Genomic DNA, 51,572 nt, shown 5'->3' with positions numbered 1-51,572 from the left:
AGCCTCGATCCACCGATGAAGGTCGGTTCGAGGGGACCCCGGATATAGAAAGCGCCCTCTGAACTGGAAGGATAGGAGTTCTTCAGGCTTCTATCGCTCGGTTCGAGAGGGCACCTCGCAGGTGAGATTACGCTATGACGCGCCGGTGACGGCGGTGACGTTCGACGACGCGAATCTGGTGTCGTGCGCCGGCCTGGTGCCGGTGATGCGCCTGGCCGAGCAGGCCGGTCTGCACGACGCGGTCGCCGGCCGGGTGCGCCTGCCGACGGACAAGGGCGCGAATCCGGCCGGCAAGGTCGCCACGATCGTGGCCGGGATGATCGCGGGCGCGGACAGCATCGATGACCTCGACGTGGCCCGGCACGGCGGCATGCGCTCACTGTTCACCAGCGTGTACGCACCCTCGACGCTCGGGTCGTTCCTGCGCACGTTCACCCACGGGCATGTGCGGCAGTTGCAGGCCGCCGCCCGCGACACCCTGATCGGCCTCGCCGCCCGGACACCGCTACTGGCCGGCGCGGACACGCTGTGCTTCGTGGACATCGACTCGATGCTGCGGCGGGTCTACGGCAAACAGAAGCAGGGCATCGGGTTCGGTCACGCCAAGGTCGGCGGCTACAACGTCTACCTACGCGGCTACAACCCCCTCATCGCGACACTGTCCACCCCGCTGACGGCGCCGGTCGTCGCCGCCACGAGGCTGCGCTCGGGTGACACCGGCTCCAGCAAGGGCGCTGCCAGCATGATCGCCGAGACCATCACCACCGCCCGCGCCTGCGGCGCGACCGGCGAGATCGTCGTACGAGCCGACTCGGCGTTCTACGCCAAGGCCGTCATCAGCACCTGCCGACGCCACCAGGTGCGGTTCTCGGTCACCACCCGCATCGACACCAAGATCCGCACGGCCTGCGACAGCATCGACGATGACCAGTGGACCGGCATCCGGTATCCGCAGGCCATCTGGGACGAGCAGGAACAACGGTGGATCTCCGACGCGCAGATCGCCGAAACCGAATACACCGCGTTCGCCGGCACCCGCCACGCGGCGACCGCCCGGCTGATCGTGCGCCGCATCCGCCGCGACGACCCCACTCAAGCCCCGGGCCAGCAAAAACTCCTGCCGGCCTACCGATATCACGCGGTGTTCACCGACAACCCGTTCACCCTCGTGCAGGCCGAAGCCCAGCACCGCCAGCACGCGGTCATCGAACAGATCAACGCCGACCTGATCGCCGGCCCGCTCGCGCACCTGCCGTCCGGCCGGTTCAACGCCAACGCCGCCTGGCTGACCTGCGCCGGCATCGCCCACAACCTCACCCGGGCCGCCGGTCACCTCGCCGCCGGCGCCTGGACGACCGCCCGGACCACCACGATCCGGACCCGGATCATCACCGTCGCCGCCCGCCTCGCGCACCGGGCCCGCACCACCCACCTGCACCTACCCGAGCACTGGCCCTGGCAAGCCGGATTCGAGAACCTGTTCACCGCCGTTCGCGCCGCACCCGGCTGACCACCGCATACCGGCCGGAACCAGGCGGCCCGACCACAGGCCACGAACCCCGCCCCACCCCCGCACAACCCTGCCCGGAGCAAGCCGATCACGTAATCGGCGATTCCGTCGTACCCCCAAAAACACCCGATATCAGAGCTATTCAACCGCGATCATCACGAACCGCGTCGGTGGATCGAGGCTTAGCGCATTTGATCATGACTTGGTCATCTGGGATCCCCGCTCAAGTTTCTCAAGCTACTGGAGTCCCTCGTATGGCGGGCGGTACCAGGGCCTGCCCTCAGTTCCTGAGAACAGGTCAGTTAGCCTAGTTGGGGATGTCACACGCCGCCGCAACGAATTCGTAGAGTTTATCAACTCGGGGCGAACGTTAGTAGTTATCGTCCGGCCGCCTCAGAAATGCTGGGTAGATACCGGCAAGCGCACATACTCGGGCACCGGCCGGAACAGGGTGACCACGAATCATCTAACCGACTTTGACCTCCTCCGCGCAATACCAATTCCAAAAGAATCGAAAATAGTTGGCGCAGCCGGAAGAAGAATCTCCATTTCGGGCGACGGCCCAATTGTCGCCCTGCTGAGAAAATACAAGAAGTTTCTCACCTATCAAGCCTTCATCGAGAACCCGCCCGGCAGATCCATCGCTAACGTCACAGGTACGGAGCGAGTCGTTGGATCAATTCAACGCTCGAACGGCGGAGGGCATCTCATTCTACTTCCAGCACCTAACTTCGCGGTCGAATTCGATGAGGGCGATGGACCCGAGGAAGAAGAAGACCGGTGGCTCGACGAAGCGCTGGATTTCCAGAAAGACCTCATTGAGGCAATTGCAAGCCTCAGCGGGGCTCGCTCAGATGCCAGACCAGCATGGGCCGCCCGATTCGATACTAAGGACTCGCGACGTGCCCGAGACGCGGTGATTAAGCAGGAAAAGGCCATAACCGCAGCCCGGAACAAGCTTACCAAGCTTCAGCAGGAGCAGGAAGTCGTCGAGGCTCGTCAGCAACTTTATCTTGGCACGGGAAGGTCTCTTGAACTCGAAGTTCGGTCGGTCTTGGAGCTTCTAGGCGGGTCCGTAACCGAGCCCGAGCCGGGTCGGGATGACTGGCAGGTGTCCTTTCCAGAAGGGACTGCAGTCGTCGAAGTAAAAGGAGTCTCCAAGAGTGCCGCGGAGAAGCACGCCGCACAGCTTGAAAAATGGGTTTCCGGAGCATTCGAGGAAAGCGGAGTGAAGCCTAAAGGAATCCTGATTGTAAATACCTGGCGCGAACTTCCACTCGACGAGCGTACGGGAGCCGATTTTCCTGACCAGATGCTACCTTACTGCATCGGGCGTGAGCACTGCCTCGTGACGGGCCTGCAACTATTCGTGATCAGATCGGAAGTCGAACGAGACCCCAACCAGGCGGCGCACTGGCGAAAGACCCTGCTTCAAACATCCGGCAAGATCGATGGCTGCGATGATTGGCGAGCCGTAGTCGAGCAAGCAGAGGCCACAGACAACTGACACTCCGGCTTCCCGAGGCAGCGAGGGATGCTCCTCTGAGCGCGGGGACAGCTAGCCACACCTTGTCCCCGTGGTTTTCGCAGCTCAACCACTATTGGGGGACAGCGGGGACAGCGGGGACACGGGGGGTGGTCCGGCGTGTAACCGGACTGCCTCATCGATGCGCAGAGCAGCTTCCTTGGCGGACAATGCATCCGTATTGATATCAACGTCTGCGCAAATCGGCGGGGTGGCATCCCAGACAGCGAGCCGCTCCGCCGTGTCACCGGTTTGTCGCGCCTCGATCCTTTCTGCTGCAATGCTCCGCGACGACCGTATGTAGACGACGATCCAAGAGCCGGAGGGAAACGCGCCTAACACGGCGTCGATTCCGTCGGGTTGCCCTAGATGCAGTACGGGAATACTCCGCGAAAGATCATTGGATAACGCTGGATAGTCAACTACGTACGTTGATCCATAGCGCTCGTTTTCCCACAGGATGTCGCCATTCGCCCGCAGGCGTTCAACGTCCACAGCCGTTGCCATCCGGTATCCGTCCGTGCGACCACGTCCCACCTTGATTCGGCGGAAGGGCGCGTAGTCGCTCCTCAGCTTGACCAATTCTCGCGTAACGGTGTCCTTCCCTGCGGCTGGCGGGCCGTAGAGGATTACGCCCGGAGTCATGGCTGCTCTCCGCCGAGGACGGCCTTAAGTAGCGCTGCGGCTTGACTCTGGAGCGGTTCGCCTGATGTGCAGTTGTTGACGACTACGTGAGGGGCCGGGGGGCGGAAGTCAAGATTTATGCTGGCGACGTAACCCGGCCAGTCGGCAAGCTTTGCTCCGTCTCTCGCTGCACCCCGCTGCCTGATATAGCCATTCATCGAGTCGGCATCGCAGTAAACCCACACCAACGTAGTGGCAGCTTTGAGGCCGGTAAGCATGGCTCGGGTGCGGGTGATCCAAGTTGCGTCGCTGAACTCACGAATGAACGGGGCGGTCACGATGGCACTATTCCCGCACCCAACATTCTCTAGCGCGGCAGCCATTAGGGATTCGTACTCCCTAGGTCGGATCAGGGTCAGATACCTCTCGGATTCACGGTCATGCGGCGATAGCCCGAGGATTTCCAACGCGGCCTCGACAACTGGTCGCGTCAGAGTGTCCTTATCGAGCATCGGCCAGCCGGTCTCCTTAGCGAGAATTCTGCCCAGCTCTGTCTTGCCGCTCCCAGCATAACCGCCAACAAAGATTACCTGCGGCTGCGGCAGCCGTATCTCATTACGGCGGCCTTGGTCCGGCGCGTGCACTACACGCTTGGATCTAGACTTGCTAACCACTAAGCCTTCATCGGCCAGGACTCGCATTGCCTCGGTAATGGTGAAGACGCTTACATCCCATTGTTTAGCCAACTCTCGGGTAGACGGCAGCGTTTCACCGTCTCGGAGCACTCCGGCCGCGATGTCGTTTCGCAGCTTGCGCGCCACTTGCAGATGCAGCGCTTCCGACCTGGTCAGCCGGGGTTCAGGGGACGTCATGTCTCGGGACCTCGCATCTCACGGCGGCCGGGGAACCCGAACAGCCTACCAGCGGCCTACCAGATGGTAGGTCGCCTGCGGGCGTTTTGCCTGGTCACAGCCAACCTCAGACCTAACAGTTGACTCGCCGCCATATCAGTTGTTAGGTTGCGTAGGTCACAGCCCAGCAGGGGCGGATCGGCCTCCTTTGGCCGCACCGAGCAGCGGAGGAATCCATCGATGCACACGAAACGCCTTCCGTCCGAACTCCAAGGTCCTACTGCCGCCGACCTTGCCGCGATCGAGCGCGAGATGCCGCTGATCGACGCAGAGATCGACCTCGTTGACGCCGAGATCCGAGTGTTGACCGCTGAGGGCGGTCCGTCGCCGCTGGACTGGCGGCGGCTGCGCCGGGCCGAGGCCCGCGTGACCCGTGTCGCCGCCGAGCTGGCCGCGCGTCCCGCCGCTCGGAAGGCGGTCGCGTGATGGCTCAGGACCTCAAGCGCCTCAAGCGCATCGGGTGGGGTGTCCGTTCGGTATTCGCCCTCGGCATCGCGGCGTCGCTGGCGGGCAACGTGCTTCACGCCGCCGACAACGTGATCAGTCAGGCCATTTCCGCGTGGTCGCCGGTGGCGCTGCTGCTGGCGGTCGAACTGATCTCCCGGATTCCGGCCCGGCGTGGCGGCCTGTCCGCCGTGCGGCTCGGCGCTACCGCCGTCATCGCGGGTATCGCAGCGTGGGTGTCGTACTGGCACATGGTGGGCGTGGCCGTTCGGTACGGCGAGGCCGATTCATCGGCCTACCTGCTGCCGTTCAGCGTAGACGGCCTGATCGTGGTCGCGTCGATCAGCCTGGTCGAGATCGGCGGCCGGATTCGCGCACTCACCGAGACCACGATCGAGGCCGAAGCGGTCAGCGAGCCGGCCCCGGCCCCCGTCGACCTGGTCGAGTCAAAGCCGGTCTACACCAATGAGGACATCTGGGGGCCGGAGCTGCCCGCCGCCGAGCCTGCCCCGGTTCTGGCGGTCAAGAAGACGCCTGCGAAGCGCGTCACGCCGCGCCCGGTGTCGGCCGAGAAGGTCGCCAAGGCCGCCGCCAAGATGCCCGACGCGCCGGTCTCGGAGATCGCCGCCAAGGCCGGTGTCTCGGTATCGACCGCACGGCGTCACCTCGCCGCCCTGCGCGTCACCGATGCGTCACCATCTGCCCCGGTACCTGCTGAAACGCCCGCCCTCGCCGCTGCCTGACTTCGCCCGGTGACGCGGCCACCAGCCGCCAAGCAAGCGCCGCGTCACCGGCCCTCCCATCAGTCACCAGACCTCAGGAGAGAACACCCATGTTCGCAGACCCGACCGGCACCCGCGCCGCCACGTTCGCTGCCGTGTTCGTCGCCCTCTACGTCGCCCACCAGGTCGCCGACCACTGGGTGCAGACCCAGCATCAGGCCGACTGCAAGGGTCAGCCTGGATGGTCCGGGCGTATCGCCTGCGCCGCCCACGTCACCACCTACACGGCTACTGCCGGCCTGGCGCTGCTGTTCCTGATCGCCGGCACCGGCCTACGCCTCGACCCGGCCGGCGTCGCCGTCGGCCTGGCCGTGTCGGCGGTCACGCACTACATCGCCGACCGGCGCACCCCGCTCAAGCGCATCGCCTCCGCCCTCGGCTCCGCCCGCTTCTACGCCCTCGGCATCCCCCGCCCCGGCCACGACGACAACCCCTCCCTCGGCACCGGCGCATACGCCCTGGACCAGTCCTGGCACTACGCCTGGCTGTTCGTCGCCGCCCTGTTCTGCGCGGTCTGACCGCCCCCGTGGCCGCCGGGCCCCATCACCCGGCGGCACGCGGAGGCAGCCAGACCCCCTGGCCGCGACATCCACAGGAGGAACCCGTGGCGATCACCACCTGCCGTAAGTGCGGCACCAGCAACTGGAAGTCCGTCACCGTCGCCGACGACGGCACCGAGGCCATCTGCCAGGACGGGCACTGGAACTTCGAGCGCAGCGACCGCAGCGGCGGCGGCACCGTGCGCACCGGGTCGGTGCGGGTCACCGGGCAGTCCGCGATCGGCTCTGGCGCGGTCGCCATCGGCAGCGTCAGCGGCAAGAAGGACAAGAAGAAGGGCCGCCACTGACGCCCACCCCCGTGCCGCCGCTGCGGCGTAACCGACAAGTAGCCCCACCCGGCGGCGCGGCCCACGGCCTCGACAACCCGGCCGCGCCGCCGGCCCTCCCCGAATCGACAACCGACCACGGAGGAAACACCATCATGACGTCTCCCCACGATGACGACCGGTTCGACTGGCAGGCCGCCGAAGCCGACGTGACCGCCGGCCCTGACGCCGAGGTCGTCGACCTGGACGCCAAGCGCGCCCGCCGGGCCGCCGAGTCGGGCACGCACTTCGAGGTCAACCTCGACGAGATGCCGCAGCGTGGCGGGATGCCGGTCGAGCCGCCGCCGGTCGACGCCTCGGGCAAGCGGCCGATCGTGCCGGCCAACTGGTCGACGTGGCCGAACATCCGGCACAGCCTCGGGCAGGCCGCTGCCCTGACCGGCTACCGTGCCGGCTTTCACGCGGTTCGCGCGCCTCAGTACGTCACCCTCGCTACGTTCTGGGCCGGTGTCGGCACGTTCCGGCTGATCGGTCGGCAGCTCAAGTGGTGGTGGGTGTCGGAGCAGTACGGGCTGCGGCAGGCCGCCGCCGACGCCAACGACCCCGCGATGTGGCTCAAGCTGCACCGGGAGGTCAAGGCCACCCGCATGTGGCGCGGCATCGTGCTCGCCGCCGAGGCCGTCGCGGTGTGCGTCGGCGGCCCGGTGCTCTACGCCGTCGCCCCGGTGTGGGCACTGGTGCTGACCGCTTGCCTGCTGGTCGCGTTCCTGGCGCACATCGGCCGCCCGGAGGACCGGCGCATCATCACCCCGGCCACCGTCTCGGGTCGCTTCCGCCGGGTGAACCCGGACATCATCCTGCGCGCGTACTACGCCGCTGGTCTCGGGCACCCGGACAAGGCGCACCAGCAGATCGGGTTCGGCTCGACCATGGCCCGTGACGCCTCGGGCACCGGCTCGCAGGTGTCGATCGATCTGCCGTACGGCAAGACGTTCGACGACGCGGTCAAGGCGCGCGGCGCGATCGCCTCGGGTCTGGACGTCGCGGTGTCGCAGGTGTTCATCACCCGCGACCCGTCGTCGCACCGGCGGCACACGCTGTGGGTAGCCGACCGCGACCCGCTCGCCCAGGGCGCGGGCCGGACGCCGCTGCTGCGCTGCAAGCCCACTGACATCTGGCAGCCGGCCCCGTTCGGGCTGGACGAGCGCGGCAACAAGGTGAGCGTCGACCTGATGTGGAACAGCATCCTGATCGGTGCGCAGCCTCGGCAGGGCAAGACGTTCGCGGCCCGCTCGCTGGCCCTGTACGCCGCGCTGGACCCGTACGTGAAGCTGACGGTTCTGGACGGTGGCGGCAAGCCGGACTGGCGCAAGTTCGCGTTGGTCGCCGACCGGTACGCGTTCGGGCTGGCGATGACCCGCGACGGCGACCCCGCCGAGATCGCGCTTGAAGCGCTGCGCGAGATCAAGGCCGACGTGCAGGACCGGTACGAGCGGCTGTCCAAGCTGCCGGTCGACATCTGCCCCGAGGGCAAGCTGACCCGCGAGATCGCCCGTGACCCGAAGTACCGGATGCCGGTGCGGCTGGTCGTGCTGGACGAGTTTCAGGAGTACTTCGACCTGGGCGACGTCAGCAAGGAGATCGCGTCTCTGTTGGTCTACCTGGTCAAGGTCGCCCCGACGGCCGGTGTCGGGTTCGTCGATGCCACCCAGCGGCCCAGCGGGGTCGGCGGCGGGCAGGTCGCCACGCAGTTCATCAGCTTCCGCGACAACCACCAGGTCCGGTTTTCCCTGCGCACCGGGTCGTGGAACGTCTCCGACCTGGTCCTTGGGGCCGGGGCGAACTCCGAGGGCTACGACTCGTCGACGCTGCTGCCCAGCTACAAGGGCGTCGGCATCCTGCGCGGCGCGTCGGACGCTACCCCGACGGTTCGCACGTACCTCGCCGACGCGGACGACGCGGAGAAGATCCTGATCGCCGCGCGGAAGCTGCGCGAGGCGGCCGGCACGCTGTCCGGCATGGCGGCCGGCGAGGACGTCGCCCGCGAGATCCGCGACGTGCTCGCCGACGTTCGCAGCGTGATCGAGCGCGGCGAGACCGGCGCGCAGTGGGAAGAGATCGCGGCCCGCCTCGCCGACCGGCTTCCCGAGGCGTACGCGGACGTGACCGCCGAGTCGATCTCGGCTCAGGTCCGGTCGTTCGGTGTACGCAGCGTTGACGTCAAGCGGTCCGGCAAGGCCCTCAAGGGAGCCAAGGCCGACGACATCGACGCCGCGATCACCCGCCGCAAGGCCGCGTAGCCGGTCGCGGCCCACCCGCGACCGGTCGCGTCACCGCGACCCAACCCGCGACCGGCCTGGTCAGCGCAGACATTGACCGGTCGCGGGTTGCGCCGCCAGCCCTTCACGCCCAGAAACCGCCTCTGGAGGCTCACTGTGCCTGCCCTTGCCGCGACCGCAACCCCCAAAACCACCATGATCGGCGTGCTGATCCTCGCCGCCACGATCGCCACTCTCTGTTACGCGCTCGGCTGCTGGCTCTGGCCGTTCGGAGCCTGCCGCAAGTGTTCCGGCACCGGCACCCGCCGTAGCCCGTTCGGCCGCGCGTTCGGCCTCTGCCGCCGCTGCCACGGCGACGGACGCCGCCTGCGCATCGGCCGCCGGATCATCAACAGCCTGCGCGAGATGCACGGCAAGGGCACCCGCTGATGGCCCGGACCATGGCCCGGTTTACCCGGGCCGAGACGCCGCACACCACCTGGTGCACCCGCGATCACCGCTGCGGAGTGACCCTGCACCAGGCCCCCGACATCATCGCCGACGGGCCGCTCGGCGGCCGGGCCGTCATCACCCGCGTACGCGCCGCCGACGTCGACTACGCCGAGATCCGCATCCGCGTCCCGCTCAGCCGGACCGAGGACACCGCCCGGCGACAGCTCGGCCTCGCGCTGCACCTGTGCCGCGAACTGCTGGCCGCCGTCGCCGCGCTCCGGCCCGCCGCCCTGCGCGGCCGGGCCGCCGACCGACCGGCGCTCGACAGGAGGGCCGGCTGATGTCGCGATTCCGTGCCGCCTACTGGGATCCCGAGGGCACCCGGTACGGCATTCCTACGTTCTGGTGGGGCGGCGCGCCGGCCGGTTATGCCACCCGCAGGCAGCTCCGGACGCGCGGCTTGCGGCCGGGCGGTCAGCCGGTCGCTGCTCAGATCCTCTGGCGGGGCGTCGGCGGCACCCGGGCCGCGTACCTGTACCGGCTCGACCTCGCCCGGCCGAAGCGCACCGCCAGCCCGGCGCAGCAGCGCGCGATCTCGGCCGCGCTGCGTGCCCGCCGCATCTGCCCGGCCTGCGGCGAGCTGCGCGACTACTACATTCCGCGCTCGCTCGGCGAGTGCCTGACCTGCTACGACGCGCGGCCGGGCCGATGACGGGCGGGCATTGGATCGGCGCGAGCAAGGCTCTCGGCCGCCTCGTGCCGGCCGACCTGCCCTACCCGCACATCTGTGACCGGACCGTCGCGGCCGACGACACCGTGTCCGGTCAGCCGTTGCAGGTCGCCCGGTGGGAGAAGGCCCGCTACTGCGCTGCCTGCGCCAGCGAGAACTACCAGCGCAAACACCCGTCCGCACCCGATATCAGGAGGCCGAAACCCATGCTCGACAACGAATCCTTGGGCGACGTGGCTCTCGCCGCCGCCGCGCGTGGCTGGCACGTCTTCCCCCTGCGGCCGAACGACAAGCGGCCCGCGTTTCCCGACCACGCCGCCGACGCCTGCGCCGCCCGGGACCCGCGCTGCCGCAACGGGCACACCGGCTGGGAGGCCCGCGCGACCCTCGACCCCGACCGGATCCGGCGCGGCTGGGCGGAGATCCCGTACGGCGTCGGCATCGCCTGCGGCCCGTCCGGGCTGGTCGTCGTCGACCTGGACGTCCGCAAGCCCGACCAGGTCCCGCCGCCCGGTTGCCCGTACCCGGCCGCGTCGGGCGGGGTCGACGTGCTCGCCGCGCTGTGCGAGGCCGCTGGTCAGCCGGTGCCCGACGACACCTACGCCGTGACCACGGGCCGGGGCGGTGCGCACCTGTACTTCCGGCACCCCACCAACGGCCCGGCCCTGCGCAACACGGCCGGAGAGCGCGGCAACGGTCTCGGCTGGCTGGTCGACACCCGTGCCCACGGTGGCTACGTCGTCGCGGCCGGAAGCACCGTCGCGGGCCGCCCCTACGCGGTCGCCCGTGACCTGCCGGTCGCCGACCTTCCCGGCTGGCTCGCCGAACGCCTCGCACCCGCACCGCTGCCGCCTCAACGCCCGGTCGCTGTGGACCTGCCGTCCGGACGGTCCGGTGCCTACCTGGACGCCGCGATCAACGGGCAGCTCGACCAGCTTCGGCGCGCCGCCGAGGGCGAGCGTAACCACATGCTCTACGTCTCCGCGGTTGCCCTCGGCCAGCTCGCCGCCGGGGGAGCGCTGCCCGCCGACCAGGCTGCCGCGTTGCTGGAACAGGCCGCGCTGTCGATCGGCCTCACCCGGTTCGAAACGCTGCGTACGATCCGCTCCGGTCTCGCCGCCGGTGCCCGCCGCCCCCGGACGGTGGCCGCATGAACCGGCCCAGCGACAACCACGGTTGTCACATGCTGCCCCAGCTCGACACCGCGACCGGGCACCTCGCCGCGCACATGGCCGACCTGACTGCCGCGCGCACGCCGTCCGAGGCGCTGGCCGCGATCGCCCGCATGGAGGTCGCTGCCCGTGAGGCGCGCGAGTGGCTGGCCGTCGACCTGGTCCTCAACCAGGGCTGGTCCTACGCCGACGTGGCCCGGCCGCTCGGCATCACCCGACAGGCCGCCAGCAAGGCTTACGCCGACCCGGTAAACACCCGGATGCGTCAGACGCTGCTCAGCCGCGCCGAGACGCTGGTCATCGTCGGTTGCGGGGGAGCCAAGCTCGACCGTCCCGCACCGGCCGGGCGCATGTACACCGGCAGCTACCACCAGGCATGTCGACGGGCCGCCGACCGTCTCGGCGGTCGACTACTCATTCTGTCCGCCCGCCACGGGCTGATCACCCCGGACACCTGGATCGAGCCCTACGAGCTGCGCATGGGCCAGACCGGCGCAGTCACCGTGCCGATCCTGCGGGCACAGGCCCGCCGCCTCGGCATCGACTCGGCCGGCACCGTCACGGTGCTCGCCGGACGCGACTACGCCGACGCCGTTTCCGCGATCTGGCCGCACGCCGCGCGGCCGCTCGACACCGCGCGGGGCATCGGCCCGCAGATGGCAGCCCTCGCCGAGCTGGCGCGCGGCACGACAACCCAAGTTGCGCCGGGCATCGGCGCGGACAGGAGCGCGGCATGACTGGTCCGATCCCGGCCGAACGGCCGGACCGCCCGAAACTGCACGTCGCTGGGCCAGAGGACGCCGCCGAGGTTCTGTCGCCCACGCAGGCGCGGCCCGCCCGGATCCGCACGTCGTGGACTGCCGCCGACATCATGGCGATGGAGTTCGCCCCGCCCAAGTGGGCCGTGCCCGGTGTGCTGTCCGAGGGCGTAAACCTGCTCTGCGGCCCGCCCAAGGTCGGCAAGTCGTGGATGTCGCTCGGCCTCGGCCTCGACGTCGCCCTTGGCGGCAAGGCGTTCGGCGCGATCCCGGTCGAGCCCGGCCCGGTGCTGTACCTCGCCCTGGAAGACACCGCCCGCCGCCTGCAAAACCGGCTCGGCAAGGTCCTCGGCCAGCGCAAGGCCCCGGCCGGACTCACCCTCGCCACCGAGTGCCCGCCGCTGCCGCAGGGTGGCGACCAGGCCATCGCCGCGTGGCTCGACCGCAACCCGAACGCCCGCATGGTCATCATCGACGTGTTCGCCAAGCTGCGCGGCCACTCCGCCCCCGGCGCGTCCGCCTACGATGCCGACTACGCCGCTGTCGGCCGGGCGAAGAAGGTCGCAGACGACTACGGCGTCGCGTTCGTCCTGGTTCACCACGTGCGTAAGGCCGGATCCGACGACTTCCTCACCGAGGTCTCGGGAACCAACGGACTCGCCGGGGCCGCTGACGCCACCCTCGTACTCAAGCGGGCGCGTAACCAGGGTGACGGCGTGCTGCACGTGACCGGCCGCGACGTCGATGAGAACGAGTACGCCCTCACGTTCGACCCCGCCGCCGGTGCCTGGCAGATGCTCGACGGCCCCGCCGAGGATCACCAGGTCGGCGAGACCCGCGCGACGATCCTGCGCTTCCTGCGGGCCGCACCCGGCAGTACTCCCAAGGTCATCGCCGACGGGGTCGGACTCGCCTACGACAACGTCAAGCGCACCTGTCAGCGGATGCTCGCCGACGGGCAGCTCGCCGCCGACACCGGCGGCCGGTATCGCGTCCCCGGTGTCCCTCCTGTCCCCGGTGTCCCCCGACCCGCTCTGAGCTGTGGAAACGAGGGGGACAGCGCGGGGACAGCCGGGCTCTGGCAGTGATCTCGCCGAACATGCTGAAACAGGGATCTACCCGGGTGTTTCAGCACAGAGATACACCAAGACACCAAGGCAGCCGTGATCTTGGCTCAGCGAGCCTCTCAGCGGGCCGCTGCACGGCTCTCTGCCGACGCGGCCCGCCACGCCACGCCGATTCGCTCGCATCGCCGGAAAGGCCGTTACCGGCGCTCTCAACGCCTTGTCGCACCGCCCCGATACATCCCGCACCGCCCGGAAGGGACACGCCCGATGGCCAAGCGGACCACCCGCCACACGCCAGTACTGGAACTGCCCGCCGAGTTGCTGACCATCGAAGAAGCCGCAAGCCGCATCGGCATGAGCGTGCGCTACGTCCGCCGTGCCGTTGCTGAACGGCAGATCGCATTTCACCGGCTCGGCCGGTCGATTCGGATCGACCCCGCCGACCTGGCCGCGTTCGTCCGTGCCGGACGAGTCGAGCCGATGACCGCAGAGACCGTTTGGCGCGGATTGAGGAGTGTCGCCTGATCATGGCAAACCGAGAGGGACACCGCCGATTCGGCAACATCCGTAAGCGCGAGTCCGGCCGCTACCAGGCTCGCTACCCCGGCCCGGACGGGCGGATGCGCTCCGCTCCGCAGACGTTCGCCCGCAAGGCCGAGGCCGAGAAGTACCTGTCGCTGGTCGAGGCCCAGATGATGCGGGGTGAGTGGATCGACCCTGAGCGCGGGAAGATCCGGCTACGCGACTACGCCGAGCGGTGGATCGCCGAGCGGCCGAACCTGCGGCCCCGGACCGTGCACCTGTATCGCTGGACGCTCGGGAGGCACATCACGCCGCATCTCGGCGACATGCCGCTCAACCGGATCGACACGCCCATGGTCCGCGAGTGGCGGGCACTGCTGCTGGCCGAGGGCGTGTCGGTGACCATGGCCGCCAAGGCGTACCGGCTGCTGCGCGCGGTCCTGATGACCGCCGTCAAGGAGGACGAACTGATCAGGGTCAACCCGTGCCGCGTGGTCGGTGCCGACCAGGAGAAGCCGGCGGAGCGACCGGTTCTCACCGTCCCGCAGATCTTCGCGTTGGCCGAGCGGATGCCGGCACGCTTTCGGGCGCTGATCCTGGTCACGACGTTCGGGTGCCTGCGGTGGGGCGAGGCGGTCGCCCTGCAACGCTGCGATGTCGACCTGTCGGCCGGCGCGGTGCGGGTGCGACAGGCGTTCGTCGAGCATCGGGGAACCGGTCTGATCCTCGGCCCGCCGAAGTCGCGGGCGGGTGTGCGGACCGTTGCCCTGCCGAAGGCGGCACTGCCTGTGCTGAAACAGCACATGGGCAGCTATGTCGGCGAGGCACCCGAGGCGTTCGTGTTCACCGGTGAGAGCGGCCGGAACCTCTGGCGCGGCAACTTCAACAAGCTGGTCAAGTGGCCCGAGGCGGTCGCTGCCGTGGGTGTTCCCGGTCTGCACTTCCACGACCTGCGGCACACCGGCAACACCCTCGCGTCGCGGGCACCAGGGGCGAGCCTGCGCGACATCATGGCGCGGATGGGGCACGACAGCCCGCGTGCCGCGCTGATCTACCAGCACGCCAACCGGGAGGCCGACCAGGGCATCGCCGACGCGATCGACAAGGCGGTCAAGGCGGCCCGGCGCAAGCCGAGCAAGCGCAAGGTCAAGCGGGTTGCCGAGGGCGACGGACCGGCCGCCGAGGCGAGCTAATGGCCCGCTAATGGCCCATCCCTGTTTCAGCATGACCTAGAACCACGGAAGCCCTGGCGGGACATCTGTCCTGACCAGGGCCTTCGTGCGTGGAGCGGGTGACGGGAATCGAACCCGCACTGTCAGCTTGGGAAGCTGATGTTCTGCCATTGAACTACACCCGCAGGCGGACCCACTGTACCCGACACCGTCGACGCGTGCACCCAGGCACCCCTCGCGCGCCCCATCGTCCCGATCACGCCGACACCCGGCCGACCAAGATCCGCAGGCCATCGTCGGTACGCGGGATTTTCATCGCCGCAACATATGCCCATTCTCAAATGCCTCGATGGGTTGTAACGTCTCCCGCACGTTCAAGCCACGGCGCGACACACCCCCTGTCGCGCCGCCAGAAAGAGGTGGGCCCATGGGACTCCGTCCCAACCTGCTGACCCGGCGCACCGCCGGCGTCGCGTCGACGACCCTCGCGCTCCTGCTCAGCACCGCCGCCGTGGGTGTCGTCCCGGCCGCTTCGGCCTTCTCCGCCGCCCCGACCGAGGCGTGCGCCGAGCCGGCCGACGTCCACTCGGACGCCCGGGTGAAGGCCGGCGCGCACGCCAAGCACGAGCCGAACGAACTGACCGCCAAGGAGACCCGCGAGCGGGAGGCCGACCTCGCCGCCGCCCTGCGCGAGCGGGCCAACTTCCGGGCCGGTGCCGGCGCCGCCGCGCTCGCCGCCGTGACCATCCCGGTCGTCGTGCACGTCATCCAGGAGGACGGCACCCGGGCCGGCGGCAACATCCCGGACTCGATGATCAACTCGCAGATCAGCGTGTTGAACGAGGCTTACAGCGGCGGCACCGGCGGCGCGGCCACCGCCTTCAGCTTCCAGCTCCAGAAGATCAACCGGGTCACCAACCCGGCGTGGTTCCCGATCGTGCAGGGCTCCTCGGCCGAGCGCTCGATGAAGACCTCGCTGCGCGAGGGCGGCAAGAACACGCTCAACATCTACCTCGGCGAGCTGAGCGACGACCTGCTCGGCTGGGCCACCTTCCCGAAGCGCCGGCTGGACAGCATGGACGGCGTCGTCGTGCTGACCGAGTCGCTGCCGGGCGGCACCGCCACCAACTACAACCAGGGTGACACCGGCACCCACGAGGTCGGCCACTGGCTGAACCTCTACCACACCTTCCAGGGCGGCTGCCGGGCCTCCGGCGACGGCGTGAGCGACACCCCGGCCGAGGCCGAGCCGGCGTACCAGTGCCCGACCGGGCGGGACACCTGCACCGCGACCGGCCTGGACCCGATCACCAACTTCATGGACTACACCTACGACACGTGCATGTACCAGTTCACCGCCGGCCAGGCGGAGCGGATGCTGACCGCGTGGAACGCGTACCGCGCGGCCTGACGCACCACTGCCGCTGATCGTTCCGGTGCCGGCTCCGTCTCCCGACGGGCCGGCACCGGCGTCTGTGGGGGTCAGGCCGCCGCGCGATGGGCGCCGCGCCCGTCGAGGGCCGACCGCCGATCCGGTACGCCCACCGCGCCCCCGCCCGGGGCGGTGCTCGCGGCGTCGGTGGTGGTGGCCGCGGCGCCAGCGGCACCGGGGTCGAGCCAGACCTGCACGGCCGGCCGACCGGTCGCCTCACCCGGGCGCACGGTGCCGGCGTCGCCGCGCCGGGCCAGCATCGCCACGTCGACGGTGAACTCGAAGAGCCGCCAGTCCACCTGCGGCGCGGCCCGCCCGATCTCGGCGAGCCGGGCCACCCGGGCCTGGTCGGTCACCGGCCTGGCGTGCCCGGCCACGTACGCCTCGTCGTCGCTGTCCTCCGGCGGGAAGGAGTGCAGCGCGTAGCGGCCGTCGCGTTCGAGGTCGCGCCGCTTCGGCGAGTCGACGACGAAGCAGAAGAGCCCCTCGTCGGTGATCACCGGGGACACCGGGTGCACCCGAGGGCCGCCGTCGGCGCGGACGGTGGCCAGGTAGCCGAAGCCCGGCCCGTACTGCTGCATGAGATGACGGATCCCGTCGGCGAGTCGTGGCTCGTCAGCGGCGAATTCGGACCAGGAAGCCATGCCGGCATTCTATCGAACACTTGTACGACACGCGAAGCGCGACGCGCGGGTCGGGCACCCGATTCGCAGGCCCGCTGAGCAGCCCCGCTGACCGGTCCCGCTGACCCACCTCGCTATGGTGTTGCGATGCTGCTCTCCGACCGCGACCTCGTCGCCGAGCTGAAGGCCGGCACGCTCGCGCTGGAGCCGTTCGAGCCGACCCTGGTGCAGCCGTCGAGCATCGACGTACGCCTCGACAAGCTCTTCCGGGTCTTCAACAACCACCTCTACACGCACATCGACCCGTCGGTGCAGCAGGACGACCTGACCTCCATGATCGAGGTGCCCGACGGCGAGCCGTTCGTGCTGCACCCCGGCGAGTTCGTGCTCGCCTCCACGCTGGAGGTGATCTCGCTCGGCGACCAGCTCGCCGGCCGGCTGGAGGGGAAGTCGAGCCTGGGCCGGCTCGGGTTGCTCACCCACTCCACGGCCGGCTTCATCGACCCGGGCTTCACCGGCCACGTCACGCTGGAGCTGTCCAACGTGGCGAACCTGCCGATCACGCTGTGGCCGGGCATGAAGATCGGCCAGCTGTGCATCTTCCGGCTGTCGTCGCCGGCCGAGCACCCGTACGGCTCGGCGGTCTACGGCTCGCGCTACCAGGGTCAGCGCGGCCCGACCCCGAGCCGCTCGTGGCAGAACTGGCGCACCTGGCCGCCCCGCTGACCCCCGCCCCCTGACGTACCGCTCCTCCTGCGGCACGATGCGGCGCGCTGCGCCGCCCTCCGCCGTCCTCCCGCCCGAGGGGTGTGAGAAGGGGCCCCTTCTCGACCGTATGCGTTAAGAAGGGGCCCCTCCTTGCACCTCAGGCGGGGCGGCCGAAGCTGTGGATCGGGCCGTCGTCGACGCGCTTCATCTTCACCGGGACGCCGGCCCGGGAGGCGTGCACCACCCAGCCCCCGCCCACGTACATGCCGACGTGGTGCAGGTCGGAGTAGTAGAAGACCAGGTCGCCGGGGCGCAGGTCGGCGCGGCTGACCTTGGCGGTCACCGACCGCTGCTGGGCCGCGTTGTGCGGCAGCGAGACGCCGGCCTTCGCCCAGGCGGCCAGCATCAGCCCTGAGCAGTCGTACGAGTTCGGGCCCTCGGCGCCCCAGACGTAGGGCTTGCCGATCTGGGCGCAGGCGAACTTCACCGCCGTCCCCGCGCCGCCACCCGGGTAGGACGCCGGGCAGGGGGCGGGCTTCAGCGGGCCGCCGCCTCCGTTGCCGTACACCTTCAGCCGCAGCTTCTGCAGGCGGTCGATCTCGGCGTTGATCTGCTTCTTCTTCGCGGCGAGCTGGGCCTCGGTGCGGGTGAGCTGGGCGACCATCTCGTCGAGGGGCTGCTTCTTCGCGGCCAGCTCGTCGCGGAGGTCGACGACCGCCTGGACGTCGTGCTGCTGGCGCTGGGCGAACCGGTCGAGCAGCTCCAGCTGCCCCATCATCTGGCTCGGCGTGCGGCTGCCCAGCAGGGCGTTGACCACCGAGATGTTGTCGCCCTTGTACGCCTCGGCGGCGAGGCCGCCGACCTTCTTCAACGCCTCGTCCACCTGGCGCTGGAGCGGCCCGATCCGCGCGGCGAGCGCGTCGGCCTGCTTACGCTTGGCGGCCAGGTCCTGGCGGGTGGCGTTGTGCCGCTCGATGATCGGTTCGAGCTTGTTCCAGTCCTCGTCGATCTGCCGCTCGATCTCGGCGACCGAAGGGTCGGCGTGGGCCACGGTCGGTGCGCCGGTCAGGACGACGGCGACGCCGACGAGGGCGGCGAGGACGGTGGTGCAGCGTGACCAGCGGATACGCGGCGCAGCCGGCATGCGGTCGGCGTCGGCCGACCGGCGTGACGGGTGCCGCGGGGCATGGAGTGCCACCGGGCTCCGTTCTCCTTCTTCCTCTACCGCCTACCGGGTTAGCTGACGGGTTCGGGCGGGAAGGGAGAGCGCCCTACCGCAGCGCCGCTGCGGATTCACCCCGGCGTACCTGGGTCCCCGGCTCGCCCGGAGGCGACTCGGCGGTGTCGCACCGTCACCGCCCGGCTGGGCGGTGCAGCTACCGGCCGACAATTGGCCAGAGTAGAGACGATCGCCATCGATCCGCAACCCGACCGGCCGTGACACACCGTACAGGCCCGTGGCCGGCGTCGATGTCCGCCGCACGCCGAAGGCCCCCGGCGGGTGACCGGGGGCCTTCGGGTGGTGCTGCGCGGCGCGGCCTTCGCGGGGGCCGGGCCGGGTCAGCCGGGTCGGCGGAAGCCGGCCACCGGCATGGTGTTGATGCTGCTCACGTTGACCGGCTTGCCGGCGCGGGGCGCGTGCACCATCTTGTCGTTGCCGATGTAGAGGCCGACGTGGTGCAGGTCGCTGAAGAAGAACACCAGGTCACCGGGGCGGGCCTCGGAACGCGGGATGGCGCGGCCCTCGTTCCACTGGGCGCCGGTGAAGTGGGTCAGGTGGATCCCGGCCGCCTTGTAGGCGAACTGGGTCAGGCCGGAGCAGTCGAACGAGTTCGGGCCGGTGGCACCCCAGACGTACGGGTCGCCGACCTGGGCGCAGGCGGTCTTGATGGCGGTGCGGGCAGCGGCGCTGACCACGCCGGTGACCGTCGGGCAGCCTTCGGTGGACACCACGGTCTTCGGCATCGACGCCTGGAGCCGCTTGATCTCACCGTTGATCTTGGTCTTCTTCGCCGCCAGTTCCTTGGTCTGCTTCTCCTGGGAGACGATGAGCGTGTCGAGCTTCTGCTTCTCGGTGTCGTACTTCGCCCGGACGGCGAGCACGCCCTCGACCTGCTTGCGCTCCTGCGCGGCCAGCCGGTCCAGGATGGTCAGCTGCTCGGCGAGGGTGCCCGGCTTGGTGCTGACCAGCAGCGCGCCGATGTCCTGCGACGGGCCGGAGATGTAGTAGCGGGAGGCGAGGTCGCCGACGCGGTTCATCGCCAGCTCTGTCTCAAGCGCCAGCGGCTCGATCTTCTTCTGCACCTCCGCCGCCTTCTCGCGGTTCACCTTGAGCTGGGCGCGGACCTTGTTGTACTGCTCGATGGTGGGCTCAAGCTGCTCCCACTGCTTGTCGATCTGCGCCTCGATCTCGTCCACCGACGGCTCGGCGTACGCGGGCGCGGTTAGTGTCCCGGCGCCGACGGCGACCGCCGCGACCAAGGTGAGCAGGCGGCGTGCGAAACGGCGGGCACCACCCGGGCGAGCGGTTGACCGTTCCGGGGCATGACGATGAGGGGGCATGGTTGCCACCGGCACCGACTCCTTCGCAACCGACCGCCGGGCGCCTCGCGAGAGGGAAGATCGAGGCAGACGACCACAGCGGTCAGCGCCTCACATTAGGGGAGTCCCGCGCGAGGAATCAAGGCGGGTCGGCACACCGTGACGCCCCGCAAACCCTTCCTGCACAACGGGTGTGGGCCGCGCGGCGACGACGGAGAAGACGGGCACCGTGGCGGCCGGTCCGTCAGCCGACGATGGCCGTCAGCACGTCGTCGAGCGTCACCACCCCGAGCGGGCGGCGGCCGTCGCTCACCAGCACCATGTGCCGCCGCTCGCGGCGCATCGACAGCAGCAGGTCGGCCAGCGTACGGTCCGGCGGCACCACGGCCAGCGGGTGGTAGACCCCGGCCGGCACGGGGGCGCGGCGCTCCGCGCCCGCGTACCCGAGGACGTCCTTGACGTGCACGAAGCCGAGCACCCGGCGGGTGGCGCGCTGCACCACCGGGAAGCGAGACCGGCCGGTGCGGGTGGCCAGCACCTCCAGCGAGGCCGGCGACACGTCCTCGGCCACTGTGGTCACCGTCGACCAGGGTTGCAGGGCGTCCGCCGCCGTGCGGGTGTGCAGCGCGAGCGCCCCGGTGATCCGGGCGTGCTCCTCGGCGTCGAGCAGCCCCTCCGTCCGGGCCTGCGACACGAGACCGGCCAGTTCCTCGGCGGTGAACACCGTCTTGACCGCGTCCGTCGCCTCGACCCGCCAGATCCGCAGCACCTGCCGCGACGCCCACTTCATGGCCAGCAGCAGCGGCTTGGTCGCCGTGCAGAACGCCAGCATCGCCGGCCCCAGCCAGAGCGCCGACGGCTCCGGCCCCGCCAGGGTGATGTTCTTCGGCACCATCTCGCCGACCACGGTGTGCAGGAAGACCACCACGCCGAGGGCGATCAGGAACGCCACCGGGTGCACGGCACCGTCGGGCAGGCCCAGCGCGTGGAACAGCGGCTCGATCAGGTGGGCCAGCGCCGGTTCGGCGATCGCGCCGAGGCCCAGCGAGCAGATGGTGATGCCGAGCTGCGCCCCGGCGATCATCAGCGGGATCTGGTTCATCGCCGACAGTGCCCAGCGGGCCCGCTTCGAGCCGGCCGCCAGGGGTTCGATCACCGTCCGCCGGGAGGCGATCAGCGCGAACTCGCTGCCGACGAAGAACGCGTTGCCGAGCAGCAGCAGCACGGTGACCAGCAGTTCAGGCATCGTCCCCGGGCTCCTCCGGGCGCAGCACCCGCACCTGCTCGATCCGGTGCCGCTCCACCTCGACCACGATGAACTCGTACCCGCCCTCCTCGACCGTCTCGCCGGCCACCGGGATGTGCCCGAGCCGGGCCATCAGGAAGCCGCCGAGCGTCTCGTAGGGGCCCTCGGGGAGCCGGAAGCCGGTCTGCTCGACCAGCTCGTCCTCGCGGAGCACCCCGTCGACCAGGACGGTCCGCTCGCCGCCCGGCACGGTCAGCTCGACCGGCCCGACGTCGTCGACCGCGTCCGGGTCGAACTCGTCGGCGATCTCCCCGACCAGCTCCTCCACCAGGTCCTCCACGGTCACCACGCCGTCGGTGCCGCCGTACTCGTCGACGACGATGGCCAGGTCCGCGCCGGCCGCCTTGAGGGCGGCCAGGACGCCGTCGAGGTCGAGGCTCTCCGGCACGTACACGGGCTCGCGGGCGACCGACGCGACGGTCGTCCGGGCCCGGTTCGCCAGCGGTACGCCCAGCGCGTCCGGCACCGCCGCGACGCCGGTGACCAGGTCGAGGGTCTCCTCGAAGACGGGGAACCTGGTCCGGCCGGTGTGCTGGGCGAGGGTCAGCAGCTCGGCGACGCTCGCCGTGGCGCGCAGCGCGATCACGTCCACCCTGGGGGTCATCGCCTCGGCCGCCCGCTTGTCGCCGAAGCGGATGGTGCGCCGCAGCAGCATCGCGGTGTCCGGCGGGAGCGCGCCGGCGCGGGCCGAGATCGCGGCCAGCAGGCCCAACTCCTCGGGAGACCGGGCGCTGGCCAGCTCCTCCTGCGGTTCCACCCCGAGCCGGCGGACCAGCGTGTTCGCCGAGTTGTTCAGCCCCCGGATCAGCCACCCGAACGTCCGGGAGAAGCCGCGCATCCCCCGGGCGGTGGCCAGCGCGGCGGGCATCGGCCGGGCCAGCGCCAGGTTCTTCGGCACCAGCTCGCCGAAGAGCATGGACAGCAGGGTCGCCAGGGCCAGGGCGAGGAACGGGGTGAACCGGTCGGCCGCCGGCCCCAGCGGGTGCAGCGCCGGGGCGAACAGCCGGGCCAGGGCCGGCTCGGCCAGGTATCCGGTGAGCAGGGCGGTGATGGTGATGCCGAGCTGGGCCCCGGAGAGCTGGAAGGACAGCTCGTGCAGCGCGCGGCGGACCGTCCTGGCCGCGCCGTCGCCGGCGGCGGCCCGTCGGTCGATCTCCGGCCGGTCCACCGTGACCAGGGCGAACTCGGCCGCTACGAAGAACGCGTTGCCCGCGGTCAGCAGCACGAAGCCGACCAGGGGCAACACCGTGGCAACCAGAAGACTGTCGATGATCGGTTCACCTCGGCAGGATTGTTCCACGACGGGCCGGGCCGCACATCACTACGCGCGGCACCGGCCTCGTCGGGTCAGCTGCCGGAGGTGGCGGTCTCCTTCTCGCCGGCGGCGTCGGCCGGCTTGAGCGAGCGGAGCAGCACGCTGGCGACGTCGACGACCTCGACCTGCTCACCGGCCCCCTTGCCGTTGACGCCGTCGTTGAGCATCGTCGAGCAGAACGGGCAGCCGACCGCGATGGTCCTCGCCCCGGTGGACATGGCCTCCTCGACCCGGTCCACGTTGATCCGCTTGCCGATCTTCTCCTCCATCCACATCCGGGCGCCGCCGGCGCCGCAGCAGAAGGAGCGCTCGCTGTTGCGCGGCATCTCGACGATCTCGCCCTGGACGGAATCGCCGAGGACCTCGCGCGGGGCGGCGAAGACCCGGTTGTGCCGTCCCAGGTAGCAGGGGTCGTGGTAGGTGACGCCGCCGTCGACCGGCTGCACCGGGGTGAGCTTGCCGGCGCTGACCAGGTGGGCCAGGAGCTGGGTGTGGTGCACCACCTCGAACTCGCCGCCGAGCTGCCCGTACTCGTTGCCGAGGGTGTTGAAGCAGTGCGGGCAGGTCGCGACGATCTTGCGCTTGCTCTTCTCCCGGCCGTCGAACGCCTCGTTCAGCGTCTCGACGTTCTGCTGGGCGAGCATCTGGAAGACGAACTCGTTGCCGATCCGGCGGGCCGGGTCGCCGGTGCAGGTCTCGCCCTCACCGAGGATGGCGAAGGAGACGCCGGCCTCGTTGAGCAGGGTCGCGACCGCCCGGGTGGTCTTCTTGGCCCGGTCCTCGAACGCTCCGGCGCAGCCGACCCAGAACAGGTATTCGAAGTCGTCGACCTCGCCGACGCGCGGCACCTCGAAGCCGAGCCCCTTGGTCCAGTCCTCGCGGGTGTTCTGCGGTGCGCCCCAGGGGTTGCCCTTGTTCTCCAGGTTGCGCAGCATGACGCCGGCCTCGGACGGGAAGCTCGACTCGATCAGCACCTGGTAGCGGCGCATGTCGACGATGTGGTCGACGTGCTCGATGTCGACGGGGCACTGCTCGACGCACGCGCCGCAGGTGGTGCAGGACCAGAGCACGTCCGGGTCGATGATGCCGCCGTCCTCGGCGCCGCCGATCAGCGGCTTCTCGGCCTCGGCGAGCGCCAGCACGTCCACGTGGGCGAGCTGGGCGGCGGTGGCCTTCTCCTCGCCGGTGAGGTCCTTGCCGCCGCCGGCCAGCAGGTACGGGGCCTTGGCGTACGCGTGGTCGCGCAGGCTGAGCACGAGCAGCTTCGGCGACAGCGGCTTGCCGGTGTTCCAGGCCGGGCACTGCGACTGGCACCGCCCGCACTCCGTGCAGGTGCTGAAGTCGAGCAGGCCCTTCCAGGTGAACTGCTCGACCTGGGCGACGCCGAACTGGTCTTTCTCCGGGTCGGCCTCCTCGAAGTCGAGGGGCTTGCCCTGGCTCATCATGGGCCGCAGCGCGCCGAGGCCGGAGCCGGCCCGGCCCGGGTCGCGCTTGAAGAAGATGTTGAAGAAGGCGAGGAACCGGTGCCAGGCGACGCCCATCGTGACGTTGAGCGCGATGACGATCAGCCAGGTCATCGAGATGGCGATCTTGATGAGGGCGGCGATGCTGACGCCGGCCGACCAGTCGGGCAGCAGCGCGCCGACGGCGTGGCTGACCGGGGTGGCCCACAGCGGGTACTCGAAGTGGTCGGTGGCCACCTTGAAGCCCCGGATCACGAAGCCCATGATCAGCACGGCGAGGACCACGGCCTCGACGAAGTAGCCCTGCCACATGGTCGAGCCGGTGAACCGGGAGCGCCCGCCCGGCCGGGAGGGCCGGTTGCGGACCCGGATCGCGATCAGGACCAGGATGCCGACCGTGCCGAGCACCGCGATCAGCTCGGTGACCAGGCCGTAGACCGCCAGGCCGCCGATCAGCGGCAGGCCGCCGGTCGGGGAGACGACCTCGAAGTATGCCTCCAGGACCAGCAGCGACAGCACGATGAAGCCGACCATGACGAACCAGTGCGCGGCGCCGACCACGCTCCAGCGGAGCATCCTGGTGTGGCCGGCGGTCTCGGCCAGCATCGTCTTCGTGCGGGTGCCCCGGTCGGCGAACCGCTCCGGGGCGGGCTGGCCCAACCGGACGACTGCCAGGATCTTCATGACCGCGCGTACCGCAAGCCACACCGCCACGGCGGTGATGGCGGCCGCGAGGATCGTGGTGACGATCTGGACGCTGCCCATCGAGTTGGCCTCCCGGTCTGCTGCCTGTCGAGCGGCTCGGCGGCCGGGCCGGGTCAGGGGCGCGACCGGCGCAGCGCCTTCGTCGCACCCCGACCGGACCGGTCGATGACCTCGCTCCGCTCGGTCATGCAGTGCAGCCTACGCGAGAGTTACCCGACAGTAACGTGAGTCATCTCGCAGCTGAGCCGCGCCGCCCTGCGGACACCATAGGGTGCGCGCCGCCGAAACGCCGGGCAGGGGCCCGGCGGGGTGGCGTGGATCGTGCCGGAAGGCAGGCCGGGGGTCAGGCTCCGGCCCGGCAGGTGACGGCCGGGCCCGCGGGGTCAGCGCCAGCGGGAGAGCAGGACCAGGGAGGCGACCATCGCGCCGAAGCCCACCGCGAGGTTCCAGTAACCCCACGACATGACCGGGTATTCCTGCTCGGAGAGGTAGTAGACCACCAGCCAGCCGATGCCAGCGACGATCAGGGCGACCGCCGTGACCGGCAGCCAGACCGGGCTAGGCTTGCGCGTCGCCGCCGTCGCCGTCGGACGCACGTCCGTCGGCGGGGTGTACACCTTCTTCTTGCGGACCTGAGACTTGGGCACGACGCTCTCCAGAGGGGTGACGACCTCGTCCGGCCTGACAACCGGGCGCGGGGGCGACGGTCCATGGCCAATAATGTTCGACAGCTAGCGTAGTCCGGATGACCCGTTCAAGCCATGAATGGGGTCAGGCCGATGCACGGAGTGACCGAAAAAGGCGGGACTGTTCGGGTCGCCGCACCGGCCCGCGTCGTCGCGGGCCGACACGAGACGACGCGGAAGGAGCGCTCGGTGGAGTACACGTCCGGCGCGGCCTCCTGGCAGAAGGTTCTCCGCCGGGCGGTCGTCGGCCTCCTGCCCCGGCGTCCCCGGCAGCGGCGTCCGGGCTGGTCGATCGGCGTGCCGCTGATCGCCGCCGCGGCCGGGCTGCTGTTCACCACCACCGCGACGACCGCCGGCGGCACCGCGCTGCGCGAGGACCGCCGACCCCAGCTCACCCAGCTCATCGAGGACCGCCGGGTGCAGGTCGCCGCGAGCGAGCGCCGGGCCGCCCAGCTCCGGGCCGAGGTCGAGGAGGAGACGGCGACCCTGGCCGATTCCGACGGCCCGATCAGGGAGCAGCGGGACCGCGCCGCCGCCAGCCGGCAGGACGCCGGGTTCACCGCGCTCACCGGGACGGGCGTCACGGTCGAGCTGAACGACGCCGTACGGCGCGCGGACCAGGAGCTGCCCGACGGTGCCACCAACGACGACCTGGTCGTCCACCAGCAGGACGTGCAGGCCGTGGTGAACGCGCTCTGGGCCGGCGGCGCGGAGGCGATGTCAATCATGAACGTCCGCGTCCTCGCCACCAGCGCGGTACGCTGCGTAGGTAACACCCTGCTGCTCCATGGGCGGGTGTACTCCCCTCCATTCAAGATCGTTGCAATCGGCGACCCCGCTGCGCTCCGGCAGGCCCTCGCCGCGTCTGAGGGAGTGCAGATGTTCAAGGGCGCGGTCAACGACTTCCAGCTGGGCTACCGGGAGACCGTCTCGACGGTCACGGTGCCGGCGTTCGAGGACTCGACAGCCCTGCGCGCGGCGACGGTGCCCCGGTGACCCGGAGGCCCGACGATGGCTGGGACGGCCGGCACCGGGGCCGGCAGGAGGAGGACACGGCCTTCCTCCCCAGGCTCGACCGCGCAGAACCGGCCGCCCCTGGGCCGGCCTCCTCCCACCCGACCGCCCCTGGCCTGGCTAATCCTGGCCCGACGGGTCCTGGCCCGACCGCACCTGGCCCGGCTGCCGCCGACGCGGGGGCCGCCGCTCCGCCGGACCCGTCCCGCCCGGAGCGGCCCGGCCCGACCGGTCCCTGGCCCACGCCCGTGCTGACGCCCCGCCCGGCGGTGCCCCACGCCCAGCGGCCGGCGACGCCCGGCCGGGCACCCGCGGAGGCGGCCCCGCCCCTGGCCGGGCCCCGCGCCCAGCAGCGGCCCGCACCGACCCCGGACCCCGGGCGCGGCACCGACTGGTTCGCCGGCACCCCGCAGCAGCCCGCATCCGGGCCACCGGCCCCGGCCCACCCTCCACTGGGCACGCCCCCGCAGCCCCCGGCCCACCCCCCGCTGGACACGCCCCCGCAGGCCCCGGCCGCGCGGCCGCCCGTGGACGTCCCGGCCCGCCGGCCGGCGGGCGAGCCCGACCAGACGCCGTACGGACGCCCCTCGGGCAACGGCGCCGAGCCCGGGCGGGCACCGTACGAGCGGCGGCCCGTCGGCGGCGACGCCGGGTTCGGGCCGGGTCACCGCCCGGCCGAGCTCAGGCCCGCCCCCCGTCCGGCGAACGACACCGACGGTCCCACGGCCTTCCTCCCCCCGGTCGAGGCGCGCGCCGACGACCGCTCCGGGGCGACTTTCTCCCGTGGGTCCGGCTTCCCGGGCACCGCGCCGCCCGACGCGGTCAACCGTCCCCCTGCGGACCGCCGCCCCGGCCCGGTGCCGCCCGCCGCGGACCACCAACCCGGCACCCCGCCGCACGGCACCCCGCCGCACGGCACCCCGCCGCACGGCACCCCGCCGCCCGGGGCGGTCGACCGCCCCGGCCCGGTGTCGCCCGCGCCGGTGTCCCCCGGGGCGGGGCGTCCGGTTCCGCCGGGCGGCAGCCCTGGTCACCCCGTCGACCCGGCGGCCACCGCCGTCATCCCGGCGGTGCCCCCTCGGCCTCCGGCCCCCGACGCGACCGCGCTGATGGGCGCGGTGCCGCGCCTGCCCGACAACGGCGACGAGGCCGCCACCGACGGGGAGCCGGCCGAGCCGCCCCGGCCGCGTCGCGGCGAGCGGGTGGTCCAGCTCCGGGCCGAGCAGACCGACGAGGGCTACAAGAGCGTCTACTCCGACCTCACCCGCCCGACGTTCTGGAGCCGGCTGCGCACCGGGGTCCGGTTCACCGGCGAGCTGCTGATCACCTTCGGCCTGGTGGTGCTCCTCTTCGCCGGCTACGAGGTGTGGGGCAAGTCGGCCATCGTCGACGCCCACCAGAACGACCTCAGCAACCAGCTCGCCCAGGCCTGGGGTCCCACCGGCGACCCGACCGTGGCTCCCAGCGCGAGCGCGTCGGCGAAGCCGAAGCCACCGGCGCACGGCAAGCCCATCGCCGGGCTCTACATCCCGAAGCTCGACAAGAACTGGGTCGTGGTCGAGGGAGTCACCCAGCAGGACATCCGGTACGCCCCGGGCCACTACCCGGACAGCGCGATGCCCGGCGAGGTGGGCAACTTCTCCGTCGCCGGCCACCGCAACCGGGCGACCTTCTGGCGGCTGGACGAGCTGAACCCGGGCGACGCGATCGTCGTCGAGGGCAAGACCGAGTGGTACGTCTACCAGGTCTACAAGTCGCGCATCGTCAAGCCCAACCAGGTCGAGGTCGTCGCTCCGGTGCCGATGCAGCCGGACGCGAAACCGACGAAGAAGGTGCTCACGCTGACCACCTGCAACCCGAAGTTCGACAACTACCAGCGCCTGATCGTGCACGCCGAGCTGACCCGTACGCAGCCCAAGTCGGCGGGTCAACCGGCGGAGCTGGGGGGCTGACGATGTACGCCTGGATCTGGCGCAAGCTGCCGTTGGGCGTGCCCGGCAAGCTGATCGGCTCACTGCTGTTGGCCACCGCCACGGTGGCCCTGCTCTGGTATGTGGTCTTCCCGTGGGCGGAGCCGCTGCTCCCCTTCGACGACGTGCAGGTCACCCAGGACTCCGGGGTGCCGGGCGGCGGCTCGGGCGTGGACGGCAACGCCCCGCCGGCCGGCGACGAGCACGACCTGCCGTACGACACCGAGCAGAACAACACCCCGCCCCCCTCTCCGAGCAGGTGACGATGCGCGTCCTGGTGATCGACAACTACGACTCGTTCGTCTTCAACCTCGTGCAGTACCTCGGCCAGCTCGGGGTGGACTGCGAGGTGCGGCGCAACGACGAGATCGACGTCGAGGAGGTGGGGCGGATCGGCGCGGCCGGCGTCCTGCTCTCCCCGGGGCCGGGCAGCCCCGACCGCGCCGGCATCTGCCTCGACGTCATCCGCCGGTACGCGGGCGAGCTGCCGATCTTCGGCGTCTGCCTGGGTCACCAGGCCATCGGCGAGGCGTTCGGTGCCACCGTGGCCCGCGCCCCCGAGCTGCTGCACGGCAAGACCTCCGAGGTCAGCCACCGCGGCGTCGGGGTGCTTGCCGGCCTGCCGGGCCCGTTCACCGCGACCCGCTACCACTCGCTCGCCGTGCTGCCCGAGACGCTGCCCGAGGAGCTGGAGGTCACCGGCTGGACGGGCTCGGGGGTGGTGATGGCGATGCGGCACCGCACCCTGCCGATCGAGGGCGTCCAGTTCCACCCGGAGTCAGTGCTGACCGAGGGCGGTCACCTGATGCTGGCGAACTGGCTCGCCGCCTGCGGCCACCCGGAGGCGCTGGAGCGCGCCCCGGCGCTGGCCGCCGAGGTGGACGCGCGCCGTCTTGCCGCCTTCGCCGCCGCCTGACCGGCTCCCGGTTTTCCGCGCTGGGCGGCGCTGGCTGGGAAGCGGCCTGTCGGCGAGATGGGGCGGTCCGGCCCGGTGGACGGCGCCATGTCGCCGGCATGGTGTGGATCAACGCGCTCGTCCGTCGGCGAACGCGTTGATCGACGAGCCTCGGCCGGCGTCAGTCCTGGTTGAGGCGGACCGGCGGGGTCGGGAAGGGCAAGCCGCCGCCGTTGCCGCCACCCCCGCCCGTTGATCGGCGGGGTCGGCGTGGGCGTGACCGGCGGGTTGCCCGTCGGCTCGGTCGGCTCGGGGGTGGGCTCGGGGATGTCGACCTCGATGGTGACCCGCTTGCCCCGCTCCAGCTCCGTGCCGCCCCGGGGGTTCTGGCCGGACACCTTGCCCGCCTGGTCGGCGGGGACCTCGTCGCCGTCGACGATCCTCACCACGTAACCGGCCTGCTCCAGCTCGCGCTTGGCGTCGTCGGCCGAGGAGCCGACGACGTTCGGCACCTGCCGGACGTTGCCCCGGGAGACCTCCACGGTCACGGTGCTCTCCTCGGCGACCTTGGTGCCGGACTTCGGGGAGACGTTCGTGACGATCCCCTCCGGCGAGGAGCTGCTGACCTCCTTCTTGTTCACCTTCAGCTTGAGGGCTTCGAGCTGCTGCTCGACGTTGTCGAACTGGGAGCCAACCAGCCCGTTGGGGATCGTCACCTCCGGCTTGCCGGAGCAGAGCTGGATGGTGACGCCCCGGCCCTTCTCCAGCTGGGCGGTCGGCGGGGGGTTCTGCGCCGCGACGGTGTCCTTCTTGCAGGTGCTGTTGGCGATCGGGTCACCGACGGCGGGGACCAGGCCGGCCTGTTCGAGCTGGGCCACCGCCGCCGCCTGGGTCTGGCCCGTCAGGTCGGGGACGGCGATCTTCTCGGTGCCGCCCTGGCTCATCAGGTAGGCGGTGACCAGGGCGATGACCGCGAGCACGCCGAGCGCGGCGAAGGTGGCGATCACCCAGGAGGACGCCCGGCGCTGGCGCGGGTCGCCGACCCGGGCCGGCATCTGCTGCCGGGTGGCCGCGCCGCCGACGACCTGGGTCGGGTAGCCCGACCCGGCGGCCGACATCGGCGCGGTCTCGGCCTCGCGCATCACCGGGGTGGCGAGCACCGGCCGGCCGGCCGCCGCGCGGAGCAGGTCGGCCCGCATCTCGCCGGCGCTCTGGTAGCGGTTGAGGGGGTTCTTCGACAGCGCCTTGAGCACGATCGCGTCGACGGCGGGGTTGACGTCGGGGTTGATGTCGCTCGGCGTCGGCGGGGCCTCCCGCACGTGCTGGTACGCCACGCTGACCGGGCTGTCCCCGACGAACGGCGGGTGGCCGCAGAGCAGCTCGAACAGCACGCAGCCGCCGGCGTACACGTCGGAGCGGGCGTCGACCGCCTCGCCGCGCGCCTGCTCGGGCGAGAGGTATTGCGCCGTGCCGATGACCGCGCTGGTCTGCGTCATCGTGGTGGCGCCGGAGGCCAGCGCCCGGGCGATGCCGAAGTCCATCACCTTGACCTGGCCGGTCTGGGTGAGCATGACGTTGCCGGGCTTGATGTCGCGGTGGATGATCCCGTGCCGGTGGCTGAACTCCAGCGCGGCGCACATGTCGGCGCAGATCTCCAGCGCCCGGCGCGGCTGGAGCCGCCCCTCGACGCCGAGCACCTCCTTGAGGGTCCGCCCGTTGACGAACTCCATCACGATGAACGGCAGCGTCTCGCCGGTCGGCCCCGTCTCCTCGCCGGTGTCGTAGACCGCGACGATGGCCGGGTGGTTGAGCGAGGCGGCGTTCTGCGCCTCCCGCCGGAACCGCATCTGGAAGGTGGCGTCGCGGGCCAGATCGGCCCGGAGCATCTTGATCGCGACGTCGCGACCGAGCCGGAGGTCACGGCCGCGGTGCACCTCGGCCATGCCGCCGTAGCCGAGCAGCTCGCCGACCTGATACCTGCCACCGAGCAGGCGGGCCTGCGCTGTCATCGCGTCTGTCGTCCTTCGCTCGTCGTCGTCTCGCCGCCGCCCGGCAGGAGTCGTTCCACTCGACGGTACGGCGTCCCGGACGGATCGTCGCGCCCACCGGCCTGCAGCGCGCCGGACGCCACGGCCCGGGCACCGGACCCGCCGGGGTCACCGGCTGCCGCATTCTTCCGCAGGTTGTAGGAAATCACGCCGGAGCAGAGCAGGACCAGTGTGGCCACCAGGATGAACAGCCAAACCGCCCCTGACCTGGACCGCTGCGGCGGGGCCGGGGGCGGGCCGGGCTGGCGGGCGTATGCGAGGGGGTTGGCCTGGTGGACCGGGGCCGGCGGCGGCACGGTCGCCGCGCCGCGCGGGTAGGCCGGCGGGTTGGCCACCGGCGGACGGGGCACGCCGGCCGGCGGGTGGGGCTGCTGGTGCACCACCGGCGGGCGGGGCTGGTGGGTGACCGGGGGACGCGGCTGCGGCGGGGCCGACGCCGGGACCGGGCGCTGCTGCGGCGGGCCGGAGGTCGGCACCGGGCGCTGCGCCACCGCGGGCGGCCGGGGCTGCTGCCGGGACGCGGGCGGCACCTGGGCGCGCGCCTGCGGGCCGGCCGGGGACGCCGGGGCGGCGGAGACCTGCCCGACGTGGCCGCCGCCACGGGACTGCTGCCCCAGCGCGAGCTTCGCCTGCCGGGCCACCCCGGCGAGGGCGGCGGCGCTGGGCCAGCGGGCGGCCGGGTCCTTCGCCATGGCCCGCTCGACGATGGCCCGCACCGGGGGTGGGATGTCCGCCGGCAGCGGCCGGGGGGTGTCCCGGACGTGCTTCATGGCGATTTCCAGCGGGTTGTCGCCCTCGAACGGCCGCCGGCCGGCCAGGCACTGGTAGGCGACCACGCCGAGGGCGTAGACGTCGGAGGCGGGCGTGGCCACCGCGCCGGTGGCCTGCTCGGGGGAGATGTAGGAGGCGGTGCCGAGCACCGAGCCGGCGGCGGTGAGCTGGGCGACCAGCTCCGACCGGGCGATGCCGAAGTCGGTCAGCACGAGGGTGCCGTTGGGCCGGACCAGCAGGTTGCCGGGCTTCACGTCGCGGTGCACGATGCCCTTGCAGTGCGCCGCGTGCAGCGCGTCGGCTGCCTGGGCGAGCAGGGCCATGGTGCGCGCCGGGGTGAGCCGGCCGACCCGGCCCAGCGTCGAGGAGAGCGCGTCGCCCTCGACGTATTCCATCACCAGGAAGGCGATCTGCTGGTCGTTGCCGAAGTCGTAGACGTCGACCACGCCGGGGTGGTTGATCGTGGCCATGGTGCGGGCCTCGCCGCGGAAGCGCTCGGCGAAGTCGGGGTCGTCGAGCAGCGCCGGGAGCAGGCTCTTCACGGCGACCGTGCGGCCGAGCACCTGGTCGGTGCCGCGCCACACGTCACCCATGCCGCCGCTGGCGATCCGCTCGTCGAGGCGGTAGCGGTTGCCGAGCTGGACCCCGGGGCTGAGCATGTCAGCGCCCCCCGGAGTCGGCGGCCGCCGCCTGCATGATCTTGCCGGCGATCCGGGCCGCCTCGGCGCTGCCGCCGCTGCCCGCCTCCTCCAGCACCACGCAGACCGCGGAGACCGGGGTGCCCTTCGAATCCAGGGCGAAGCCGATGAACCAGCCGTGGTCAGGGGTCTGCGGGCCCGACTGGGCCGTGCCGGTCTTGCCGCCGACGGTGTAGCCGTTGAACTTCGCGTTGCGGCCGGTGCCGTTCTCCACCACGCTCACCATCATGTCGCGCAGGTCCGACGCGACCTGCCCGCTGACCGGCTGGCGCAGCTCGCGCGGCTTGGCCGTGTAGTAGCTGGTGGTGCGGTCCGGTGCGAGGAGCTGCCGCACCAGGTAGGGCCGCATCTGGCTGCCGCCGTTGGCGACCGCCCCGGCGATCAGGGCCCCCTGCAACGGGGTCATCTTGACGTCCCGCTGGCCGATGGAGGACTGGGCCAGCGCGGCCGGGTCGGTGCTGCCGTCGGGGCCCTGCATGGCCCCGGTGCGGCTGGCCGCCACCGGCAGCCCGCCCTCGCCGAGCTGGCCGACGGTCAGGTCGTCCTGCTCGAAGCCGAACTGGCGGGCCTTCTCCTTCACCGTGTCCGCGCCGAGCTCCACGCCGAGCTTGGCGAAGCCCGTGTTGCAGGACTCGGTGACCGCGCTGATCAGGCTGACCTCGGACTCCGGGCAGATCGACGGCACCGCGTTGCGGATCGGGGTGCCCGAGGTCGGCGGGGTGTAGCTGGGGCCGGCCGGGATCTGGGTGTTCTTGCCGATGCCGTTCTCCAGCGCGGCGGCGGCCACCACGATCTTGAAGGTGGAGCCCGGGGGCAGCACCTCCGACAGCGCCCGGTTCTTCAGCGGGCCGCCCTCGGCGCTTTCCAGCTTGTTGTACGCCGCCGTCGCCTCGTCCGTGTCGTGGCTGGCCAGCGGGTTCGGGTCGAAGCTGGGCATGGAGACCAGCGCCTGCACCGCGCCGGTGCGCGGGTCGAACGCGATCGCCGCGCCCTTCTTCGCCCCGACCTGGTTGTTGGACAGCCCGTTGAACGCGGCGTCCTGGGCCCGCTTGGAGAGGGTCAGCAGCACGTTGCCGCCGCCCGTCTCGTCGCCGGTGAACATGTCCTTGATCCGGTTGGCGATCAGCGCGTCGCTGGTGCCGGCGAGGAAGTCGTTCTCAACCCGCTCGATGCCGGTGTCGCCGAGGTTGACCGGCTTGTAGCCGAGCACGTGCGCGTATTTCTCGCCGCCGGGGTAGGTGCGCAGGAACCGCAGCTTGCCGCCCGTCTCCTTGCTGGTGGCGAGCGCCGTGCCGCCGGCCTCGATGTTGCCGCGCTTGCGCTCGTACTCGGCCACCTGGACCCGGCCGTTGTAGTCGCTGTTGCGGTATTCGTCGGCCTTGTAGGCCTGGATCCAGTTCAGGTTCGCGAAGAGCAGACCGAACAGGACCATCGCGACGACACCGACGCGGCGCAGGGGTGCGTTCACGGCCTGATCACCTCCGTGGGGGCACCGTGCAACTGCTCGGGTGGGCCGCCCCCTGGTCGGGCCGCCGGGCCACCACCACCGGTCACCGGGCGGCGGGCCGCGTCGGAGACCCGCAGCAGCACCGCGATGAGCAGCCAGTTCGCCATCAGCGACGAGCCACCGGCGGAGAGGAACGGGGTGGTCTGACCGGTCAGCGGGATGAGCTTGCTGATCCCGCCGACGATCACGAAGACCTGCAGGCCGAGGGTGAAGGCGAGGCCCCCGGCGAGCAGCTTGCCGAACGAGTCCCGCACGGCGAGCGCGGCCCGCAGGCCCCGCTCCACGATGAGCAGGTAGACCACCAGCAGCGCGGAGAGGCCGAACAGCCCGATCTCCTCGCCGATGCCGGCGAAGATGAAGTCGTTCTGCACCTCGGGGATCTCCAGCGGCTCCCCGCCGCCCGGCCCCGCGCCGAACAGGCCGCCGCTGCCCAGCGCCAGCAGACCCTGGACGAGCTGGTAGCCGTCCTGGTAGGGGTCGGCGAACGGGTCCAGCCAGATCTGGGCCCGCAGGTGGAAGTTGGCGAACGGCCCGCCGACGACGCCGCCGAGCACGTACGCGAGGTAGGCGCCGCCGAAGAACAGGATCAGGCCGATGAGCAGCCAGCTCACCCGTTCGGTGGCGATGTAGAGCGTCACCACGAACATGCCGAAGTAGAGCAGCGAGGTGCCCAGGTCCTTCTCGAAGACGAGCACCAGCACGCTCAGCGCCCAGACCGCGAGCACCGGCCCCAGGTCCCGCCCGCGCGGGAAGTCGATGCCGAGGAACCGGTGGCTGGCCAGCGACAGCACCTCGCGCTTGCGCACCAGGTAGTAGGCGAAGAAGGCGAGCAGCGCGAGCTTGGCGAACTCACCCGGCTGGATCTGCCCCACCCCGGGCACGATGATCCACAGCTTCGCGCCGTAGATCTCCGAGTATTTCGCCGGCAGCACCGCCGGGATCATCACCAGCACGATGCCGGCGAGGCCCAGCGTGTAGGCGTACCGGGAGACCGACCGGTGGTCGCGCATCAGCGCCAGCAGGCCGGCGGCGAGCATCACCGACGCCAGCGTCCAGGCGAACTGGCGACCGCCGTTGCCGGCGAAGATCGCCAGCGACTCCCGGTCGGCGGGGGCGGCCCGGGCCAGGTCGAGCCGGCGCAGGAAGCCCACCCCGATGCCGTTGAGCAGCGCCACCGCCGGCAGCAGGGCCGGGTCGGCGTAGGGGGCCAGGTACCGGATGACGACGTGCAGGGCGAGGAAGACGCCCGCCAGCACGGCGGTGGGGACCCAGAAGTCCGGGGTGACCGTGTCGAGCACGGTCGCCTCCACCGTCGCGCCGTACGCGGCGACGATCACCAGGGCCAGCAGCAGCAACGACAGTTCGGCGTTGCGCCGCGACCGGGCCAGGCGTACGCCGGGCTGCTCGCCCGTCATTGCGGGCGAGGCGGCCGGTGCGGCGGCTGCGGTCACGGAGGTGTCCTCAGGTTTCTCAGCCGACGCTCACTCCGGCGACCGGCACCCGGCCGGGTCGGCCGGCGGAACCGTGTCGGAGGGCAGCACGTCGGGCGTCTCGGTGGGCGCGGGGGTCGGGGTGTCGACGGGTCGGGCGCTGCCGGAGGCCGTACGGGTCGCCCCCGGCTTGACCGGGGGCCTCGTGGGCTCCGGCGTCGTCGCCTCGGGGGTCGGCGTCGGGGTCGGCTGGCAGATCGGCTTCAGGTTGGGGTTCAGCGGGTCGTCGCTGGTCAGCTCGGCCAGCCGGCGCTCGGCGTCAGGCTCGTCGCGGGCCGGGATGCCCTGCTTGACCTGCTCCTGCGCGGCGAGGGTGAGGTCGTCGAGCTGGGCGGGGCTGACGGAGTGCTCGGCGGAGAGGTCGAGGCCGGCGATCTGCCCCTGCACGCCCCGGAACACGGCCACCCGGCCGTCCTCGGTGGCGCCCACGTAGTACTGCCGCTGCGTGTACGTCCATCCGCCGAGCAGCGCGCCGCCGAGGATGACCAGCAGGGCGAGGGTCATCGCCGCGGTGCGCAGCGGGCGGCGCTTCGGGCGGTCGTCGTCGCCGTCGTCGTCGGCCGGCTCCTCGGGGGCGGGCGGCCGGGGGGCGGAGAGCGCGGAGGCGCGGGCGGCGGGGGTGGAGACGTCGGCGGAGGTGGCCATGCCCCGGTCCCGGGCGGCGGCGCCGCCGACGATCGGGCTCGCCTCGACGATGTCCCGGTCGGTGGCGTCGGCGATGATCACCGTGATGTTGTCCGGGCCGCCGCCGCGCAGCGCGAGCTGGACGAGCCGCTCGACGCACTGCTGCGGGTCGGTGTATTCCCGCATGGTGTCGGCGATGGTCTCGGCGCTCACCACGCCGGAGAGGCCGTCGCTGCAGATCAGGTAGCGGTCGCCGGGGAGCACCTGCCGGACGCTGTATTCCGGGTCGATGTCGCGGCCGTCGAGCGCCCGGGTGAGCAGGGAGCGCTGGGGGTGGCTGCTCGCCTCCTCGGCGCTGATCCGGCCCTCGTCGACGAGCATCTGGACGTAGGTGTCGTCCTTGGTGATCTGCGCGAACTCGCCGTTGCGCAGGAGATAGGCCCGCGAGTCGCCGATGTGGACCATGCCGAGCTTGGTGCCGGAGAAGAGGGTCGCGGTCAGCGTGGTGCCCATCCCCTCCAGCTGCGGGTTGGCGTCCACGGTGTCGCGGAGCTGCTGGTTGGCGGTGCCCACGGCCGAACGCAACGCGTCGACCAGGGCGTCACCGGGGACGTCCTCGTCGAGCGGCGCCATGGCACCGATGACGATGTTGCTGGCGACGTCACCGGCGGCCATGCCGCCCATGCCGTCGGCGACGGCGAGAAGCCGCGGCCCGGCGTAGACGGAATCCTGGTTACCGTCTCGGATCAGACCGCGGTCGCTGTGGGCCGCATAGCGCAGGGTCAGAGTCATGGCCGTAATTCGAGAGAGGTGCGCCCGATGCGGATCGGCACGCCGAGGGGGACGGGGGTTGGTCCGGTGACCTTAGCGCGATCGAGGTAGGTGCCGTTAGTCGATCCGAGGTCCTCGACGAACCACTGCCCGTCGCGGGGCACGAGCCGGGCGTGTCGCGCCGACGCGTAGTCGTCGGTGATGACGAGGGTCGAATCCTCGGCCCGACCGATGGTGATCTGCGCCTCGCCCAGGGTGATCCGGGTGCCGGCGAGCTGACCGGCGGTCACCACCAGCTGGTGCGCGGCCCTGCCCCGCTTCGCCTTGGCCGGCTTGGCCTGCGGCTGGCCGGTCGAGGCGCCCACGGCCCGGGGCGCGGCCACCAGCCGGCCCGACCGGGCGCCGGCGAACAGGTCCCGGCGGATGACGCCGACCACCGTGAAGACGAAGATCCACAGCAGGATCAGGAACCCGAACCGGGCGACGGTGATGACGAGTTCCGGCAAGGCGGATCAGCCGTCCACGCGGAAGGTCAGGGTGGTGGTGCCGAGCTGGATCATGTCGCCGGGGTTGAGCGCGACGGCGGAGACCCGCTGGCCGTTGACCATCGTGCCGTTGGTCGAGCCGAGGTCGGTCAGCACGACCTGACCACCGTCGAAGTCCAGCCGGGCGTGTCGGCGGGAGATCCCGACGTCGGGCAGGCGCAGGTTGGCCTGGTCGCCCCGGCCGATCACGGTCGAGCCCATCTGGAGCGGGTAGGTGCGGCCGTCGCCGGAGACCAGCCGGACGTTGCGCCCACCGCCGTGCCCCGGCGGGGGACCGTAGCCGCCGCCCTGGTCGTACGCCGGATAGGCGGGGCCGGCGTCGTAGCCGCCCTGGTCGTAGCCCGGCGCGGAGACCGGTGCCACGTCGCCGCCGGTGTAGACCTCGGCGGTGACCCGGAACATGCCGGTGTCGAGGCCCTCGCCGCGCTCGATCTCGACGATCACGTCGCCGTAGACCGTCCAGGCCTGCTCGCCGATGAACTCCGCCTGCGACTGGGCCAGCTCCTGGGCCAGGGCGGCGGCGTACGGCGCCAGGCGGTTGTGGTCGTAGGGCGAGAGATCGATCACGTAGCGGTTGGGCACCAACGTGCGCCCGCCGGCCAGGATCGCCTTGTGCGCCTCGGCCTCCCGCTGCATGGCGTTGAGGATCTCCACGGGGTGGACCACCCCTTTGAAGACCTTGGCGAAGGCTCCCTCCACCAGGCCTTCCAGACGCTTCTCGAAGCGTTGCAGCACGCTCACCGGCTCCTCCTCGGGTCCCGAGGACATGATGGTATCCGGCCGGCGCGCGCGCAGCTCACACGCCGCTCGGCCGGCCGTCGCCGGCCCGTTCGAACGGGCCCTTTCCCCCGTGCTACAGTTTCGTCCGCCACGAACGGTAACCGGTCGCGGCGCAGGCCAGGGACGCCGTAGGATGTGCCGGGCCGCTGGGGACAGCGGATCCGGGGCAGGTTAAAGTGTTCCGGGTCAAGCCACGGGGAAGTGGCGGAATGGCAGACGCGCACGGTTCAGGTCCGTGTGCCCGAAAGGGCGTGGGGGTTCAACTCCCCCCTTCCCCACCAGAGCGAGGGCTCCGCGGATCGCGGGGCCCTTTCGCCGTTCCGTGGGGCCCGGCGTCCCATCCGGTGGGTGCCGGACGTCACGCTATGCTCCGATCGTTTCCCTGCCTCCGATGGACCAGGAGTGGCGTGTGAGTGTCGCGTTGGTGACCGGGTCGGGCGGCCTGATCGGTTCCGAGGCGGTCCGGCACTTCGCCGGCCTCGGCCTCGACGTCGTCGGCATCGACAACGACATGCGGCAGGAGTTCTTCGGCGCCGAGGCGTCGACCGCGTGGAACGTCCGGCGGCTGGCCGAGGAGCTCGGCGGGGCGTACGCGCACCACAGCATCGACATCCGCGACCGCGACTCGCTGGCGAAGCTCTTCGCCCGGTACGGCCGCGACATCGCCGTGGTGATCCACACCGCCGCGCAGCCCTCGCACGACTGGGCGGTGCGCGACCCGTTCACCGACTTCGACGTCAACGCCGGCGGCACCCTCAACGTGCTGCAGAACGTGCGCGAGCACTGCATCGAGGCGCCGGTGATCCACTGCTCGACCAACAAGGTGTACGGCGACCGCCCCAACAGCCTCCCGCTGGTCGAGCTGGAGTCCCGCTGGGAGATCGAGCCGGGGCACCCGTACGAGCAGGGCATCCGCGAGGACATGTCGATCGACGCCTGCCTGCACTCGGTCTTCGGCGCGTCGAAGGTCGCCGCCGACGTGATGGTGCAGGAATACGGCCGCTACTTCGGGATGCGCACCGCCTGCTTCCGGGGCGGCACGCTGACCGGCCCGGCGCACTCCGCGACCGAGCTGCACGGCTTCCTCGGGTACGTGATGCGCGCCAACATGGAGCGCCGGACGTACAAGATCTTCGGCTACCAGGGCAAGCAGGTCCGGGACGCGATCCACAGCTCGGACGTGGTGTCGGCGTTCGAGGCGTTCTTCCGCAACCCGCGCTCGGCGGCCGTCTACAACCTCGGCGGCGGCCGGCACTCCAACACCTCCAACCGGGAGGCGTTCGCCCTGGCCGCGCAGATCACCGGCCAGGAGATGATCACCGAGTACGTCGAGGCGAACCGGATCGGCGACCACAAGTGGTGGATCGGCTCCAACGAGGCGTTCCAGGCCGACTACCCGGACTGGAAGCAGGTCTACGACGTGCCGATGATCATGCGCGAGATCTACGAGGCCAACGTGGACAAGTGGGTGCCTGGGGCATGACCGACGGCAGCAAGCGCAACGTTCTCGGCGTCCTCGTCGACGCCACCGACTACGCCACCGCGACCGAGCGGGTGGTGGCGGCGGCGTACGAGCGGCGTCCGCTGGCGCTCACCGCGCTCGCCGTGCACGGGGTGATGACCGGGGTGCTCGACCCGGCCCACAACGCCCGGCTCAACTCGTTCGACGTGGTCACCCCGGACGGGCAGCCGGTGCGCTGGGCGCTCAACCTGCTGCACCACGCCAACCTGGCCGACCGGGTCTACGGCCCGCTGCTGACCCTGCACGTGCTGCGCCGCTTCGCCGAGGAGGGCCTGCCGGTCTACCTGTACGGCTCGACGGAGGAGACGCTGGCGCGGCTGATCCCCGCCCTGGAGCGGATGTTCCCGGCGCTGAAGATCGCCGGGGTGGAGCCGTCGAAGTTCCGCGCCGTGCAGCCCGGCGAGGACGCCGAGATCGCCGACCGGATCCGGTCCAGCGGGGCCCGGCTCGTCCTGGTGGGGCTCGGCTGCCCCCGGCAGGAGATCTTCACGTACGCGATGCGCCCGCTGCTGGACATGCCGATGATGGCCGTCGGGGCGGCCTTCGACTACCACGCGGGGCTGCTGCGCAACCCGCCGCCGTGGATGCAGCGGGCCGGCCTGGAGTGGTTCTGGCGGCTCGGCCTGGAGCCGAAGCGCCTCTGGCGGCGGTACGTCATCCTCAACCCGGCATACCTGGCCCGGCTGGCGGCGCAGAAGACCGGCCTGTGGAAGGCGAAGCCGCCGACCCCGGCCACCGAGCGCCCCGCCACCTTCGCCGTCTAGGCCGCCCGCGCGACCCCTACGGGACGGGCCTGCGGGACGAACAGGGGGCCGACCCGGATTCGGCGGGCGTCGAACTGGGCAAGGCTGACGGCATGGACGGGCATCTCATCGTGCTGTTGCCGATCGCCGGCGTGTGGCTGGCCGCGGGTCTCCTCGCCGAGCGGCTGCCCCGGCCGCACCGCGCCCGCGCGCTGCGGCGGCGTACCGGATGGTTGCTCGCCCTGACGGTGACCGGCCTCGGCCTGACGGCGGCCGTGCTCGCCGTCGGGCTGACCAGCGCCGGCACCGGCACGATCGACCGGGCCGCCGCCGGCCTGGCACTGGCCGCCGCCCCCGCGCTGCTGGTGGCGGTCGTCACGGCCCGCCGGGTGCGCCGGCTGTGGGCCGGTGCGGGGGCGTTCGCCGCCGCGCCGGAGACGCCGGCCCCGCACGGGCTGCGGGCCGCCGCGGCGCATCCGCTGATCGGCCTGCCGCTCCAGGCCACCGGCCTGGCCACCGTGCCGGGGGTGCTGTCGGCCAGCGGCCTCGACCTCTTCGCCGGGCCCGGCACCACCGGCGCCGCCGTCACCGTGGCCGCGCTGGGCGTCGCCGCGATCGGGGTACGCCAGGCGCTGCGCCACAGCCGCCTCGCCGAGCGGGCGGTGACCCGGCAGCCCGGGTCAGCGCGAGCGGCCAGCGCCGCCCTGCACGTATAGCAGTTCCAGGATCGCCCGGGTCGCCTCGAACCAGCGGTCCAGCCAGCCGGGCGGCGGCACGCTGCCCTTGGGGGGCAGCTCCAGCAGCAGCCCGCGCAGCAGCGGGTGGTCGACCAGGGAGTCGGTGACCGACGGGCCGGCCGACCAGCCCGACGGCGGGAACGACGGCTCGGTCAGCGGGTTCGGGTCCAGCGACGGCAGCGACAGCGGCGGGACGGCCTGGTCGAGGGCGGTCGGGCCGTCGTCCCGGGTGCCGATCTCGGAATCGGTGGAGACGACCTCCGTCAGGACGGTGTCCCGGCGGGCCCCGCGGTATTTCCCGCCGAACCGCTCCGGCTTGCCCGGACCGTTGGTGAGGTTCTCTGAACCGATCGTCGTCATCGTCTCGCCTGCCTCGCTCGGGTGCCGATCCGGGTGGCCGTTGCCGTTCCGGTAGCTGGTCCGGGTCGTCGACCAGCGCCGTCCCGACGGGTTCAACGACCCGGGTCGGCGGTGGAAACGCGACGGGCGCGACCCCCGCCCCGGCCACGCTGCCGGAAGGGGTCACGCCCGTCGTGTCTAGGGGTCAGCGATCAGTCCCGGAGGAACGCGCCGTCCTTGGCCCCGGCGACGAAGGCGTGCCAGCCTACCGGAGCGAAGACCAGGTTGGGACCGCTCTTGTCCTTCGAGTCCCGCACCCCGACCGCCCCGGTCACGTACGCCACCTCCACGCAGTTGTCACAGTTCGGCCCGCTCTTCGAGCTCTTGAACCACGTCGCCCGCGTCAGGTCCCCACGGAACCCCTTGGTCGCCATTTCCACAACGGCTCCTCTGCCAGTTTTGCGATTTGTGCGATGGATTCCTCCGGGCGCATGGCTGCTGCTCGAACATGATCGAAGATGAAGCTGTACTTCTGTAGCTCGTCGCTCTTCTCCAGGAAGAGCCCACCCGTGGCGTTCTCCGCGTACACGACATCCGGATCATTGGCTTCTGGGAAGCTGAGGATGGTGAAGGTGCCGTCCATGCCGGCGTGCGCCCCGACCGAGAACGGCAGGATCTGGAGCGTCACGTTCGGCAGCTCCGCCACCTCCACCAGCCGCTTGAGCTGACCACGCATCACCGCGTCGCCGCCCACCGGCCGGCTCAGCACCGCCTCATCGAGCACCACCCACAGATCGACCGGATCGTCCTGGGTCAACAACGACTGACGGCCCAGTCGGACACGCACCCGTTGCTGGACCTGTTCGGTGGTGAAGTCCGGCCGGGCGGCGCGGATCATCGCCGAGGCGTACTCCTCGGTCTCCAGCAGGCCCGGGACGACCTGCTGCTCGTACTGCCGGATGGAGCTGGCGGCCGACTCCAGCCCGACGTAGGCCCCGACCAGCACGGTGCTGTAGGGGTGCCACCAGCCTTTCTGCCGGGCCTCCCGGGCGATCTGCACCAGCTCGTCGCTCTCCGCGCCGGACACTCCATAGATCAGCAGCATGTCGCGGACGTCGCGCGGGGTGGCGGTGGTGTGGCCGGTCTCGATCCTGGAGATCTTCGACGCCGAGCACTCCAGCCGTTCGGCCACCGCCTCGATGGTGATGCGCGCGGCGTCGCGGTGCCGGCGCAGTTCGGCGCCGAGCCGGCGACGGCGGATGGTCGGGCTGCGCCGCTCGCTCACGACGCCCCCCGGCGGCCCACTGGGCCGAATCGCTCGCTGCTCGCCCTCACCCGGTTACCTCCGGTCGGTCGCGCCTGGGGTCGACGCCCGCCGGGGGCGCGACCGTCGGAACGGCGGGCGAGCGTTCGCGGCAGGGGTGATGGTGCCGGTCGTCGACCGGCCGCGACGGGCGGAACCGGCGTCCAGTGTGCCGGTCCGGGGACAGCGGCATCAAGCGTCTATTTCCGCGAGCCGCTCACGTATCGTATCGGCAAAAGTCGACATGCAACTTGCATGAAGCACGACACTCATGCAATCTGTCCGTAGGGCTCGAATCACTCACCGCTCCGGTCGGCCGCCGGAAAGGGACGATCCGCCGACGGGTGGGCGTCCGGGTCGAGGGATACCAGCCCGGCACCGCACGACAAGATCCGCTCCGGGCGAGGACCCCGCTGCCGCACGTCAGGGTGACTGTGGCGGCGGGCGCGACGACCGGGAGCGGCGGGGTGCTGGTCGGGTGCGGGCACGCCACCAACGCGCCCGACCCGACCAGCATCACCAGCGCCGCCGGTTCACGAGGCACAACCCCGTCACCAGGCGAGACATCCCCCGAAACACCAGCCACCGGCGTGCCCGCCGGCCGATCTCCCCAGGAGAACTCTGTGCTTCCCCGCTCAGGTGACGTGCTGCACGTGACGCGCGCGGCGAGTGTCCAGTTCCTCAAGCCGATCATGTTCCGCGTGATCCGGGTGCTCGACTGGCCCACCTACGACGGTTGGATGTGGCTCGAAGGCTACGAGCTGAACGCGGCGGGGGACGCGGTCAGCCGGCGTTCGATCTACGTGCAGGCCGCAGGCCTGCGCCAGCTTCGGGCCGCCGCCCAACCCCGGCAGCGCACCGTCCCCGTCCGGCAGCGCCGCCCCGTGGCGCGTACCCCCGTCCGGGTCGGCTGACCAGCCGAAACCCGTCCCGGTGGGCGTGCCACCGCCATAGAATCGGTACGCCCACCCCGGCGAACGTCTCCACCCCGCGCGTCCCGGACCCTGAACCTGGGATGGTCATGGTCATACTGCCCGCCGCGCGGCGGCACCACAGGTCCCGTACGATCTACGCCTTCGGGCTGCTGGCGCTCCTCGGCGCCGCCACCACCCTCGGGGTGGTGGTCCGCTACCCGACCCTGTCGGCCACCGAGCTGGCCGCGCCGGTCCCCGCGCCGGAGATCACCGTCATCGACGAGGAGCCGGAGCCCGACTGGGCCGCCCCGGCGGATCCACCGGCCGTCCCGGGCCCCGTCGGTGCGGGAGCGGACGCGGCGGGCGTGCCGACCGGTCCACCGGCCGGCGCGGGGGCCGGCGCCGGAACGGACCCGGTGGTCGAGGCCGGGCGGGCCGCGGCGGGGCCCACCTCCCAGCGGGACGAGACGAGCCGCTCCCTGTTCTGGTCCGGTCTCCTCGGGCTCGCCATCTCCCTGGCCGGGCTGGGCCTGGTCGGCACCAGACGCCGCATGTGGTGACCGGCGTCGGGCCCGGAGCGCGGTGACCGAACCCCGGTGCCGGGCGTGACGACCGGATCCGCCGTCAGGGGGTCGGGGTCGGGGTCGCCGGGGTCGTCGGGGCCGCCGCGCTGCTCGTCGGTGCCGGTGCCGCCGCGACCACCAGGATGACCTGATCGCCGGCCGGCACCAGCGCCCCCGCCTCCGGGTCGGTCTCCAGCACCGTTCCGGCCGGCCGGTCGGACTCACGGGTCTCGACGCGGTGGTCGACCCCGATCCGGTCCAGGATCCGCTCGGCCGTCGCCCGGGGCAGCCCCACCAGCGGCGGCATCGGCACCCCGGCCGGGGTCGTGGCCGGCGGCGTCGTCGGGGTGGGGGACGGCCCACCGGTCGTCGCCCCGGTCGTCGGTGCCCCGGTCGTCGCCGGTGCCGAGGTCGGGCCCGCCGACGGCGTCTCCTCGGGACCGGTGCCGTCGCCGGACGACTGGGCCAGCCAGAAGCCGACGCCCAGCAGGCCGAGCAGCAGCAGCGCCACGACACCGAGCAGGATCGGCGTCCACCAGCGCCGGCCGGGCTGCTCCTCGGCGTACCACTCGCCGGTCGGGGGCCCGTACTCCGCCGGTCGGGGCGGCGGCACCCCGGCCCGACCGGACCACACCTGCCCGCCGGCCGGCTTCGGCCGGGCGTCGTCACCGGGCTTCGGCAGCGGCCGGGTCTGGTCACCGGCGTCGTCGGGGGGCGGGTCCTGGCGGTCGTCGCTCATGGCACGTCCTCTCCCACACCGGGCGGGGTGGCTGGCCCTCCCATCCACGCTAACCGCTGTGGGCCAGCGCGGCCGGGACCGGCGCGGCGAGCCGCCGTCACGGGGTGGGCGGCGGCTCCGCGCTCGGCTCGCCGGGCTCCTCGCCGCAGGTCAGGGCCACCTTGTCGTTCCAGTGCGCCGTGCTGTCGGCCGCCGGCGCCTGGGCCGTGACGACGCCGGTCCGGCCCGTCGGATAGCCGGGGTAGAGGCCCTCCTCGACCAGGTCCTCGGCCGCGTCGTCGCAGTCGTCGCCGACCAGGTCGGGGATGCTGACCTCGGGTGCGGGCCCGGCGACGTACAGCGCGACGGTCGTGCCCCGCGACACGGGGGAGCCGACGGGCGGGTCGGCGCGCCGCACGTCCCGCCCCGACTCCGCGCCGAAGACCAGCCGCCAGCCCAGCCGCAGGTCCCGCAGCTCGTCCCGCGCGTCCTCGAAGTCCGTGCCCACCACGGGCGGGACGGTCAGCCCGGTGGAGCGGGTGGGCGCGGTGGTCCGGGTCGCCGGAGCGGTCGTCCGGGCCGGCGACGACGGGGCCTCGGAGGGGGGTGCCGTGGCCGAGACGTCGGGCTGCGCGGCCGGGAGGCCGGGCGACGGGTCGTCCTCACCGGCCAGCAGCCAGCCACCGGCCGCGCCGGCCAGCGCGAGGAGCGCGACGGCCAGGCCCCCGCCCAGCAGCTTGGCCGACCGGCCCGAGCCGGTCGCGTCGGCCTCGTCGGGGTACGCCTCCCCCACGGTGTTCCCGTCCGTCACAGCGCCCACCACCTCATCACCGGCGACCGTACCGGGGGCACGCCAGGTGCCCCGGCGCGGGTTCCCCGCCACGACTCGCCGGGCCGCCCCAGGGGCGTTACGCTGCCCGGCATGGCCAGACGGGGCTGGGGAGGATCGATCGCCACCGCGATCGGTGTCGCTGCCGGCGCGGGCGCCGCCCAATTGGGCTTCGGCTACGGGCTGGGCATCATCAACTGGTCGGCGTCGGGCGTCGACGCGGGCGAGGCGGCGTGGGTGGCGAGCCTCGCGTGGGCGACCTGGATCTCGGCCACCTCGACGATCGCGGGCGCGGTCTGCGCCCAGCGGCTACGGCGTCCCGTGGCCCGGTCAGCAGACCGGGCCGCGACCGCCCCGGACGGGGTCACGACCGATGCGGAGCCCACCGCCGCTGCCCAGCCGACCGCTACCGCGGAGCCCACTGCCACCGCCACTGCCGAGCCCACTGCCACCGCCGAGCCGGCCGCCCCGGAGCCGGCTCCGGCGCCGGGCACCCCGGCACCGGCCGCCGCTACGGATTCGGCCGCCCCGGCACCGGCCTCCGCCCGCGGGCCGGACGTGGCCGACCGGGGACCCGACGTGGTCGACGCCGTCGACCCGGTCGCCGGGCCGGGGCCGACCGGCCCGCCCCGGCCGACCGGCCCGCCCCGGCCGGCGGGAGCGCTCGCGCTGGCGCTGGCCGCTGCGGTCGGCGCGCTGGTCACCGTGCTGCTGGTGGCCGTGCCGGCACGGATGGCGGGCGTGCCCGGCGTCGCCGCACCGCAGGCCATGGCCGCCGGGTACGCCGGAATGGGCCTGTTCCTCGGGCTGCTCGTGGCGGTCTGGGCGCTGCGCTCGCCCGCTGCGGCGGCCAACGTGATCGCCACCGCCGGCTGGCTCTGGCTTCTCGCCGTGGTCGCCGTGGTGGACGGGGTGCTCGCCGGGCGCGGGCTGACCACCGCCCAGCTCGGGATCTGGCAGCTCAGCGCCGACCGGCCCGACTTCTGGATCCGGGACTGGTTCTACTGGCCCGGCGCGTCGCTGGCGCTCGGCTCGGCGCTGCTGATCGGGGCGCTGGGCGCGCGGCGTGCCGCCCGGTCGGCGGAGCACCGGCTCGGGGCGGCGGCCTCCGGCGGGGCCGGGCCGGTCCTCGTCGCGCTGGCGTACCTGCTGGTCGTGCCCGGCCTGAGCACGCTCGGCCGGGAGCAGGTGTCGGCGCACCTGGTCGCCCCGTACGCCGTGGTGGTGGGTTTCGCCGGCTCGGTGCTGACGGCGGCGCTCGCCCAGCGCTCCGCGACCCGCCGGAGCGCCGGGCGCGACCTCGCGGGGCAGGCGGCCGGGTCCTCGAAGCCGACGACGGGCGGACGCGGCTCCGCCGCGCCGGCCGTGCTGCCCCGGCAGCGCTCCGGTGCCGCCGGAAAGGCCGGGGAGGCCGGGGAGGCGACCGCGACGACCGGCCCCGGGCCGGCCCGGCTGGTCGACACGGAGGCCGACCAGCCGGCGTGATCAACCTTGTGCCGGCGGGGTGGTGGTCCGGCCGCCGGCGAGGTGGTGGGTCGGTCAGTCGACCGGCCAGGTGTGCACCGGTTCGTTCTTCCGCTGCAACTCCGCGTAGCGCTGCACCATGTGGTGCAGGGCCGCGTCGCGTTCCAGGCCCCGGTGGTGCTCGGCCGCCCAGACCGTCTCGGTCTGCCAGACCGCGCCGTTGCGGCCGGTGCGGCAGCGCTGCTCGATGATGCCGAGCAGGCGGTCCCGCTCGGCGGGCGCGACGCCGAAGCGGTCCAGCCCGGTGGCCGCCGTCGGCAGCAGGGTGTCGAGCACCAGCTTGGTCACCGGCACGTCCCCGAGGCGCGGCCAGTGCAGGACGGCGTCCATCCCGCGCCGGGCGGCGGCGTGGAAGTTCTCCTCGGCGGAGCTGAAGGTGAGCTGGCTCCAGATCGGCCGGTCCGCCTCGGCCAGGCCCCGCGCGAGGCCGAAGTAGAAGGCGGCGTTCGCGAGCATGTCGACCACGGTCGGGCCGGCGGGCAGCACCCGGTTCTCCACGCGCAGGTGGGGCCGGCCGTTCATGATGTCGTAGACGGGCCGGTTCCAGCGGTAGACCGTGCCGTTGTGCAGCCGGAGTTCCGCCAGCTCGGGCACGCCCCCGGCGTGCAGGACCTCGACCGGGTCCTCGTCCTCGCAGATCGGCAGCAGCGGCGGGAAGTAGCGGACGTTCTCCTCGAACAGGTCGAAGATCGACGTGATCCAGCGCTCGCCGAACCAGACCCGGGGGCGTACGCCCTGGGCCTTCAGCTCGTCGGGGCGGGTGTCGGTGGCCTGCTGGAACAGGGCGATCCGGGTCTCGGCCCAGAGCTGCCGGCCGTACAGGTAGGGGGAGTTCGCCCCGACGGCCACCTGGACACCCGCGATGGCCTGGGAGGCGTTCCAGTAGTCGGCGAAGCTGTCCGGGGCGACCTGGAGGTGGAACTGGAGGCTCGTGCAGGCGGCCTCCGGCGCGATGGAGTCGGTGTGCGTCCGGAGCCGTTCGACGCCGCGGATGTCCAGCTCGATGTCCTCGCCCCGGGCGCCGACGATCTGGTCGTTGAGCACCCGGTACCGGGCGGCGGTGGAGAGGTTGTCGGCCACCAGGTGCCGCTCGGTCAGTGTGGGCAGGATGCCGACCAGGACGATCCGCGCGTCGGACGACGCCGCCCGCGCGTCGGCCCGGTCCAGGCTGCTGCGCAGGTCACGCTCGTAGTCGGCGAAGCCGGCGCCCTCGATGAGCCGGGGCTCGGCGTTCAGCTCCAGGTTGAACCGCCCCAACTCGGTCTGGAAGAGCGGGTCGGCGATGTCCGCGAGGATCTCGTCGTTGCGCATCGCCGGCTCGGCGGCCGGGTCCATCAGGTTGAGCTCGATCTCCAGCCCGGTCATCGGCCGGTCGGCGTCGAAGCCGAAGTCGTCCAGCATCAACGCGAAGACGTCCAGGCACCTCCGGACCTTCTGCCGGTAGTGGAGCCTGTCCTCTCGGGAGAAGGCGCCCTGCTCGACGTCCCTGCCCATGTGTCCTCCCGGCGCGAGGCGCGGCGGGGCCTGCCGCCCGCAGCGCACATTGTGAACCTTCTACGGTAAAAGCACCCCCCGCGCCGGGCCAGAGGCCGACGCCGGACGGTCACCTCTGCGGCGACCGCGACCGGCCTGGAACGCGCTCCCGACCGCCTCTCTACCCAGGTGGGGGCGCGCGCCATCGCCCCCGCGAAGGGGCCGACCGTGACAATTCGCACGCTCCCGCCGAAGGGACTCCGGCGGAACGGCCGCGGGCCCGCGTCGGCTGGTGCGACGCGGGCCCGGGTCTCGTGGAGCGGGGCGGTCAGGCCTGGCGGACGCCCTCGCCCTCGATCTCGATCTTGATCTTCTTGCCGACCAGCACGCCGCCGGTCTCCAGGGCGACGTTCCAGGTGAGGCCGAAGTCCTCGCGGTCGATCTCGGTGCTGGCGGAGAAGCCGAAGATGTCCTGGCCGAACGGGCTGCGGCCGACGCCCTCGAACTCGACCTCCAGCTCCACCGGACGCGTCACGCCCTTGATGGTCAGCTCGCCGGTGAGGACGAACTCGTTGCCGTCCCGGGACTTCACGCCCGTGCTGCGGTACTCCAGGGTCGGGAAGGCCTCGGCGTCCAGGAACTCGGGGCTGCGCAGGTGGCCGTCCCGGTCGGCCTGGGCGGTGCTGATGCTGGCGGCCTGGATGGTCGCGGAGACCGAGGACTGCATCGGGTCCTCGGCGATGGTGATGGTGGCGGTCGCGTCGGCGAACTCGCCGCGCACCTTGCTGACCATCATGTGCCGGGCGACGAACCCGACCCGCTTGTGGGCGACGTCCAGCAGGTAGGTGCCGGCCGCCGGGATCGTGAGGCCCTCCCACTCGCGGGTAACCGATCCGTTGCTGCTGGTCATGGTGCTGTCCTCCAGGAGAGATTGTTCAGTGGCCCAACGACTGACCGAGCAACTATAGACAGAGCAATATTCCGTGTGTCAAGTATTGCTATGATGAACTCGTGGACCAGAACGTGTTCGACGACCCCCGGATCACCGCCGTCGGTCTCCTCGTCGAGGCGCACGCCGGGCTGTCGGCCCGGTTCGCCGCCCAGTACGAGGAGCACGGGCTCTCTCCGGTCGAGTTCGAGGTGCTCACCCGCCTCGCCCGCTCGCCGGGCAACCAGCTGCGCATGACCGACCTGGCCGCGCAGACCTCGCTCTCCACCAGCGGGGTGACCCGGGTGGTGGACCGGATGGAACGTGACGGCCTGCTCTGCCGCCGGGCCTGCCCGTCCGACCGGCGCAGCTCGTACGCGGTGGTCACCGCCGCCGGGTTGCAGCGGCTGGACCAGACCCTCCCCGGGCACCTGCGGATCATCGAGGAGTGGTTCATCGGCCAACTGGAGCCGGAGGAGCTGCGCGCCCTCCTCCACGGCCTGCGCCGCGTACGCGATGCGGTGCATCCGGGCGCGACCGCCGGCAGCACCGACCCGGTCCCGACGGAAGCCGCCTCCTCCTGACCGCCCGGCGGACGGGCCGGAGGCACCGGCAGAAAGACCGGCAGAACCGCCCACCCGCCGACAACAAACCGGATTAAGCAGACAAGTCACACCGCCGGGGGTGGCTACTGTTCTCCCAGCGGGGGCGCACCGGGGGGTGCCGGCGCGAGCGATGAGCGAGGGGTAAAACCAGGGGGCTTCTTCGCTCGCGCCGCCCCCGCGTCAACATTCCCGGGCACGCCCGGTCGACTCGGGTCGGCCGGGCCGCCGCAGCGGTGCCAGCAGCGCATCCTCCCGGGGCAGCAGGCTGATCCCGTTCTGCCGACAGGCGGCGTCGAGGCGGTCGAGCACGCCCGCGTCCCGGGTGCTCGCCGCGAGCCCGACGAGCGCCTCCACCAGGTCCCGCCGGTCCTGACCGGCGACGGTTCCCTCCGCTGCGGCGGCGAACCACTCGGCCGCCAGCTCACCGTCGGCCCGGTGCAGGGCGATGTTCGCCTCGATGAGCGCGCAGATCCCGTCCTCGAACCGGGCCTCCCCCGGCCGGCCGCGCAGCGGCTCGGCACCGAGCGCCGCGTCACCGGCCGCGCAGGTGCGCAGACCCGCCAGCACCTCGGCCGCCTCGTCGGGACGCCCGTCCTGGGCCAGCGCCAGGCCGATCGTGCCGAGGGCCCGCCGACGGTGCCCCGGGTCGCCGACCTCCACCAGCCCGGCGGCCACCCGGCGACCCTGCTCCACGGCGTCGGCGTACCGGCCCTCCAGCCGGGTGACCT

50 protein-coding genes, 2 tRNA genes, 1 pseudogene and 1 riboswitch (1 of these 54 only partly in view) are annotated in these 51,572 nt (G+C 71.8%); of the genes and pseudogenes, 29 read left to right on the top strand and 24 right to left on the bottom strand.

The genetic code is table 11. From position 1 onward, the window contains the following. Positions 1–121 precede the first annotated feature (121 nt). On the top strand, positions 122–1,510 hold the full coding sequence (locus tag GA0070558_RS04910) for an IS1380 family transposase (RefSeq protein WP_176734104.1): 1,389 nt from the start codon (positions 122–124) through the stop codon (positions 1,508–1,510). Between the two features lie 451 nt (positions 1,511–1,961). Further along, the gene (locus GA0070558_RS32720) at positions 1,962–3,017 is read left to right on the top strand and encodes a hypothetical protein (RefSeq protein ID WP_141722165.1); all 1,056 of its coding nucleotides are present in this window, start codon (positions 1,962–1,964) and stop codon (positions 3,015–3,017) included. A gap of 659 nt (positions 3,018–3,676) precedes the next feature. Here the strand turns inward: GA0070558_RS32720 and GA0070558_RS04900 are convergent. After that, a complete protein-coding gene (locus GA0070558_RS04900; protein ID WP_256091768.1) occupies positions 3,677–4,480 on the bottom strand; it encodes a GntR family transcriptional regulator in 804 nt (267 codons plus the stop codon). Between the two features lie 270 nt (positions 4,481–4,750). Between GA0070558_RS04900 and GA0070558_RS04895 the strand changes: the two genes are divergently transcribed. From GA0070558_RS04895 to GA0070558_RS04835, 13 genes are all read left to right on the top strand, one after another. Beyond that, on the top strand, positions 4,751–4,996 hold the full coding sequence (locus GA0070558_RS04895; protein ID WP_091276192.1) for a DUF6284 family protein: 246 nt from the start codon (positions 4,751–4,753) through the stop codon (positions 4,994–4,996). Next, positions 4,996–5,757, top strand: a complete 762-nt coding sequence (locus GA0070558_RS04890; RefSeq protein ID WP_091276188.1) for a DUF2637 domain-containing protein — start codon at positions 4,996–4,998, stop codon at positions 5,755–5,757. The genes GA0070558_RS04895 and GA0070558_RS04890 overlap by 1 nt, the downstream gene beginning before the upstream one ends. An 89-nt stretch (positions 5,758–5,846) precedes the next feature. Continuing rightward, the gene (locus GA0070558_RS04885) at positions 5,847–6,314 is read left to right on the top strand and encodes a DUF3307 domain-containing protein (RefSeq protein ID WP_091276184.1); all 468 of its coding nucleotides are present in this window, start codon (positions 5,847–5,849) and stop codon (positions 6,312–6,314) included. An 86-nt stretch (positions 6,315–6,400) separates the two neighbouring features. Further along, positions 6,401–6,643, top strand: coding sequence for a hypothetical protein (locus GA0070558_RS04880; RefSeq protein WP_091276181.1), 243 nt, complete (start codon positions 6,401–6,403; stop codon positions 6,641–6,643). Positions 6,644–6,777: 134 nt separating this feature from the next. After that, positions 6,778–8,922 carry a cell division protein FtsK gene (locus GA0070558_RS04875; RefSeq protein WP_091276179.1) on the top strand — a complete coding sequence of 715 codons (2,145 nt, stop codon included), beginning with the start codon at positions 6,778–6,780 and terminating at the stop codon, positions 8,920–8,922. Between the two features lie 174 nt (positions 8,923–9,096). Then, positions 9,097–9,330 carry a hypothetical protein gene (locus tag GA0070558_RS04870; RefSeq protein WP_256091767.1) on the top strand — a complete coding sequence of 78 codons (234 nt, stop codon included), beginning with the start codon at positions 9,097–9,099 and terminating at the stop codon, positions 9,328–9,330. An 11-nt stretch (positions 9,331–9,341) separates the two neighbouring features. Then, positions 9,342–9,674: a hypothetical protein gene (locus GA0070558_RS04865; protein WP_256091766.1), complete on the top strand. Its 333-nt coding sequence runs from the start codon at positions 9,342–9,344 to the stop codon at positions 9,672–9,674. Beyond that, a complete protein-coding gene (locus GA0070558_RS04860; protein WP_091276169.1) occupies positions 9,674–10,045 on the top strand; it encodes an RRQRL motif-containing zinc-binding protein in 372 nt (123 codons plus the stop codon). The genes GA0070558_RS04865 and GA0070558_RS04860 overlap by 1 nt, the downstream gene beginning before the upstream one ends. After that, a complete protein-coding gene (locus tag GA0070558_RS04855; protein WP_091276166.1) occupies positions 10,042–11,217 on the top strand; it encodes a bifunctional DNA primase/polymerase in 1,176 nt (391 codons plus the stop codon). Before GA0070558_RS04860 ends, GA0070558_RS04855 begins: the two co-directional genes overlap by 4 nt. Beyond that, on the top strand, positions 11,214–11,972 hold the full coding sequence (locus GA0070558_RS04850) for a DUF6884 domain-containing protein (protein WP_141722164.1): 759 nt from the start codon (positions 11,214–11,216) through the stop codon (positions 11,970–11,972). The genes GA0070558_RS04855 and GA0070558_RS04850 overlap by 4 nt, the downstream gene beginning before the upstream one ends. Next, positions 11,969–13,081 carry an AAA family ATPase gene (locus tag GA0070558_RS04845; protein ID WP_176734103.1) on the top strand — a complete coding sequence of 371 codons (1,113 nt, stop codon included), beginning with the start codon at positions 11,969–11,971 and terminating at the stop codon, positions 13,079–13,081. The genes GA0070558_RS04850 and GA0070558_RS04845 overlap by 4 nt, the downstream gene beginning before the upstream one ends. A gap of 246 nt (positions 13,082–13,327) precedes the next feature. Further along, positions 13,328–13,585, top strand: coding sequence for a helix-turn-helix domain-containing protein (locus GA0070558_RS04840; RefSeq protein ID WP_091276160.1), 258 nt, complete (start codon positions 13,328–13,330; stop codon positions 13,583–13,585). Positions 13,586–13,587: 2 nt separating this feature from the next. Beyond that, a complete protein-coding gene (locus GA0070558_RS04835; protein WP_091276158.1) occupies positions 13,588–14,775 on the top strand; it encodes a tyrosine-type recombinase/integrase in 1,188 nt (395 codons plus the stop codon). A gap of 90 nt (positions 14,776–14,865) precedes the next feature. On the opposite strand, the gene GA0070558_RS04830 is transcribed toward GA0070558_RS04835, so the two are convergent. After that, a tRNA-Gly gene (locus tag GA0070558_RS04830) sits at positions 14,866–14,939 on the bottom strand. 242 nt (positions 14,940–15,181) lie between these two features. Between GA0070558_RS04830 and GA0070558_RS04825 the strand changes: the two genes are divergently transcribed. Beyond that, positions 15,182–16,165, top strand: coding sequence for a zinc metalloprotease (locus GA0070558_RS04825; RefSeq protein ID WP_091276156.1), 984 nt, complete (start codon positions 15,182–15,184; stop codon positions 16,163–16,165). Positions 16,166–16,236: 71 nt separating this feature from the next. On the opposite strand, the gene GA0070558_RS04820 is transcribed toward GA0070558_RS04825, so the two are convergent. Then, positions 16,237–16,830 (bottom strand): pyridoxamine 5'-phosphate oxidase family protein, encoded by a 594-nt coding sequence (locus tag GA0070558_RS04820; protein ID WP_091276153.1) that lies wholly within the window; start codon positions 16,828–16,830, stop codon positions 16,237–16,239. Between the two features lie 126 nt (positions 16,831–16,956). Between GA0070558_RS04820 and dcd the strand changes: the two genes are divergently transcribed. Next, entirely contained in the window at positions 16,957–17,535 is a 579-nt protein-coding gene (dcd, locus tag GA0070558_RS04815; protein ID WP_043961089.1) for a dCTP deaminase, read from the top strand. Between the two features lie 139 nt (positions 17,536–17,674). Here dcd and GA0070558_RS04810 read toward each other — a convergent pair whose 3' ends face one another. The 6 genes from GA0070558_RS04810 to GA0070558_RS04785 all read right to left on the bottom strand — a co-directional run bounded on the left by GA0070558_RS04810 (position 17,675) and on the right by GA0070558_RS04785 (position 25,494). Continuing rightward, entirely contained in the window at positions 17,675–18,715 is a 1,041-nt protein-coding gene (locus GA0070558_RS04810; protein ID WP_091276151.1) for a C40 family peptidase, read from the bottom strand. Between the two features lie 12 nt (positions 18,716–18,727). Next, a riboswitch (cyclic di-AMP (ydaO/yuaA leader) is annotated at positions 18,728–18,868 on the bottom strand. Between the two features lie 209 nt (positions 18,869–19,077). After that, on the bottom strand, positions 19,078–20,094 hold the full coding sequence (locus tag GA0070558_RS04805) for a C40 family peptidase (RefSeq protein WP_077935424.1): 1,017 nt from the start codon (positions 20,092–20,094) through the stop codon (positions 19,078–19,080). 208 nt (positions 20,095–20,302) lie between these two features. Continuing rightward, a complete protein-coding gene (locus tag GA0070558_RS04800; protein WP_074475666.1) occupies positions 20,303–21,304 on the bottom strand; it encodes a hemolysin family protein in 1,002 nt (333 codons plus the stop codon). Next, on the bottom strand, positions 21,297–22,607 hold the full coding sequence (locus tag GA0070558_RS04795) for a hemolysin family protein (RefSeq protein WP_091276302.1): 1,311 nt from the start codon (positions 22,605–22,607) through the stop codon (positions 21,297–21,299). The genes GA0070558_RS04800 and GA0070558_RS04795 overlap by 8 nt, the downstream gene beginning before the upstream one ends. Positions 22,608–22,711: 104 nt before the next feature. Continuing rightward, positions 22,712–24,907 carry a (Fe-S)-binding protein gene (locus GA0070558_RS04790; protein ID WP_091276148.1) on the bottom strand — a complete coding sequence of 732 codons (2,196 nt, stop codon included), beginning with the start codon at positions 24,905–24,907 and terminating at the stop codon, positions 22,712–22,714. A gap of 323 nt (positions 24,908–25,230) precedes the next feature. Beyond that, positions 25,231–25,494, bottom strand: coding sequence for a cell division protein CrgA (locus GA0070558_RS04785; RefSeq protein ID WP_043961083.1), 264 nt, complete (start codon positions 25,492–25,494; stop codon positions 25,231–25,233). A 228-nt stretch (positions 25,495–25,722) separates the two neighbouring features. Here GA0070558_RS04785 and GA0070558_RS04780 point away from each other — a divergent pair, with 228 nt between their 5' ends. The 4 genes from GA0070558_RS04780 (at position 25,723) to GA0070558_RS04765 (ending at position 29,433) form a co-directional block, all read left to right on the top strand. Next, complete coding sequence (locus tag GA0070558_RS04780; RefSeq protein WP_077935422.1) at positions 25,723–26,529, top strand: DUF881 domain-containing protein; 807 nt, start codon at positions 25,723–25,725, stop codon at positions 26,527–26,529. Between the two features lie 266 nt (positions 26,530–26,795). Then, entirely contained in the window at positions 26,796–28,499 is a 1,704-nt protein-coding gene (locus tag GA0070558_RS04775) for a class E sortase (RefSeq protein ID WP_256091765.1), read from the top strand. 2 nt (positions 28,500–28,501) lie between these two features. Further along, positions 28,502–28,780: a hypothetical protein gene (locus GA0070558_RS04770; protein WP_043961080.1), complete on the top strand. Its 279-nt coding sequence runs from the start codon at positions 28,502–28,504 to the stop codon at positions 28,778–28,780. Between the two features lie 2 nt (positions 28,781–28,782). Further along, on the top strand, positions 28,783–29,433 hold the full coding sequence (locus GA0070558_RS04765; RefSeq protein WP_091276146.1) for an aminodeoxychorismate/anthranilate synthase component II: 651 nt from the start codon (positions 28,783–28,785) through the stop codon (positions 29,431–29,433). A gap of 160 nt (positions 29,434–29,593) precedes the next feature. Here GA0070558_RS04765 and pknB read toward each other — a convergent pair. From pknB to GA0070558_RS04730, 7 genes and pseudogenes are all read right to left on the bottom strand, one after another. Further along, positions 29,594–31,421: pseudogene (gene pknB / locus GA0070558_RS04760) on the bottom strand (Stk1 family PASTA domain-containing Ser/Thr kinase). Then, entirely contained in the window at positions 31,418–32,890 is a 1,473-nt protein-coding gene (locus GA0070558_RS04755; protein ID WP_091276143.1) for a serine/threonine-protein kinase, read from the bottom strand. Before GA0070558_RS04755 ends, pknB begins: the two are co-directional and overlap by 4 nt. 1 nt (position 32,891) lies before the next feature. After that, on the bottom strand, positions 32,892–34,397 hold the full coding sequence (locus GA0070558_RS04750; protein ID WP_091276140.1) for a peptidoglycan D,D-transpeptidase FtsI family protein: 1,506 nt from the start codon (positions 34,395–34,397) through the stop codon (positions 32,892–32,894). After that, positions 34,394–35,851: an FtsW/RodA/SpoVE family cell cycle protein gene (locus GA0070558_RS04745; RefSeq protein WP_091276137.1), complete on the bottom strand. Its 1,458-nt coding sequence runs from the start codon at positions 35,849–35,851 to the stop codon at positions 34,394–34,396. Before GA0070558_RS04745 ends, GA0070558_RS04750 begins: the two co-directional genes overlap by 4 nt. A 66-nt stretch (positions 35,852–35,917) precedes the next feature. After that, the gene (locus tag GA0070558_RS04740) at positions 35,918–37,342 is read right to left on the bottom strand and encodes a PP2C family protein-serine/threonine phosphatase (RefSeq protein WP_091276134.1); all 1,425 of its coding nucleotides are present in this window, start codon (positions 37,340–37,342) and stop codon (positions 35,918–35,920) included. Next, positions 37,339–37,827: an FHA domain-containing protein FhaB/FipA gene (locus tag GA0070558_RS04735; protein WP_074475676.1), complete on the bottom strand. Its 489-nt coding sequence runs from the start codon at positions 37,825–37,827 to the stop codon at positions 37,339–37,341. Before GA0070558_RS04735 ends, GA0070558_RS04740 begins: the two co-directional genes overlap by 4 nt. A 6-nt stretch (positions 37,828–37,833) precedes the next feature. Next, entirely contained in the window at positions 37,834–38,634 is an 801-nt protein-coding gene (locus GA0070558_RS04730) for an FHA domain-containing protein (RefSeq protein ID WP_043961072.1), read from the bottom strand. A 207-nt stretch (positions 38,635–38,841) separates the two neighbouring features. On the opposite strand from GA0070558_RS04730, the gene GA0070558_RS04725 reads away from it, so the two are divergent. The 4 genes from GA0070558_RS04725 (at position 38,842) to GA0070558_RS04710 (ending at position 41,627) form a co-directional block, all read left to right on the top strand. Beyond that, positions 38,842–38,927 (top strand) — tRNA-Leu (locus tag GA0070558_RS04725). A gap of 128 nt (positions 38,928–39,055) precedes the next feature. Continuing rightward, on the top strand, positions 39,056–40,129 hold the full coding sequence (locus GA0070558_RS04720; RefSeq protein WP_091276132.1) for an NAD-dependent epimerase/dehydratase family protein: 1,074 nt from the start codon (positions 39,056–39,058) through the stop codon (positions 40,127–40,129). Beyond that, positions 40,126–40,932, top strand: coding sequence for a WecB/TagA/CpsF family glycosyltransferase (locus GA0070558_RS04715; RefSeq protein ID WP_091276295.1), 807 nt, complete (start codon positions 40,126–40,128; stop codon positions 40,930–40,932). Before GA0070558_RS04720 ends, GA0070558_RS04715 begins: the two co-directional genes overlap by 4 nt. 92 nt (positions 40,933–41,024) lie before the next feature. Beyond that, positions 41,025–41,627 carry a hypothetical protein gene (locus GA0070558_RS04710; protein WP_077935412.1) on the top strand — a complete coding sequence of 201 codons (603 nt, stop codon included), beginning with the start codon at positions 41,025–41,027 and terminating at the stop codon, positions 41,625–41,627. On the opposite strand, the gene GA0070558_RS04705 is transcribed toward GA0070558_RS04710, so the two are convergent. The 3 genes from GA0070558_RS04705 to GA0070558_RS04695 all read right to left on the bottom strand — a co-directional run bounded on the left by GA0070558_RS04705 (position 41,592) and on the right by GA0070558_RS04695 (position 43,272). After that, complete coding sequence (locus GA0070558_RS04705) at positions 41,592–42,008, bottom strand: hypothetical protein (RefSeq protein ID WP_091276292.1); 417 nt, start codon at positions 42,006–42,008, stop codon at positions 41,592–41,594. The genes GA0070558_RS04710 and GA0070558_RS04705 overlap by 36 nt on opposite strands. A gap of 191 nt (positions 42,009–42,199) precedes the next feature. Next, entirely contained in the window at positions 42,200–42,421 is a 222-nt protein-coding gene (locus GA0070558_RS04700) for a DUF397 domain-containing protein (protein WP_091276129.1), read from the bottom strand. Beyond that, a complete protein-coding gene (locus GA0070558_RS04695; protein WP_077935411.1) occupies positions 42,391–43,272 on the bottom strand; it encodes a helix-turn-helix domain-containing protein in 882 nt (293 codons plus the stop codon). Before GA0070558_RS04695 ends, GA0070558_RS04700 begins: the two co-directional genes overlap by 31 nt. A gap of 641 nt (positions 43,273–43,913) precedes the next feature. On the opposite strand from GA0070558_RS04695, the gene GA0070558_RS04690 reads away from it, so the two are divergent. Then, positions 43,914–44,204 (top strand): hypothetical protein, encoded by a 291-nt coding sequence (locus tag GA0070558_RS04690; RefSeq protein WP_091276126.1) that lies wholly within the window; start codon positions 43,914–43,916, stop codon positions 44,202–44,204. 101 nt (positions 44,205–44,305) lie between these two features. Next, on the top strand, positions 44,306–44,764 hold the full coding sequence (locus tag GA0070558_RS04685) for a hypothetical protein (protein ID WP_091276123.1): 459 nt from the start codon (positions 44,306–44,308) through the stop codon (positions 44,762–44,764). A gap of 64 nt (positions 44,765–44,828) precedes the next feature. On the opposite strand, the gene GA0070558_RS04680 is transcribed toward GA0070558_RS04685, so the two are convergent. Both GA0070558_RS04680 and GA0070558_RS04675 read right to left on the bottom strand, forming a co-directional pair. Beyond that, positions 44,829–45,506 carry a PASTA domain-containing protein gene (locus GA0070558_RS04680; protein ID WP_091276120.1) on the bottom strand — a complete coding sequence of 226 codons (678 nt, stop codon included), beginning with the start codon at positions 45,504–45,506 and terminating at the stop codon, positions 44,829–44,831. A gap of 97 nt (positions 45,507–45,603) precedes the next feature. After that, complete coding sequence (locus tag GA0070558_RS04675) at positions 45,604–46,296, bottom strand: PASTA domain-containing protein (protein ID WP_091276116.1); 693 nt, start codon at positions 46,294–46,296, stop codon at positions 45,604–45,606. A gap of 111 nt (positions 46,297–46,407) precedes the next feature. Here GA0070558_RS04675 and GA0070558_RS04670 point away from each other — a divergent pair, with 111 nt between their 5' ends. Then, positions 46,408–47,799, top strand: coding sequence for a hypothetical protein (locus GA0070558_RS04670; protein ID WP_141722163.1), 1,392 nt, complete (start codon positions 46,408–46,410; stop codon positions 47,797–47,799). A gap of 54 nt (positions 47,800–47,853) precedes the next feature. Here GA0070558_RS04670 and GA0070558_RS04665 read toward each other — a convergent pair whose 3' ends face one another. Continuing rightward, entirely contained in the window at positions 47,854–49,332 is a 1,479-nt protein-coding gene (locus GA0070558_RS04665) for a glutamate-cysteine ligase family protein (RefSeq protein WP_077935406.1), read from the bottom strand. A 307-nt stretch (positions 49,333–49,639) separates the two neighbouring features. Then, on the bottom strand, positions 49,640–50,221 hold the full coding sequence (locus tag GA0070558_RS04660; protein WP_091276108.1) for a YceI family protein: 582 nt from the start codon (positions 50,219–50,221) through the stop codon (positions 49,640–49,642). A 101-nt stretch (positions 50,222–50,322) separates the two neighbouring features. Here GA0070558_RS04660 and GA0070558_RS04655 point away from each other — a divergent pair, with 101 nt between their 5' ends. After that, a complete protein-coding gene (locus tag GA0070558_RS04655) occupies positions 50,323–50,823 on the top strand; it encodes a MarR family winged helix-turn-helix transcriptional regulator (protein WP_091276105.1) in 501 nt (166 codons plus the stop codon). A 201-nt stretch (positions 50,824–51,024) separates the two neighbouring features. On the opposite strand, the gene GA0070558_RS04650 is transcribed toward GA0070558_RS04655, so the two are convergent. Next, positions 51,025–51,572 carry the end of an ATP-binding protein gene (locus GA0070558_RS04650; protein WP_091276103.1) on the bottom strand. The gene runs 2,104 nt beyond the window's last position, so only the last 548 of its 2,652 coding nucleotides appear in the window; its start codon lies off the right edge, out of view; the stop codon is at positions 51,025–51,027.

Source organism: Micromonospora haikouensis, from assembly GCF_900091595.1.
Taxonomy (GTDB): Bacteria; Actinomycetota; Actinomycetes; order Mycobacteriales; family Micromonosporaceae; genus Micromonospora; species Micromonospora haikouensis.
Note: the sequence above shows the minus strand (reverse complement) of the source record. Positions and strands in the feature narration are given on the sequence as shown.

Bases quoted from the DNA above. Each gene is read 5' to 3' on its own strand.
- dcd (WP_043961089.1), top strand. From the start codon at position 16,957: ATGCTGCTCTCCGACCGCGACCTCGTCGCCGAGCTGAAGGCCGGCACG.
- GA0070558_RS04660 (WP_091276108.1), bottom strand. From the start codon at position 50,221: ATGACCAGCAGCAACGGATCGGTTACCCGCGAGTGGGAGGGCCTCACG.
- GA0070558_RS04825 (WP_091276156.1), top strand. From the start codon at position 15,182: ATGGGACTCCGTCCCAACCTGCTGACCCGGCGCACCGCCGGCGTCGCG.
- GA0070558_RS04840 (WP_091276160.1), top strand. From the start codon at position 13,328: ATGGCCAAGCGGACCACCCGCCACACGCCAGTACTGGAACTGCCCGCC.
- GA0070558_RS04670 (WP_141722163.1), top strand. From the start codon at position 46,408: ATGGCCAGACGGGGCTGGGGAGGATCGATCGCCACCGCGATCGGTGTC.
- GA0070558_RS04865 (WP_256091766.1), top strand. From the start codon at position 9,342: ATGGCCCGGTTTACCCGGGCCGAGACGCCGCACACCACCTGGTGCACC.
- GA0070558_RS04765 (WP_091276146.1), top strand. From the start codon at position 28,783: ATGCGCGTCCTGGTGATCGACAACTACGACTCGTTCGTCTTCAACCTC.
- GA0070558_RS04875 (WP_091276179.1), top strand. From the start codon at position 6,778: ATGACGTCTCCCCACGATGACGACCGGTTCGACTGGCAGGCCGCCGAA.
- GA0070558_RS04685 (WP_091276123.1), top strand. From the start codon at position 44,306: ATGGTCATGGTCATACTGCCCGCCGCGCGGCGGCACCACAGGTCCCGT.
- GA0070558_RS04895 (WP_091276192.1), top strand. From the start codon at position 4,751: ATGCACACGAAACGCCTTCCGTCCGAACTCCAAGGTCCTACTGCCGCC.
- GA0070558_RS04855 (WP_091276166.1), top strand. From the start codon at position 10,042: ATGACGGGCGGGCATTGGATCGGCGCGAGCAAGGCTCTCGGCCGCCTC.
- GA0070558_RS04845 (WP_176734103.1), top strand. From the start codon at position 11,969: ATGACTGGTCCGATCCCGGCCGAACGGCCGGACCGCCCGAAACTGCAC.
- GA0070558_RS04790 (WP_091276148.1), bottom strand. From the start codon at position 24,907: ATGGGCAGCGTCCAGATCGTCACCACGATCCTCGCGGCCGCCATCACC.
- GA0070558_RS04705 (WP_091276292.1), bottom strand. From the start codon at position 42,008: ATGACGACGATCGGTTCAGAGAACCTCACCAACGGTCCGGGCAAGCCG.
- GA0070558_RS04850 (WP_141722164.1), top strand. From the start codon at position 11,214: ATGAACCGGCCCAGCGACAACCACGGTTGTCACATGCTGCCCCAGCTC.
- GA0070558_RS04665 (WP_077935406.1), bottom strand. From the start codon at position 49,332: ATGGGCAGGGACGTCGAGCAGGGCGCCTTCTCCCGAGAGGACAGGCTC.
- GA0070558_RS04755 (WP_091276143.1), bottom strand. From the start codon at position 32,890: ATGCTCAGCCCCGGGGTCCAGCTCGGCAACCGCTACCGCCTCGACGAG.
- GA0070558_RS04700 (WP_091276129.1), bottom strand. From the start codon at position 42,421: ATGGCGACCAAGGGGTTCCGTGGGGACCTGACGCGGGCGACGTGGTTC.
- GA0070558_RS04820 (WP_091276153.1), bottom strand. From the start codon at position 16,830: ATGGCTTCCTGGTCCGAATTCGCCGCTGACGAGCCACGACTCGCCGAC.
- GA0070558_RS04860 (WP_091276169.1), top strand. From the start codon at position 9,674: ATGTCGCGATTCCGTGCCGCCTACTGGGATCCCGAGGGCACCCGGTAC.
- GA0070558_RS04885 (WP_091276184.1), top strand. From the start codon at position 5,847: ATGTTCGCAGACCCGACCGGCACCCGCGCCGCCACGTTCGCTGCCGTG.
- GA0070558_RS04740 (WP_091276134.1), bottom strand. From the start codon at position 37,342: ATGACTCTGACCCTGCGCTATGCGGCCCACAGCGACCGCGGTCTGATC.
- GA0070558_RS04835 (WP_091276158.1), top strand. From the start codon at position 13,588: ATGGCAAACCGAGAGGGACACCGCCGATTCGGCAACATCCGTAAGCGC.
- GA0070558_RS04770 (WP_043961080.1), top strand. From the start codon at position 28,502: ATGTACGCCTGGATCTGGCGCAAGCTGCCGTTGGGCGTGCCCGGCAAG.
- GA0070558_RS04715 (WP_091276295.1), top strand. From the start codon at position 40,126: ATGACCGACGGCAGCAAGCGCAACGTTCTCGGCGTCCTCGTCGACGCC.
- GA0070558_RS04710 (WP_077935412.1), top strand. From the start codon at position 41,025: ATGGACGGGCATCTCATCGTGCTGTTGCCGATCGCCGGCGTGTGGCTG.
- GA0070558_RS04800 (WP_074475666.1), bottom strand. From the start codon at position 21,304: ATGCCTGAACTGCTGGTCACCGTGCTGCTGCTGCTCGGCAACGCGTTC.
- GA0070558_RS04870 (WP_256091767.1), top strand. From the start codon at position 9,097: ATGATCGGCGTGCTGATCCTCGCCGCCACGATCGCCACTCTCTGTTAC.
- GA0070558_RS04890 (WP_091276188.1), top strand. From the start codon at position 4,996: ATGGCTCAGGACCTCAAGCGCCTCAAGCGCATCGGGTGGGGTGTCCGT.
- GA0070558_RS04680 (WP_091276120.1), bottom strand. From the start codon at position 45,506: ATGAGCGACGACCGCCAGGACCCGCCCCCCGACGACGCCGGTGACCAG.
- GA0070558_RS04730 (WP_043961072.1), bottom strand. From the start codon at position 38,634: ATGTCCTCGGGACCCGAGGAGGAGCCGGTGAGCGTGCTGCAACGCTTC.
- GA0070558_RS04745 (WP_091276137.1), bottom strand. From the start codon at position 35,851: ATGACGGGCGAGCAGCCCGGCGTACGCCTGGCCCGGTCGCGGCGCAAC.